This window comes from Rhizobium sp. LCM 4573 (assembly GCF_001854865.1).
GTDB lineage: Bacteria > Pseudomonadota > Alphaproteobacteria > Rhizobiales > Rhizobiaceae > Neorhizobium.
Genome location: NZ_MDDW01000002.1, coordinates 226589 through 284259 on the forward strand (window position 1 = coordinate 226589; position 57671 = coordinate 284259).

At 62.2% G+C, this 57671-nt stretch carries 57 protein-coding genes (1 of these 57 cut by a window edge); 20 read left to right on the plus strand and 37 right to left on the minus strand.

What is annotated here, in order from left to right:
* Positions 1-4 precede the first annotated feature (4 nt).
* From truA to def, 3 genes are read right to left on the minus strand one after another with little or no spacing between them, the layout of a single operon-like run.
* Positions 5-760 carry a tRNA pseudouridine(38-40) synthase TruA gene (gene truA / locus LCM4573_RS06415; protein WP_071005433.1) on the minus strand — a complete coding sequence of 252 codons (756 nt, stop codon included), beginning with the start codon at positions 758-760 and terminating at the stop codon, positions 5-7.
* Positions 760-1695 (minus strand): methionyl-tRNA formyltransferase, encoded by a 936-nt coding sequence (fmt, locus tag LCM4573_RS06420; protein WP_071005434.1) that lies wholly within the window; start codon positions 1693-1695, stop codon positions 760-762. Before fmt ends, truA begins: the two co-directional genes overlap by 1 nt.
* Positions 1696-1733: 38 nt before the next feature.
* Positions 1734-2249, minus strand: coding sequence for a peptide deformylase (gene def / locus LCM4573_RS06425; RefSeq protein WP_071005435.1), 516 nt, complete (start codon positions 2247-2249; stop codon positions 1734-1736).
* A gap of 112 nt (positions 2250-2361) precedes the next feature.
* Here def and LCM4573_RS06430 point away from each other — a divergent pair, with 112 nt between their 5' ends.
* From LCM4573_RS06430 to LCM4573_RS06440, 3 genes are all read left to right on the plus strand, one after another.
* Positions 2362-3576: a DNA recombination protein RmuC gene (locus tag LCM4573_RS06430; RefSeq protein ID WP_071005436.1), complete on the plus strand. Its 1215-nt coding sequence runs from the start codon at positions 2362-2364 to the stop codon at positions 3574-3576.
* A gap of 46 nt (positions 3577-3622) precedes the next feature.
* On the plus strand, positions 3623-4522 hold the full coding sequence (locus tag LCM4573_RS06435) for a ribokinase (RefSeq protein WP_071005437.1): 900 nt from the start codon (positions 3623-3625) through the stop codon (positions 4520-4522).
* 172 nt (positions 4523-4694) lie between these two features.
* A complete protein-coding gene (locus tag LCM4573_RS06440; RefSeq protein ID WP_071005438.1) occupies positions 4695-7037 on the plus strand; it encodes a methyl-accepting chemotaxis protein in 2343 nt (780 codons plus the stop codon).
* Between the two features lie 80 nt (positions 7038-7117).
* Here the strand turns inward: LCM4573_RS06440 and LCM4573_RS06445 are convergent, their stop codons facing one another.
* Positions 7118-8062, minus strand: coding sequence for a nucleoside hydrolase (locus tag LCM4573_RS06445; RefSeq protein WP_071005439.1), 945 nt, complete (start codon positions 8060-8062; stop codon positions 7118-7120).
* Positions 8063-8267: 205 nt separating this feature from the next.
* Here LCM4573_RS06445 and LCM4573_RS06450 point away from each other — a divergent pair, with 205 nt between their 5' ends.
* Positions 8268-8696 carry an Hsp20 family protein gene (locus tag LCM4573_RS06450; RefSeq protein ID WP_071005440.1) on the plus strand — a complete coding sequence of 143 codons (429 nt, stop codon included), beginning with the start codon at positions 8268-8270 and terminating at the stop codon, positions 8694-8696.
* Positions 8697-8741: 45 nt separating this feature from the next.
* Positions 8742-8999, plus strand: coding sequence for a DUF1150 family protein (locus LCM4573_RS06455; protein ID WP_046794104.1), 258 nt, complete (start codon positions 8742-8744; stop codon positions 8997-8999).
* A 13-nt stretch (positions 9000-9012) separates the two neighbouring features.
* On the opposite strand, the gene LCM4573_RS06460 is transcribed toward LCM4573_RS06455, so the two are convergent.
* The 15 genes from LCM4573_RS06460 to trpS all read right to left on the minus strand — a co-directional run bounded on the left by LCM4573_RS06460 (position 9013) and on the right by trpS (position 22683).
* Positions 9013-9714 (minus strand): tRNA (guanosine(46)-N(7))-methyltransferase TrmB, encoded by a 702-nt coding sequence (locus tag LCM4573_RS06460; protein WP_071005519.1) that lies wholly within the window; start codon positions 9712-9714, stop codon positions 9013-9015.
* 83 nt (positions 9715-9797) lie between these two features.
* The gene (gene metK / locus LCM4573_RS06465; RefSeq protein WP_071005441.1) at positions 9798-11060 is read right to left on the minus strand and encodes a methionine adenosyltransferase; all 1263 of its coding nucleotides are present in this window, start codon (positions 11058-11060) and stop codon (positions 9798-9800) included.
* 183 nt (positions 11061-11243) lie between these two features.
* Positions 11244-11663 (minus strand): helix-turn-helix domain-containing protein, encoded by a 420-nt coding sequence (locus LCM4573_RS06470; protein WP_071005442.1) that lies wholly within the window; start codon positions 11661-11663, stop codon positions 11244-11246.
* A gap of 146 nt (positions 11664-11809) precedes the next feature.
* The gene (gene lnt / locus LCM4573_RS06475; protein ID WP_071005443.1) at positions 11810-13411 is read right to left on the minus strand and encodes an apolipoprotein N-acyltransferase; all 1602 of its coding nucleotides are present in this window, start codon (positions 13409-13411) and stop codon (positions 11810-11812) included.
* A gap of 231 nt (positions 13412-13642) precedes the next feature.
* Complete coding sequence (locus LCM4573_RS06480) at positions 13643-14806, minus strand: transporter associated domain-containing protein (RefSeq protein ID WP_071005444.1); 1164 nt, start codon at positions 14804-14806, stop codon at positions 13643-13645.
* 9 nt (positions 14807-14815) lie between these two features.
* Complete coding sequence (gene ybeY / locus LCM4573_RS06485) at positions 14816-15325, minus strand: rRNA maturation RNase YbeY (RefSeq protein ID WP_071005445.1); 510 nt, start codon at positions 15323-15325, stop codon at positions 14816-14818.
* Positions 15326-15339: 14 nt separating this feature from the next.
* On the minus strand, positions 15340-16395 hold the full coding sequence (locus LCM4573_RS06490) for a PhoH family protein (protein WP_071005446.1): 1056 nt from the start codon (positions 16393-16395) through the stop codon (positions 15340-15342).
* Positions 16396-16416: 21 nt separating this feature from the next.
* A complete protein-coding gene (gene miaB / locus LCM4573_RS06495) occupies positions 16417-17829 on the minus strand; it encodes a tRNA (N6-isopentenyl adenosine(37)-C2)-methylthiotransferase MiaB (protein ID WP_071005520.1) in 1413 nt (470 codons plus the stop codon).
* 43 nt (positions 17830-17872) lie between these two features.
* A complete protein-coding gene (locus tag LCM4573_RS06500; protein ID WP_071005447.1) occupies positions 17873-18676 on the minus strand; it encodes a 1-acyl-sn-glycerol-3-phosphate acyltransferase in 804 nt (267 codons plus the stop codon).
* Positions 18673-19101 carry a Fur family transcriptional regulator gene (locus tag LCM4573_RS06505; RefSeq protein WP_071005448.1) on the minus strand — a complete coding sequence of 143 codons (429 nt, stop codon included), beginning with the start codon at positions 19099-19101 and terminating at the stop codon, positions 18673-18675. The genes LCM4573_RS06500 and LCM4573_RS06505 overlap by 4 nt, the downstream gene beginning before the upstream one ends.
* A 37-nt stretch (positions 19102-19138) precedes the next feature.
* A complete protein-coding gene (locus tag LCM4573_RS06510) occupies positions 19139-19633 on the minus strand; it encodes a GNAT family N-acetyltransferase (protein ID WP_071005449.1) in 495 nt (164 codons plus the stop codon).
* Between the two features lie 17 nt (positions 19634-19650).
* Positions 19651-20295, minus strand: coding sequence for a tRNA (adenosine(37)-N6)-threonylcarbamoyltransferase complex dimerization subunit type 1 TsaB (gene tsaB / locus LCM4573_RS06515; protein WP_071005450.1), 645 nt, complete (start codon positions 20293-20295; stop codon positions 19651-19653).
* A gap of 15 nt (positions 20296-20310) precedes the next feature.
* Positions 20311-20877 carry a NifU family protein gene (locus LCM4573_RS06520; RefSeq protein WP_071005451.1) on the minus strand — a complete coding sequence of 189 codons (567 nt, stop codon included), beginning with the start codon at positions 20875-20877 and terminating at the stop codon, positions 20311-20313.
* A 125-nt stretch (positions 20878-21002) separates the two neighbouring features.
* Positions 21003-21494, minus strand: a complete 492-nt coding sequence (locus tag LCM4573_RS06525) for a universal stress protein (RefSeq protein WP_071005452.1) — start codon at positions 21492-21494, stop codon at positions 21003-21005.
* 124 nt (positions 21495-21618) lie between these two features.
* Positions 21619-22683: a tryptophan--tRNA ligase gene (gene trpS, locus LCM4573_RS06530; protein WP_071005453.1), complete on the minus strand. Its 1065-nt coding sequence runs from the start codon at positions 22681-22683 to the stop codon at positions 21619-21621.
* A 1067-nt stretch (positions 22684-23750) separates the two neighbouring features.
* Here trpS and LCM4573_RS06535 point away from each other — a divergent pair.
* Complete coding sequence (locus LCM4573_RS06535) at positions 23751-24194, plus strand: DUF882 domain-containing protein (protein WP_071005454.1); 444 nt, start codon at positions 23751-23753, stop codon at positions 24192-24194.
* A gap of 6 nt (positions 24195-24200) precedes the next feature.
* On the opposite strand, the gene murJ is transcribed toward LCM4573_RS06535, so the two are convergent.
* From murJ to mutS, 4 genes are all read right to left on the minus strand, one after another.
* Entirely contained in the window at positions 24201-25781 is a 1581-nt protein-coding gene (gene murJ / locus LCM4573_RS06540; RefSeq protein WP_071005455.1) for a murein biosynthesis integral membrane protein MurJ, read from the minus strand.
* A gap of 73 nt (positions 25782-25854) precedes the next feature.
* A complete protein-coding gene (locus LCM4573_RS06545) occupies positions 25855-28674 on the minus strand; it encodes a [protein-PII] uridylyltransferase (RefSeq protein ID WP_071005456.1) in 2820 nt (939 codons plus the stop codon).
* Between the two features lie 108 nt (positions 28675-28782).
* A complete protein-coding gene (locus LCM4573_RS06550) occupies positions 28783-29811 on the minus strand; it encodes an AraC family transcriptional regulator (protein ID WP_071005457.1) in 1029 nt (342 codons plus the stop codon).
* Between the two features lie 57 nt (positions 29812-29868).
* Positions 29869-32517 (minus strand): DNA mismatch repair protein MutS, encoded by a 2649-nt coding sequence (gene mutS / locus LCM4573_RS06555; RefSeq protein WP_244505254.1) that lies wholly within the window; start codon positions 32515-32517, stop codon positions 29869-29871.
* A 213-nt stretch (positions 32518-32730) separates the two neighbouring features.
* Here mutS and LCM4573_RS06560 point away from each other — a divergent pair, with 213 nt between their 5' ends.
* The 3 genes from LCM4573_RS06560 (at position 32731) to LCM4573_RS06570 (ending at position 35726) form a co-directional block, all read left to right on the plus strand.
* Positions 32731-35028 (plus strand): NADP-dependent malic enzyme, encoded by a 2298-nt coding sequence (locus LCM4573_RS06560; protein ID WP_071005458.1) that lies wholly within the window; start codon positions 32731-32733, stop codon positions 35026-35028.
* Between the two features lie 66 nt (positions 35029-35094).
* Positions 35095-35340 carry a type II toxin-antitoxin system Phd/YefM family antitoxin gene (locus LCM4573_RS06565; protein ID WP_071005459.1) on the plus strand — a complete coding sequence of 82 codons (246 nt, stop codon included), beginning with the start codon at positions 35095-35097 and terminating at the stop codon, positions 35338-35340.
* Positions 35337-35726, plus strand: coding sequence for a type II toxin-antitoxin system VapC family toxin (locus tag LCM4573_RS06570; protein ID WP_071005460.1), 390 nt, complete (start codon positions 35337-35339; stop codon positions 35724-35726). Before LCM4573_RS06565 ends, LCM4573_RS06570 begins: the two co-directional genes overlap by 4 nt.
* Before the next feature lie 7 nt (positions 35727-35733).
* Here the strand turns inward: LCM4573_RS06570 and LCM4573_RS06575 are convergent, their stop codons facing one another.
* From LCM4573_RS06575 to LCM4573_RS06595, 5 genes are all read right to left on the minus strand, one after another.
* Positions 35734-36603: a GNAT family N-acetyltransferase gene (locus LCM4573_RS06575; protein ID WP_071005522.1), complete on the minus strand. Its 870-nt coding sequence runs from the start codon at positions 36601-36603 to the stop codon at positions 35734-35736.
* A gap of 109 nt (positions 36604-36712) precedes the next feature.
* A complete protein-coding gene (locus tag LCM4573_RS06580) occupies positions 36713-38458 on the minus strand; it encodes a response regulator (RefSeq protein ID WP_071005461.1) in 1746 nt (581 codons plus the stop codon).
* A gap of 53 nt (positions 38459-38511) precedes the next feature.
* Positions 38512-39003 carry a signal peptidase II gene (gene lspA, locus LCM4573_RS06585; protein ID WP_071005462.1) on the minus strand — a complete coding sequence of 164 codons (492 nt, stop codon included), beginning with the start codon at positions 39001-39003 and terminating at the stop codon, positions 38512-38514.
* On the minus strand, positions 39000-39860 hold the full coding sequence (locus tag LCM4573_RS06590) for an RNA methyltransferase (RefSeq protein ID WP_071005463.1): 861 nt from the start codon (positions 39858-39860) through the stop codon (positions 39000-39002). The genes lspA and LCM4573_RS06590 overlap by 4 nt, the downstream gene beginning before the upstream one ends.
* A complete protein-coding gene (locus LCM4573_RS06595) occupies positions 39857-40954 on the minus strand; it encodes a class I SAM-dependent methyltransferase (protein WP_071005464.1) in 1098 nt (365 codons plus the stop codon). The genes LCM4573_RS06590 and LCM4573_RS06595 overlap by 4 nt, the downstream gene beginning before the upstream one ends.
* A 109-nt stretch (positions 40955-41063) precedes the next feature.
* Between LCM4573_RS06595 and LCM4573_RS06600 the strand changes: the two genes are divergently transcribed.
* Positions 41064-41519: a carbon monoxide dehydrogenase subunit G gene (locus tag LCM4573_RS06600; protein ID WP_071005465.1), complete on the plus strand. Its 456-nt coding sequence runs from the start codon at positions 41064-41066 to the stop codon at positions 41517-41519.
* A 22-nt stretch (positions 41520-41541) separates the two neighbouring features.
* On the opposite strand, the gene LCM4573_RS06605 is transcribed toward LCM4573_RS06600, so the two are convergent.
* From LCM4573_RS06605 to sppA, 3 genes are all read right to left on the minus strand, one after another.
* The gene (locus tag LCM4573_RS06605) at positions 41542-41886 is read right to left on the minus strand and encodes a LapA family protein (RefSeq protein ID WP_071005466.1); all 345 of its coding nucleotides are present in this window, start codon (positions 41884-41886) and stop codon (positions 41542-41544) included.
* 79 nt (positions 41887-41965) lie between these two features.
* Complete coding sequence (locus tag LCM4573_RS06610; RefSeq protein ID WP_046794075.1) at positions 41966-42271, minus strand: integration host factor subunit beta; 306 nt, start codon at positions 42269-42271, stop codon at positions 41966-41968.
* Positions 42272-42297: 26 nt separating this feature from the next.
* Entirely contained in the window at positions 42298-43254 is a 957-nt protein-coding gene (gene sppA / locus LCM4573_RS06615) for a signal peptide peptidase SppA (protein WP_071005467.1), read from the minus strand.
* Between the two features lie 203 nt (positions 43255-43457).
* Here sppA and lptC point away from each other — a divergent pair, with 203 nt between their 5' ends.
* From lptC to ptsN, 6 genes are all read left to right on the plus strand, one after another.
* Positions 43458-44126: an LPS export ABC transporter periplasmic protein LptC gene (gene lptC, locus LCM4573_RS06620; protein ID WP_071005468.1), complete on the plus strand. Its 669-nt coding sequence runs from the start codon at positions 43458-43460 to the stop codon at positions 44124-44126.
* A 12-nt stretch (positions 44127-44138) separates the two neighbouring features.
* Positions 44139-44702 carry an LptA/OstA family protein gene (locus LCM4573_RS06625; protein ID WP_071005469.1) on the plus strand — a complete coding sequence of 188 codons (564 nt, stop codon included), beginning with the start codon at positions 44139-44141 and terminating at the stop codon, positions 44700-44702.
* A gap of 32 nt (positions 44703-44734) precedes the next feature.
* The gene (gene lptB, locus LCM4573_RS06630; RefSeq protein ID WP_071005523.1) at positions 44735-45517 is read left to right on the plus strand and encodes an LPS export ABC transporter ATP-binding protein; all 783 of its coding nucleotides are present in this window, start codon (positions 44735-44737) and stop codon (positions 45515-45517) included.
* Between the two features lie 157 nt (positions 45518-45674).
* Positions 45675-47240, plus strand: coding sequence for an RNA polymerase factor sigma-54 (rpoN, locus tag LCM4573_RS06635; protein WP_071005524.1), 1566 nt, complete (start codon positions 45675-45677; stop codon positions 47238-47240).
* Positions 47241-47486: 246 nt separating this feature from the next.
* Complete coding sequence (hpf, locus tag LCM4573_RS06640) at positions 47487-48062, plus strand: ribosome hibernation-promoting factor, HPF/YfiA family (protein ID WP_046794071.1); 576 nt, start codon at positions 47487-47489, stop codon at positions 48060-48062.
* Positions 48063-48129: 67 nt separating this feature from the next.
* Positions 48130-48594: a PTS IIA-like nitrogen regulatory protein PtsN gene (gene ptsN, locus LCM4573_RS06645; RefSeq protein ID WP_071005470.1), complete on the plus strand. Its 465-nt coding sequence runs from the start codon at positions 48130-48132 to the stop codon at positions 48592-48594.
* A gap of 171 nt (positions 48595-48765) precedes the next feature.
* Here the strand turns inward: ptsN and grpE are convergent, their stop codons facing one another.
* Positions 48766-49425, minus strand: coding sequence for a nucleotide exchange factor GrpE (gene grpE, locus LCM4573_RS06650; protein ID WP_071005471.1), 660 nt, complete (start codon positions 49423-49425; stop codon positions 48766-48768).
* Between the two features lie 93 nt (positions 49426-49518).
* Entirely contained in the window at positions 49519-50607 is a 1089-nt protein-coding gene (gene hrcA / locus LCM4573_RS06655) for a heat-inducible transcriptional repressor HrcA (protein WP_071005472.1), read from the minus strand.
* A gap of 176 nt (positions 50608-50783) precedes the next feature.
* Here hrcA and rph point away from each other — a divergent pair, with 176 nt between their 5' ends.
* The 4 genes from rph (at position 50784) to hemW (ending at position 53848) form a co-directional block, all read left to right on the plus strand.
* A complete protein-coding gene (rph, locus tag LCM4573_RS06660) occupies positions 50784-51500 on the plus strand; it encodes a ribonuclease PH (protein WP_071005473.1) in 717 nt (238 codons plus the stop codon).
* A gap of 83 nt (positions 51501-51583) precedes the next feature.
* Entirely contained in the window at positions 51584-51997 is a 414-nt protein-coding gene (locus LCM4573_RS06665; protein WP_244505248.1) for a VOC family protein, read from the plus strand.
* Positions 51998-52008: 11 nt separating this feature from the next.
* On the plus strand, positions 52009-52653 hold the full coding sequence (gene rdgB, locus LCM4573_RS06670) for an RdgB/HAM1 family non-canonical purine NTP pyrophosphatase (RefSeq protein WP_071005475.1): 645 nt from the start codon (positions 52009-52011) through the stop codon (positions 52651-52653).
* 4 nt (positions 52654-52657) lie between these two features.
* Positions 52658-53848: a radical SAM family heme chaperone HemW gene (gene hemW, locus LCM4573_RS06675; protein WP_071005476.1), complete on the plus strand. Its 1191-nt coding sequence runs from the start codon at positions 52658-52660 to the stop codon at positions 53846-53848.
* 16 nt (positions 53849-53864) lie between these two features.
* Here hemW and LCM4573_RS06680 read toward each other — a convergent pair whose 3' ends face one another.
* The 4 genes from LCM4573_RS06680 to rpsT form a co-directional block, all read right to left on the minus strand.
* A complete protein-coding gene (locus LCM4573_RS06680) occupies positions 53865-54470 on the minus strand; it encodes a bifunctional 2-polyprenyl-6-hydroxyphenol methylase/3-demethylubiquinol 3-O-methyltransferase UbiG (protein ID WP_071005477.1) in 606 nt (201 codons plus the stop codon).
* Between the two features lie 11 nt (positions 54471-54481).
* Positions 54482-55099, minus strand: coding sequence for a LysE family translocator (locus LCM4573_RS06685; RefSeq protein ID WP_071005478.1), 618 nt, complete (start codon positions 55097-55099; stop codon positions 54482-54484).
* Positions 55100-55115: 16 nt separating this feature from the next.
* Positions 55116-56687, minus strand: a complete 1572-nt coding sequence (gene dnaA / locus LCM4573_RS06690) for a chromosomal replication initiator protein DnaA (RefSeq protein ID WP_071005479.1) — start codon at positions 56685-56687, stop codon at positions 55116-55118.
* Between the two features lie 857 nt (positions 56688-57544).
* Positions 57545-57671 carry the 3' end of a 30S ribosomal protein S20 gene (gene rpsT, locus LCM4573_RS06700; protein WP_071005525.1) on the minus strand. The gene runs 140 nt beyond the window's last position, so only the last 127 of its 267 coding nucleotides appear in the window; its start codon lies beyond the right edge, outside the window; its stop codon occupies positions 57545-57547.

The window sequence follows — 57671 nt, forward strand, 5'->3', positions numbered from 1 at the left end:
CGATCTAGACGTCTTCCGGATAATCGACCTTCATGAAATAGAGTCCCTCCGGCGGAGCGACCGGGCCGCACTCCTTGCGATCCCGCGCCTCCAGAGCCTTGCGCACGTCATCCGGCGTCATCTTGCCGTCGCCCGCCAGCTTCAGGGTGCCGGCGAAGGAGCGTATCTGGTTGTGCAGGAAACTCTGCGCCGTCGCGCGGATTTCGATGAGATCGCCGGTTCGCATCACGTCCAGCCGGTCGAGCGTGCGCACCGGGTTCGTGGCCTGGCAATGGGCCGAGCGGAAGGTGGTGAAATCGTGATGGCCGACCAACATCTGCGCGGCCGCGTGCATGGCCTCGTGGTCCAGCTCCTTCGGCACCCACCAGGCACGGTTCGCCTCCAGCGCGAGCGGCGATGGGCGGTTCAGGATACGGTAGAGATAATGCCGGCGGATCGCCGAGAAGCGGGCGTCGAAATCGTCGCCGACCGCCTGCACCTCCAGCACCGAAACCTTCTCGCGGGCCATCATCAGATGCGCGTTGAGCGCATTGCGCAGCTTGTAGGGCGCCCATTGCCGCGAAAGATCCGCATGAATGACCTGCCCCAGCGCATGGACGCCGGAATCGGTCCGTCCCGCGCCCCGGATCGAGACCTTCTCGCCCGTCAGCGAAAGGATGCCCTCCTGCAAGGCGGCCTGTACCGAATGGCCGTTTTCCTGCATCTGCCAACCGACATAGGAGGTGCCGTCATATTCGACGGTCATACGATAGCGCGGCATCAGGCAAGCCTCGTGCCGCGGGCAAGCGGCGTGCCGCGCAGGAAATCCTCCGCAGGCAGCGGCTTGCCGCCCGCCTTCTGCAGTTTCACAAGCCGGACGGCCCCTTCTCCGCAAGCGATCGTCAGTGCGTCGTCCAGAATCTCGCCGGAAACGCCCCGCCCTTCCGCTCGCTCGGATGCCAGAACCTTGATGCGCTCCGGCTTCCCACCGATCTCGGCCTCGAACCAGGCACCCGGAAAAGGCGAAAGGCCGCGAATGTGGTCATGGACTTCGCGGGATGGCCTGGAGAAATCGATGCGCGTCTCGGCCTTGTCGATCTTGGCGGCATAGAGCACGCCTTCCTCGGCCTGAGGCGTCAGCGGCAAATCGTCCGCTCCAAGCTTTTCCATCGCGTCCGCCATCGCCCTTGCACCGGCCAGCATAAGCTTGTCGTGCAATTCGCCGGCGGTCATGTTCTCCCCGATGGAAACCTCGCGGGTGAGCGCGACCGGGCCGGTATCCAGCCCCTTTTCCATCTTCATCACCATCATGCCGGTCTTCTCGTCACCGGCCATGATGGCCCGCTGGATAGGCGCCGCACCCCGCCAGCGCGGCAAAAGCGAGGCGTGGCCGTTGTAACAGCCGAGCCGCGTGCCGGTGAGGATCGCCTCCGGCAGCAACAGGCCGTAGGCCACGACGACTGCCACATCGGCATTCAGCGTTCGGAATTTCTCCCGCTCCTCCGGCTCCTTGAAGTTTACCGGCGTAAAAACCGGAATGCCGAGCAATTCGGCCGCCTGATGCACCGGCGATTTCGTGAGGTCGAGCCCGCGCCGGCCGGCCGGCCGCGGCGGCTGGGTATAGACCGCCACGATCTCATGCCCGGCCTCCTTCAGCGCCCGAAGCGTCGGCACGGAAAATTCCGGCGTACCCATGAAGATGATGCGAAGAGACATGTTGGCGCTCCCGCGAGGCTTGCGGCTTCAACGAATGCTTAGACGGCCCTTGCCTTCGCGGCCTTGGTGAACTTCTTGATGACCATCTCGCGCTTGAGCCGCGAGATGTGGTCGATGAAGAGCACGCCGTTCAGGTGGTCGATCTCGTGCTGCAGGCAGGTCGCGAGCAGGCCGTCGGCCTCCACCATGTGCTCCTTGCCGTCGCGACCGATATGTTTGACGGTCACGGTGGCAGGGCGTTCCACCTCGGCGTAGTAATCGGGGATCGACAGGCAGCCTTCCTCGTAGACCGAGCGTTCATCGGAGGACTTCACGATCTCAGGATTGATGAAGACCAGCGGCTGCTTTTCCTCGTCCTCACGCGACACGTCGATCACCAGAAGACGGCGCGGAACGCCGATCTGGATCGCCGCCAGYCCGATGCCCGGCGCGTCATACATGGTTTCCAGCATGTCGTCGGCAAGCCGCAGCACGTCGTCATCCACCTGCTCCACAGGCTTGGAGACTTGGCGAAGCAACGGGTCCGGCAGAATGATAAGAGGCTTGATCGTCATGGCCTCCCCTTAGCGCATCTTTTTTCCAGATGGAACAGGAATCGCCATGGCTTGAGCAGAAATGTTCACGTTTTGATCTTTTCCTCCGGCAAAATTCTGCTAGTCTCCCCGCATGGAAACATTCCTCGACCGCATTTCGGCAGCATTGACCGGCCTTCCCGCGAACATGATTCCGCTTGCCGCGGCTGGTCTCGTGGCGATGGTCGCCATCGTCCTGGCGTTTCATTTGAAAGGCGCGGCGCGGCGGGAACGCGAAGAAGCCGCGTTTCGCGCAGCGGAATCCGAGGCACGGCTTGGCGAACTCATGCGGCTGCAATCGGAAACGCAAGGGCGGCTTTCGGCCATGGCCGAAGCCTTGTCGGCGCGCCAGTCCGAGCTCAACCAGGCCGTCAGCCAGCGGCTCGACGGCATGAGCCACCGGCTGGGCGCCACCATCACCGAGCAGACGAAATCGACCCATGAGAACCTGCGCAGGCTGCAGGAGCGGCTTGCGGTGATCGATGCGGCGCAGAACAACATCCAGTCGCTCGCCAAGGACGTCGTCGGCCTGCAGGCGATCCTTTCCAACAAGCAGACGCGCGGCGCCTTCGGGCAAGGGCGCATGGAAGCGATCGTCGCCGACGGCCTTCCTTTCGGCGCCTACAGCTTCCAGACCCCGCTTTCCAACGGGACGCGGCCGGACTGCACCATCAAGATGCCGAACGGCGCGCCGCCGCTCGTCATCGACGCCAAGTTTCCTCTCGAAGCCTGGAACGCCTTTCGCGAGGCGGCTGCTCCGGAAGCGCGGCGTGCGGCCTCGCAACAGTTCCGGCGCGATCTCGAAGTGCATATCCGCGATATCGCCGAGAAATATCTGCTTGCCGGCGAAACGCAGGAGATGGCCTTCCTCTTCGTGCCCTCGGAATCGATCTTTGCGGAGATCCACGAGCATTTCGAGGCGGTCGTGCAGAAGGCGCAGCGCTCCCGCGTGGTGATCGTCTCGCCCTCGCTGCTGATGCTGTCGATACAGGTGATCCAGGCGGTGCTGAAGGACCAGCGCATGCGCGAACAGGCCCATCTCATCCAGGGCGAAGTGGCTCTCCTGATGGAGGACCTTGGCCGGCTCGACGAGCGCACCCGGAAGCTCCAGGGACATTTCTTCGCGGCGCAAAAGGATGTCGAGCAGATCCTCACCTCCTCCGAAAAGCTCAACCGGCGCGGAGCCAAGATCGGCATGCTGGAACTCGAGCCTCCCGCCGAGTCGGAGAAGGCGGCCGAAAAGCCGCCGATGCGCGCCGTCGAGAGCAGGACCGGCCTCTTGAAGCTCCGGGTAGTTGACGAGGAGTGATGCTCTCGGGCAGTGTCTCGCGCACTTCAACAGCAGGCAGGCCCTCATGATCACCGTCCTCGGCTCCATCAACATGGATCTCATCGCTTCCACCGAACGCCTGCCGAAGCCGGGAGAAACGGTTGCCGGGTCGAATTTCTCCACCGCCRCCGGCGGCAAGGGCGCCAATCAGGCGCTGGCCGCCCGCCGCGCCGGAAGCCAGGTGGCGATGGCAGGCGCCGTCGGGAAGGATGGCTTTGCAGATCCGGCGCTTGCCCTTCTCGATGAAGCGGGCGTCGATCTTTCCTCCGTCCGGCGCATGGAGGAACCCACCGGTACCGCGCTGATCCTCGTCGGCGGAACGGGCGAGAACATGATTGCCGTCGTGCCGGGCGCCAACGGCACGGTGCGCGAGGAGCAGGCGATCGCAGCGGTCGAGGCCATGCAGAAGGGCGATATCCTGATGCTGCAGCTTGAAATTCCGGCCACGGCGGTTGAGGCCACGCTCAAGGCCGCTAGGAACAAGGGCGTGCTCACCGTCATCAACACTGCGCCGCTCACGGCAGAGGCGGAGCGGCTTGCGCGCCTCGCCGATATTGTCATCGCCAACGAGACCGAATTCGAGCTCTTGACCGGCAAATCCGTTTCCGATCGGAATGCACGGGAAGCGGCGCTTCGGGCACGGCATGACGAGACGGGGCAGACCCTGGTGGTGACGCTCGGCGCCGAAGGCGTCGTCGCCATTCGCGACGGCAGCATCTTCACGGCCGAGGGCCTGAAGATCGAACCGGTCGACACCGTCGGCGCCGGTGACACCTTCTGCGGCTATCTCGCGGCCGGCCTCGAACAGGGGCTCGATTTCGCCGCGGCGCTGCGCCGGGCGGCTGTCGCCGGTTCTCTTGCCTGCCTCACGCGCGGCGCACAGCCGTCGATCCCGCTTGCGGCGGATGTTCAGGTGCGAATGTAAGGCACCCTGCGCCTCCCGGTTCTTCGGGGTTTTATGCAAATTTAAGACATCCCCACTAGCGTCGCCATCGATCGCCGCGACGGCCTCGTCATGCCCGCGGCACCGGCTCCATGAAGGGGCGGCACCCTCCGCCGTTTCCGGCATTTCCCCGCAGCCCTTTCATGAGGCGACGATGTTTCCGTTGCAGATCAGATCCCTTTCCACCAAACTCATCCTGGTGACCGGCGTTGCGATCGCCTTTCTCCTGATCGTTTCCAACCTCTATCTCATTCTCCAGACCCGCGAGCGCATCTCCGCGCTGACGCTCGATCAGGCCAAGGCCGAAGCGCAGGCCATCGCGAACGACATCGCCGCTGAAATCGGCCAGATCGCCGGGTCAGCCCGTTCGATGGCGGGAATGATCGGTAAGGCGCATGAAGGCAGGCGGCTCGATCGCAAGGGCTACATGGACATCCTGAAGGCAAATCTGGAACAGAACAGCTTTGCCTTCGGCAGCTGGTTCGGCGAAAAGCCGAGGGCCTTCGACCGCCTCAACGACGACCTGATCGGCAGGACGGATTTCGGCGGGAACAAGAAGGGCGAGTTCGCCCCCTATTGGACGAGGAACAAGGCCGGCGAGATAAGCCTCTCTACGTTCGAACACGATCCGGAGGCCGAGTGGTACAAGCTTGCCGCCACCTCGATGAAGGGAGCGCTGACGCGGCCCTATATCGAAAATTCGACCGGCGAGAACAATGCGATGACATCGATCGCTTATCCGGTCGTGTCGAAGGGCGAACTGGTCGGCGTCACGGGTATCGACATCTCGCTTACGACGCTGTCGCAGAAGCTGATAGCCCTGCGTCCCTTCGGCGAAGGACGGGTAACGCTTCTTTCGCAGGATGGCAGCTGGCTCGTTTCGCCGATCGAAGACATCCTGATGAAGCCCTATGACGGCGAGGGCTCCGATGTCATCAAGTCGACGCTGACGAGYCTCAAGCCCGGCATCATCGAGGATCTCACCTTCGACGGGCATCCTCCCTTCGACAGGCTGGTCTATCCGTTCACTCTTCCTGATCTGAACACCAACTGGATCGTTCTGGTTGATATTCCCCATTCCGCGATCAACGTGCCGGTCAACGAGCAGACCTATGTCATGGTCCTCGGCGGGCTTGCCGTTCTGGCCGCCGTCGTGATGGCGCTTTACTTCGCGACGAGAAGCTTCGTCGCGAAGCCGATCTCCGGGCTGGTGACCGGCGTGAATCGGCTCAGCGATGGCGACTATGAGACGCCCGTGCAAGGCCAGGACCGTGCCGATGAACTGGGCGCCGTCGCAAAGGCATTGGAAGGTTTCCGCTTCGCCTTGGCGGATACCCAGCGGGTACAGGCGGAAGCCGACACTCAGCGCCATGCCGCGGAAACGGAGCGGAACCGCTCGGAAGCAGAGCGCGAAGCCATCGCCCATGAGCAGGCGCACATCGTCGCCGTTCTGGCGAATGGTCTCGCCCAGCTTTCCAACGGCAATCTCGGCTATCGCATCGAGGACGACTTCCCCGGCGAATACGCCAAGCTGAAGGTGGATTTCAACCAGGCGCTTACCAGCCTCGAGGAAACCATCGCCACCGTCAGCGCCACGGTGCACAGCATCGGCAACGGCACGGCGGAGATCACCGGCAGCGCCGAAGATCTCTCCCGCCGCACCGAACAGCAGGCGGCAAGCCTCGAAGAGACCGCCGCCGCCCTCAATGAGCTGACGGCTCAGGTCAATTCGAGCGCCGAAAACGCCCGCTCCGCGGCCTCCACGGTCGATCTGGCCTGCGGCGATGCGGAAAAGTCCGGCGAAGTGGTGCAGAAAGCGGTCGCCTCCATGCAGGGGATCGCCCAATCCTCGCAGGAGATTTCCCGCATCATCGGCGTGATCGACGACATCGCCTTCCAGACCAATCTCTTGGCGCTGAACGCGGGCGTGGAAGCCGCCCGCGCCGGCGAGGCAGGCAAGGGTTTCGCCGTAGTCGCCCAGGAAGTGCGCGAACTCGCGCAGCGCTCCGCCAATGCCGCCAAGGAGATCAAGGGGCTTATCAACGCGTCGGCAAGCCAGGTCAGCGAGGGTGTGGAACTGGTCGGCAAGTCGGGCGACACGCTGCAGAAGATCGCCGTCCAGGTCATGCAGATCAACGGCCTGATCCGGCAAATCTCCGCCTCCGCCAGCGAACAGGCGACGGGTCTCAAGGAGATCAACGCTGCCGTCAACCAGATGGACCAGGTCACCCAGCAGAACGCCGCGATGGTGGAGGAAACCACGGCCGCCAGCACGGTGTTGCGCGGCGAAGCGGAAAACCTGAAGTCGCTCGTGGCCCGCTTCCGCATTTCCGGTCAGGCAGGGCCGGCGCAAACGGATGTGCAAGGGCTGCGACGCATGGCCGAGACCATGCGGTCACCGGGCCCGGTCCAGGCCAGGGCGCCGCGCGCCAAGCCCGCGCAACCGGCCGTTCAGGGTGCGAATGCGCTTTCCGCCGATGACTGGGAAGAGTTCTGATATTTCCCATGATCAACCGAAAAAGCCGTCGGGAGACCGGCGGCTTTTTTTCATGGGGCAACAATGTCTCCCTGGGCGCCCTACAGCCTGCCGACGCGTTCCGTCAGCAACTCGAAGAAGCCTTCGGCATCGACATCGCGCATGACGCGGGCATTGGCCTTGCGGCCGGTAACGCGCCACCAGTCGACCACCGTCATGCCGGCCGTCAGCTCGGAGCCGGTCTCGATCTCCACATTGCACTCGCGGCCGGAGAAAAGCTCCGGCTTCAGAAGATAGGCAACCACGCTCGGATCATGCAGCGGCCCGCCGTCCGAGCCGTACTTCTCCACGTCGAAGCGCTCGAAGAAGGCGAGCCAATCGACCAGAACCTGGGCCGGCCGAGTGCCGAGTGCTGCGATCTTCGCGACCCGGTCCTTCTTGGTCAGCAACTGATGGGTCACGTCGAGCGGCATCATCACGATCGGTATGCCAGACGCAAAGACGATCTTGGCCGCCTCCGGATCGACATAGATGTTGAACTCGGCGGCCGGTGTGATGTTGCCGCCTTCGAAGAATCCGCCGCCCATCATCACCAGTTCACGAATACGCGGCGCAATGTCCGGCGCCTTCTCGAGCGCGAGCGCCACATTGGTGAGCGGCCCGAGCGTGCAGAGCGTCACCGTTCCTTCCGGCTCCCGCCGCAGCGTCTCGATAATGAAATCGACCGCATGGGTCTCCTTAACCGCCATGGTGGGTTCGGGCAGTTCGGCGCCGTCGAGGCCGGTCCGGCCGTGGACATGTTCGGCGGTCACCTGCGGCCGCGCGATGGGCTTTTCGGCGCCTTCATAAACCGCGGCGTCGGAACGTCCGCAAAGCTCGCAGACGATGCGCAGGTTGCGGCTCGTGAAACTCAAGGGAACATTGCCGGCGACCGYCGTCAGGCCGAGCACGTCCAGCTCGTCCGGGCTTGCGAAAGCAAGCATAATGGCAGCCGCATCGTCCTGCCCCGGATCGGTATCGATGATGATTTTCCTACGCTCTGCCATGCGTCAGCCCCTGTTTTCTCCGCTGGCTTGTTGGAGCCTCGGCCCATCGCTTGTCAAGTGTGTGCCCGCGTCGGCATGACGCAAGGCCGGGCAGGCTGCCGGCGCGGCAGACTTCTTGCGATCGGCCGCTCAACTCCCATATACAGGAAAAGTTCGTGCGCCGTTCCAGGGCGCGGACATGGTCGCTTGAATACAAGGACTGACGATGAGCCGAATGACGCCATTCGCGAGCCCGCTGCTCCTGGGCTTCRACGCCATGGAAAAGACCCTGGAGCGTCTCGCCAAAGCCAATGACGGCTATCCTCCCTACAATATCGAGCGCATCCATGCGGACAGCTCGGGCGCGCCGGAACGGTTGCGCATCACCCTTGCCGTTGCCGGTTTCTCCGAAGAAGAGCTCGATGTGACGGTGGAGGAAAACCAGCTCCTCATCCGCGGGCGCCAGACCGACCAGCTGGAACGGGACTATCTCTATCGCGGTATTGCCGCCCGCCAGTTCCAGCGCGTTTTCGTCCTTGCGGATGGCATGCAGGTTTCCGGCGCGCGGCTCAGAAACGGTCTTCTCTCCGTCGATCTCACCCGCCCGGAACCGGCGCGGATGGTGCGAAAAATTAACATTTCCGTCTCAAAGTAGGCCAACGGCGTGAATGCCGTTGCGCCCTCAATACTGGAGGCTGGAATGCTCCTGAAAGAAGCGACTTCGCGTTTGACGCAGTCCGAACTTGCTCATCTCGGCACCGGGGAAGTCGGATATATCCGCAAGATACGGTCGGAAGATGTTTCCCGTTGCTTTCCCGAAGCACCCGAAATCGACCCGAATCTCGACCTCTGGGCCCTGTTCGGCGCCGATGGCACGCCGATCCTTTTGACCGACAACCGCTCCAGCACCTTTTTCAAGGCGGCTGAAGACGAGCTGAAGACCGTCAGCCTGCACTGACGGAAAACTTCGCTCAAACCTTGCGGAAGGTCAGGTAGGCGGAGGAGCGGCCTTCGCGCCGGGCCTTGGCTTCGTAACGGGTTCCGGGCCAGCCCGCGAACGGCGTCAGCCAGTCGGAAGCCTGTTCGGCCGTCCATTCGAAACCGCCGTGATCGCGGCAATGGATCAGCGTCCAGTTGACGTAGGTGTCGATGTCGGACGCGAACAGGAACAGGCCGCCGGGCTTCAGGACCCGATGGAAGCGATCCAGATTGACCTGCGAGACGAACCGCCGCTTCCAGTGTTTCCGCTTCGGCCATGGATCGGGATAAAGCAAGTCGATCCGGTCCAACGAACCCTCCGGCAGCCAGTCCAGAACCTGGGTCGCATCGTCGTCGTAGAGACGGATATTCCTCAAACCGAGTTCATCGACGCGCGTCAGCAGCTTGGCCATCGAATTGACGAATGGCTCCACCCCGATAAAGCCCGTGTTGCGGCTCTCGGACGCGCGGTGGATCAGATGCTCGCCTCCGCCGAAGCCGATTTCCAGCCGTACCTCCTCCACCGGGATGGGAAACAGCTCCTCGAGCCTTGCCGGTGCCGGCGCGTTGAGATCGAGTTTCAGGGCCGGAAGCAGCGAGGCGAGATATTCGGCCTGCCGTTCCCGCAGCGGTTTGCCCTTGCGGCGTCCGAAGAAGGCTTCGGTCGAGCGGCTCGGGTGCTGCTGTTCGGTCATCGGCGGTTCTTTCATGACAAAAGCGGGCGTCTCGATCAGAGGCACCCGCTTTACAGTTTTATTGGCGCGTCCGTAAAGGGCGATCAGGCCGCCTTCTTCAGCGTCTCGGCCTTGAGCGCTTCCTTCAGCGGCTTAACGAGATCCACCTTCTCCCAGGAGAAGGAACCGTCGCGGCCCGCTTTGCGGCCGAAATGGCCGTAAGCCGACGTCTTGGCATAGATCGGCTTGTTGAGGTCGAGGTGACGGCGGATGCCCGATGGCGACAGGTCCATGACCTTACGGATCGCGGCCTCGATCTGGTCTTCGGTGACGTCCTTGCCTGTGCCGTGCAGATCGACATAGATCGACAGCGGCTGCGCGATGCCGATCGCATAGGAAAGCTGGATCGTGCAGCGGTCGGCGAGACCGGCAGCGACGACGTTCTTCGCCAGATAACGGGCGGCATAGGCGGCCGAACGGTCGACCTTGGTCGTATCCTTGCCGGAGAAAGCGCCTCCGCCATGCGGGGCCGCGCCGCCATAGGTATCGACGATGATCTTGCGGCCGGTGAGGCCGGCATCGCCGTCAGGACCGCCGATCACGAACTTGCCGGTGGGATTGATGTACCACTTGCAATCCTCGGCGATCTTCAGGTCGCCAAGCGCCTCGTGAATATAGGGCTCGACAACGGAGCGGACCTTCTTCGAATCCCAGCTATCATCGAGATGCTGAGTCGAAAGCACGATCGAGTCCACGCAGGACGGCTTGCCCTTTTCGTAGCGGACCGTCACCTGGCTCTTGGCGTCCGGCCCGAGCTTGGCGGCATCGCCCTCGCCCTTCTTGCGGGCGGCGGCAAGCAGCTGAAGGATCTTGTGGGAATAGTAGATCGGCGCCGGCATGAGATCCGGCGTCTCCTTGCAGGCATAACCGAACATGATGCCCTGATCGCCGGCGCCCTCGTCGCCCTGCCTGTCGGCCGCGCTGTCCACGCCCTGCGCGATATCGGCCGACTGGGAATGCAGGAGAACGTCGATCTTCGCCGTCTTCCAGTGGAAGCCATCCTGTTCGTAGCCGATGTCGCGGATCGCCTTGCGTGCCGCGGACTTGAACTTGGCGGGATTGATAACGTCCTTACCGTTCTTGTCCTTCTTCATCAGGCTCGGCGGARGGCGAACCTCGCCGGCGATGACGACACGATTGGTGGTGGCAAGCGTCTCGCAGGCGATGCGGACAGTCCAGGGATCGATGCCGGTCTTTGCGGCTTYGCGGTAAACCAGATCGACGATTTCATCGGAGATACGGTCACAAACCTTGTCCGGATGGCCTTCGGCAACGGACTCGCTGGTGAACAGGTAGCTTGGGCGCATTGCGGGATTCCCCTCAAAGAATAGGCCGCCCTTGTGTAGTAAGTTCGCGCCTCAAAGACAAGCGTACAACGACATAAATATATCTTTATGCCTAGAAACGTCTGCTATATTCGGCCGCGAGCGCGCAACAAAAAAGCGGCCCGGAGGCCGCTTTCTGTCCAAAGTCCCGAAGGAGCCGGAAAATCACTCCACGTCGGCATCCGCCGCGAGCGCCTTCACGAGGTCGACCACACGCCGCCGAACCTTCGGATCGGAAATCTTCACGAAGGCGCGGTTGAGCTGCAGGCCCTCGGCCGAGGAGAGGAAATCCACGACGTAGTTCGAGCTCGAGGCCTCCGCCATGCCGCCCTGCGCGCCGGACTGGTCGCCCGGAGCATCCTCGAAGAAGAAGGAAACCGGGACGTTCAGTATGCTGGAGATGTTCTGCAGCCGGCTCGCACCCACGCGGTTGGTGCCCTTCTCGTACTTCTGAATCTGCTGGAAGGTGATGCCGAGGCTTTCGCCCAGCTTTTCCTGGCTCATTCCGAGCATGGTACGACGAAGACGGATCCGGCTACCGACATGAATGTCGATCGGGTTCGGCTTCTTCTTGTTCTCAATCATCTCGATGTCCTGCGAAGTTGCTTGTTAATCCCCAACCCGGTCTGCGTGTGGAAGATGTATTTCTTGCGGCGTCACTACAGACACCTCCGTTTTCAGCCTAGGCCGGACGGAAGGTTTTTCCACTATGCATTTTTAGGGTTTTTCGGTCAATTCTTACTAAAATTAAAACCAACACGCGAAAAAACTGCAATCAATGCCAGAACCAGCGATATCAACCAGAAGTGATCCTGACGTGTGAAGTTTTGCTGATCTGAACGCATTTCGCGTGCAATGGTTGCATCTATCACACCCTTGTGATTGAAATCCAGTCCATCAACAACCCGCCCAAGTGGATCGATGGCGGCGGAAATGCCGCTATTGRCCGCCCGGATCAGAGGCAATCCCGTCTCGATCGCCCGTATGYGCGCCTGCTGAAAGTGCTGGTAGGGACCCGGCGTCTCTCCGAACCAGGCATCGTTGGTGATGTTGAGAAGGGCATTGGCGCGCTGGATTTCAGGCCCTATCTCCTCCGGAAAGATCGCCTCGTAACAGATCAGCGGGTAGAAGACCTGGCCGTCCGGCAGGGTCAGGAGCGAACGCTGGGAGGCCGCGGTGAAGCCGCCGGGCAAGGCAATCAGATTGTCGATCCCGAAACCGCGCAAGATGTTTTCGTAAGGCACGTATTCGCCGAAAGGGGTGAGATGCACCTTGTCGGAGGCGGCGACGATCTGGCCGTTGCTGTCGATCACATAGACGGAATTGTAGTAGCGCGGCGTCAGTCCCGCACCCGCGTCCTCCGCCCGCACCGCCCCGGTAATCAGGATCTGCCCATCCTGCAGCATGTCTGCAATGCGGGTCAGCGCGTCCTGGCTCCGAGTGAGGAGGAAGGGCACCGAGGTTTCAGGCCAGACGATGATGTCCGGGCGCTTGCCGCCATTTTGGGGCGGCAGGACCGAGAGAGCCAGATGCTCCTCGAAAATCGCGGCCCGATCGCCGTTCTCCAGCTTGCGGGACTGATCGATCACTGGCTGCACCAGGCGGACGACCGTCTGTCCTTCCGGCGGAATCGAAGCGGTGGCGTCCGCCTCCGTCAGGCGCCAGGCGCCGTAGCCGAGATGGGCGCACAGGAGTAGCCCTGCGAGGACGAGTCCGATGCGCATGCCCCTGCGTGTTCCGATCAATGCGGGCGCGGAAAAAACGAAGACGGCAAAAGCCGAAACGCCGAAAATGCCTATGACGCCCGCCGATTGCATCATCAGCGGCATCGGCATGGCTCCGTAGCCGACGGCGTTCCATGGAAAGCCGGTGGCGAGAAAGCTGCGCAGCCATTCGGCGATACCGAAAGCGGCCGCAAGCGCGGCGATGCGCCCCATGCCGTCCGACCAGAGAAGGCGGGCGATCGCCGCCGCCAAGCCGTAAAAAAGCGCCAGGAAAGCCGGCAGCCCCAGGATGGCGAGAGGCAGCGCCCAGGCGAACTCATCCGCCTCTATCAGCAGCGCATTGCCGAGCCACCAAAGCCCGGCCACGAAGTATCCGAGGCCGAAAAGCCAGCCGAGCACGAAGGCGGACCGGAGACGGGAAAGATAGCCACCGTCCGGATTGCCGGTCGTCCCGTCCATCAGCCAGACGAGCAGGGTGAAGGAGACAAAGAGGGCGGCGAAAAATCCGAAGGGTGGCAAGGCAAGCGCGCCGAACGCTCCAGCGGCTATGGCCAAAAGAGCACGGGGCCAGCCCCATAGAAGCATGATCCTGCCCGCCAGCCGCTCCATGGAAATTCCCCTATTGCCCCGAATCAGCCGCCGCAGTCTTTCAAAAAACGACTGACTTGTCAGTGAGGTGAAAAAGCACTGCGGTTTGGAAGCATGACAGGCGGCAGAGCCTGCCCCTCATCCGGCTGCCGCCACCTTCTCCCCGTAAAACGGGGAGAATGACCCAAGCCGCACGCTCCGGTCCCCTCTCCCCGTCTGCGGCGAGAGGCTAGGGTGAGGGGCAAATCGAAATCACTGGCCGGCTCGGTCACCTTCCGGCGGTTTGGAAGACGGCGGCGGCAGGAGGGTCGAAGGCGCATGGTCGGGCAAAGCGCCCTCCCCCTCGCCCTTCGCATGCCGCCGGCGCGCAAGCGCGCGCTTGCGGATGATGCGGACCCGCTTGATGCGGCGCGGATCGGCATCGAGAATCTGGAACTCGAAACCCGGCACCGCCTGCACCATTTCCCCCCGGACCGGAATTCGGCCAAGCGCGGAGAAGATGAGGCCGCCGAGCGTGTCGACATCCTCGAGCCTGTCGCGGATATCGAAATCGGGACCGATCGCCTCGGCGATATCCTCCAGCTCGACACGCGCATCGGCGACGAAAGCGTCATCCGCCGTGCGGGAGAACATAACCTCTTCGTCGTCGTGCTCGTCCTCGACATCGCCGATCACCATCTCGACGATGTCCTCGTGGGACACGAGGCCGTCGGTGCCGCCATATTCGTCGATGACGAGCGCCATCTGGGTGCGCGCCGCCTGCATGCTCTGCAAAAGGTCCGAAGCGAGCATGGAGGGCGGCACGAACAGGATCTTGCGCACGAGGCCCGCCTCGGCAACTGTCTTCCCAAGATCGACGCGGCCGAGATCGAAGGCCGGGCGGGTGGTGCGCGCCGGCTTTTCTCCGTTGCTCGCCGTAGCCGCGGTTTTCGAACCGCTGCGGCGCTTGTTGCGCGCTTCCTTGGCAAGATAGGAGAGAAGGTCGCGGATATGGACGAAGCCGCGCGCATCGTCGAGGTTGTCGCTATAGACCGGCATGCGCGAGCGGCCGGTCTTGTCGAAATGGATCATCAGCTCGCCGAGCGTCATATCCATATCGACCGCCTCGATATCGGCGCGCGGCACCATGATGTCCTCGACGCGCACTTCGCGGAAACGCAGGATATTATGCAGCATCGCGCGTTCTTCGGGCGAGAACGCATTGCTGACATTGGTATCGGTCATCAGCGCGTCGGCGAGGTCCTCGCGCAGCTTTTCGCCCTGCGAAGGGCGCAGCAATCTCAGCACCCGAGACCAGAATGTATTGTAGGATTTGGTGGGTTGTTCGGGTCGCGAGTAACTACTGCCCTCGTCCGAGGAGGAAGCGTCCGAACTGTCCCTGCCCTCAGGGGCAACATTGTTCGATAGATCGTTCATAGGCTCATACTATACCAAGGGACCCTGTCCCGCATAGGGGTCAGATAGGCCCAGCACTCCCAAAATGCGAGTCTCCAGCCCTTCCATTTTTTCCGCCTCCTCCGCTTCCATATGGTCATAGCCGAACAAATGGAGGAAACCATGGACGAGGAGATGGGTCAGGTGTTCCTCGAAAGTCTTGTCGAGTTCAGCCGCCTCGCGCTCCACGGTTTGGCGGGCGACGACGATATCGCCAAGCATCGGTCCCGGCATTTTACCGGGCGTAAGCGGAAAAGCGGGAAAGGAAAGCACGTTGGTGGGCTTGTCCTTGCCCCGCCATTCGGCATTGATCGCCTGGATTTCATCATCGCTGGTGAAGACCAGGGAGAGTTCCGGCGTCATTTCAGGAAAGGGCTGACCTTCCTCGCGGGCCAGGAAGTCGGCGGCGGCAGCAAGGGTCCGCTCGCTCAAGGAGGCCAGCACCGGCTCCGGTGGCCAGCCGTCGTCTTCCACGCTGATCTGAATGTCGAGTTTCGGCATGGCCACGGAGACCGCTAGCGGTCTCCGTCCTCGCTTTCTTCGTGCACGGCATATTGCGCGTCATAGGCCTGGACGATGCGGCCGACCAGCGGGTGGCGCACGACATCAGTATCCTTGAATCGGATCACCGATATGCCCTCGACCCCCTTCAAGATATGCAGCGCCTCGACAAGACCGGATTTCACGCCGCGCGGCAGATCGACCTGGCTCGGATCGCCGGTGATGATCATGCGGGAATTCTCGCCGAGACGGGTCAGGAACATCTTCATCTGCATCGACGTGGTGTTCTGAGCCTCGTCCAGGATGACGGCGGCGTTGGCGAGGGTGCGGCCGCGCATGAAGGCGAGCGGCGCGATTTCGATGACGCCGGCAGTGATCGCCCGCTCCACCTTGTCACCCGGAATCATGTCGTAGAGCGCATCATAGAGCGGCCGAAGGTAGGGATCGACCTTCTCCTTCATGTCGCCGGGCAGGAAGCCCAGGCGCTCGCCGGCTTCCACCGCCGGACGCGACAGGATGATGCGGTCCACCGCTCCGCGCTCGAGAAGCTGGGCTGCGTGGGCGACCGCGAGATAGGTCTTGCCGGTGCCCGCGGGCCCGACGCCGAAGACCAACTCGGCGCGTTCCAGAGCCCGCATATAGGCGTCCTGGTTCGGGGTGCGGGCGGCGATCGTCTTCTTGCGCGTGGAAATCTGAGCCATGGAAAGCTTTGCCTTGCGCTCCAGCGTCGGCAGCGTCAACTGGTCGTCGGCGGCCTGCGCCATGCGGATGGCGCCTTCCACGTCGGACACCTCGACGGAGCCACCCTTCTGCACCCTTTCATAGAGGAAATCGAGCGCGCGGCGTGCTTGATTGGTGGTGATCACGTCACCCGAAATGGTGACCGAATTGCCCCGCGCCCGCGCATCGATGTTGAGGCGCTCTTCCAGAAGTTTCAGGTTCTGGTCGAATTGACCGAAGAGCTCGCTGGCGAACCTGTTGTTCTCGAACGTCAGGACGAAGTGATTTGCGTCGGTAGCGGCGGTTTGTGGCTGTCGCGCGGAAGAAGAAACCAGTTCGCGTCCGTTCAAGCAGGCAAGCTCCTCAAATAATCAGGCCCCTATTAAACGCTCTGCCGGTTCGGCAAACAAGCTGTTCGGGCCGGTTCCCGTGATTCGTACTTGGATAATGTCACCGATTTGCGATGTTTTTGCATCAACATTCACGGATTGAAGCCAGGGGGACCGCCCAATAAGTTGCCCAGGCATGCGCCCCGGCTTCTCCAGCAGCAAGTCTATCACCTTGCCCACACAGGATTTGGCGAAGGCCGCCTGCTGTTTCAAGAGCAGGGCCTGCAATCTTTCCAGCCGTTCGGCCTTTATTTCTTCCGGAACCTGGTCGGACAATTCGGCGCCAGGCGTGCCGGGCCGCGTCGAATACTTGAACGAGAAGGCCTGGGCGTAGTTCACCTCCTCGACGATCCTCAGTGTATCCTCGAAATCGGCATCCGTCTCGCCGGGGAAGCCGACGATGAAATCGCCCGACATCGCAATGTCGGGCCGCGCCTTGCGGATGCGCTCGATGAGGCGGAGATATTCCGCGGCCGTGTGGCGGYGGTTCATGGCCTTCAGGATGCGATCCGAACCCGCCTGCACCGGCAGATGCAGGTAGGGCATCAGTGCCCGCAGATCGCGATGCGCCTCGATCAGCCCGTCATCCATGTCGCGCGGGTGGCTGGTGGTGTAACGCAGGCGGGCGAGCCCAGGGATCTCGGCCAGCCGGTAAAGCAAATCGCCGAGGCTCCATTCGCGCCCGTCCGGGCCTGCGCTTCGCCAGGCATTGACGTTCTGCCCGAGGAGCGTGATCTCGCGCACGCCGCCGTCGACAAGCCGCTGCGCCTCGTCCACGATCTGGGAAAACGGGCGGGAAACCTCCGCACCGCGCGTATAGGGCACCACGCAGAAGGTACAGAACTTGTCGCAGCCTTCCTGCACCGTGAGGAAGGCTGTCACCCCGCGGGCGCGGATCTTGGCCTTGTCAGTCGCGGGCAGATGCTCGAACTTGTCCTCGACCGCATACTCGGTATCCACCACCCGCTGGCCGTCGCGGGCGCGTCTCAGCGCCTCCGGCAGACGATGATAGGTCTGCGGGCCGATGACCATGTCGACGGCCGGCGCGCGGCGGAGGATTTCCTCGCCCTCGGCCTGGGCGACGCAGCCGGCGACGCCGATCATCAGTTCCCTTCCATCCGCGGCGCGCTCGTTCTTCATGTCGCGCAGCCGGCCGAGCGCGGAATAGACCTTTTCGGCCGCCTTCTCGCGGATATGACAGGTATTGAGCAGGATGAGATCGGCCTCGCCCATCTCTTCGGTCGGCACATAGCCTTCGCTGGCCAGCGCATCGCTCATGCGGCCGGAATCGTAGACGTTCATCTGACAGCCATAGGTCTTGATGAAGACCTTGCGGCTGTTCTGGCGCTTGGCGGCGTCTTCGCCCGCCACGGGAATGGAAACGTGCTCGTTCATGCGAGGCTCCATACCCCAAGAAGCCCAGGAATTGAAGCTTTTCCTAAAGCTCTTCGTATTCGCGGCCGCGCAGATGGCGGGCCAGCATGCGACGCAGCCTGCCGACCACGGCCTGGCTCAGATGCTTGCGGTTGTCTCCCTGCCGGAAATCGATCGTTTCGCCGAAAGCGACGTCCACGTCGATCGCCCCCTCCTTCAGGACTCCCAAAAGATGCGGCGCGAGCTCGATATCACCCGGCCAGGCGGCGATAGGGCGGTGATAGCGCCCCATTGCCATGCCGTGAACGCGGGTATAGGCGATCGCCACCGGCTGCACATGAACCACGCCGCCCGGCACATTCGGCGCGGCGGCCGCCGCAGCACCGAAGAGCGACGACTTCACCTCCAGAACGCGATTGCCGTCGGACGTTGTTCCTTCCGGAAATAACACGACGATCTCGCCCGCCGCCATGCGGGTGGCGATCTCGTTCACCTGCTCGCCGGTGCGCCGCTTCTGGTCGCGGGCGACGAAGATGCTCTTCTGAAGCTTGGCGAGCGTGCCGAAGACCGGCCAGTCCGCCACCTCGTTCTTGGCGATGAAGGCGACGTCGGCAATCGCCCCCAGGACGAGGATATCCTTCCAGGAGACGTGATTGGCAGCCAGCATCAGGGGTCGCTGACGCTCCAACCTGCCATGGACGTGAATGCGGATGCCGAGGAGGCGGCAGGCGATACGATGCCAGTAGCGGGGAATGTAGCGGCGGATCTTCAGATCGAAGGCCAGCCCCAGAAGCTGCAACGGCAGAAGGATCAGCGTGACGGCAAAAAGGACGATGACGATGAGGCCGATCCGCAACCAGGTGATCAATTGTCGTCCTTGTCGAGCGGGATGCCGTAAAGCTCGAGCCTGTGACCGACCAGGCGGAAGCCGTGCTCGCGGGCAATCCGCTCCTGCAGGGCTTCGATTTCCGGCGAATGGAATTCGATGACCGTTCCGGTCTTCAGATCGATCATGTGATCGTGATGCTCTTCCGGCACCGTCTCGTAGCGCGAGCGGCCATCGCGGAAATCATGCTTTTCAATAATGCCGGCATCCTCGAAAAGCTTCACGGTGCGGTAGACCGTGGAGATCGAGATGCGCGGGTCGATCTTCGAGGAACGGCGATAAAGTTCCTCGACATCGGGATGGTCGTCGGACTCCTGGAGGGTGCGGGCGATGATGCGCCGTTGCTCCGTCATGCGCATGCCCCGCTCAGCGCACAGCTCCTCCAGGGTCTTGGGAAGGTCTGTCATGACGTAGGCCCCGATCAGAAAGTCTAAAAGGAGGCGATTAGCGAAGAACGCGCTTCATGACAAGCGCCGTGGACCGCTGGCCATCGGCTCCGGAATAGTAGGCGGGCCGCTCACCGACCTGCTGGAATCCAAGCTTGCGGTAGAGCCCGACCGCGGCCTGATTGCCGCCCTCGACCTCCAGGAACATGCCTTCGCCACCCCTGCTCGCCGCTTCCCGCATGGCCGCCTGCATCAGCCGCCAGCCGAGGCCAGCACGGGCGAACTTCTCCGCCACGGCGATGGTGAGGATCTCCGCCTCGCCCGCCACCTCGCGCGCCAGCACGAAGCCGCCGAGCGGCTTGGAGAAGAAGGCATTGGTCTGGCGCGCCACGAAGCCGAAGACATTCGGCTGCAAAAGCAGGTTCAGGAATTCGCCGTCGCTCCATTGCCGTGCGAAACGCTGACCGTGAAGGTTGGAAATCTCAACGCAATCATCGCTCTCGAGCGCGACGACTTCGAAATAGGGCTTCCAGGTGAGATAGTCATCCAGCATCGGTCATCACGCAGTCATCATGCACGGGCAAGAGCGAATCCGCTTTGCGGTTTAGCATCCGGCCCGCGAAGGTAAAGCGGTTTCGGTCTCTCCACACCCGCGGGCTTTTCCGCGCCGATACGGGCGATCATGGCAATATCGAAGCGATCGCTGCCGGCCGCATTACCGACCGCCCAGGACCCGGTCATTTCCGCGCCGTGCGACTTCGCCAGTTCGACGACCTCATCCGCAGAAAGTGCGGCGGGCTCTGTCAGCGGCAAGCCATCCGCGCCGAAGGCCTGCGCATAGATTTCATTGCGCTTGGCATCCATGGCGACGACGACCGGGCGTCCCGGATTTGCAGCAAGATCGCCGTGGGCCAGCACTTCCAGCGTCGTGACTCCCACCGCCTCCACGCCGAGCGCCAGAGCCAGGCCACGAGCGGCGGCGACGCCCACCCGGATGCCGGTGAACGAGCCGGGACCGGTCACCACGGCGATCCGCCCGACCCCATCGAGCCGCAAGCCGGCCTTCTCCAGCGTCTCGTCGATGACCGCCATCAACCGCTCGGCATGGCCCTTGCCGATCGTCTCGGTGGTTTCCGCAAGCAGCCGGCCGGCCGCGCCGTCATAAAGCGCGGCGGAACAATCCACCCCGGCGGTATCGATAGCGAGCACGATCATCGGATGCTCCGAGGCTTAGAGCGCCTCGACCGCCTGCACTTCGGGGACGAAATGGCGTAGCAGGTTCTGCACACCATGCTTCAGCGTGGCCGTCGAAGACGGGCAGCCGGAGCATGCGCCTTTCATGTTGAGATAGACGGTGCCGTCCCTGTAGCCCTTGAAGGTGATATCGCCGCCATCCTGCGCCACTGCCGGGCGGACGCGGGTTTCGAGCAGTTCCTTGATCGTCGCGACGATGGTTTCATCGTCCTCGTCGAAGAACTCGCCTTCCTCGTCGAATGCCTCGGCAAGCGTGGAAGCCCCGCCCATGACCGGCTGGCCGGACATGAAATGCTCCATGATGGAGCCGAGGATCGCCGGCTTCAGGTGCTGCCACTCGGCGCTATCCTTGGTGACGGCGATGAAATCGTAACCGAAATAGACGCCCGTGACGCCCGGAACGGTAAAAAGACGCGAGGCCAACGGAGAGCTCTGCGCGTCATCCGCGTTGCGGAACTCGGCGGTGCCTTTTTCCATCACCACCTTGCCAGGCAGGAATTTCAGGGTCGCCGGATTGGGCGTGGCTTCCGTCTGAATGAACATCTCATCTCTCCTGGCCGAAGTGTTCGTGTTTCTCCGAGCCTAAATTTAGAATTCTTCCAAAGAAGATAAGCCTTATCAGGTTTCCGTTCAAGTGCGGTTTCCCTGTTCCAAGGTCAAGCCCATCTTCAACAAAGGGCATCGATTTCTTCGGCCGTCAGGGTATCCGGCAGCACTGTGACGGGGATGGGAAAGGCAGCCGCCCGGCCGGCAACGGCCGAGACCAGCGGCCCCGGACCTTCCTTGGCGGAACCGGCAGCGAGCACGAGGATGGCAATATCACGATCCTCCTCCACCAGGGCGTTGATCTGCTCGGTGGCGCTGCCTTCGCGAATGACGATTTCCGGATCGATGCCGATCGTCTCACGCACCTTCTGCGCGGCCTTCGCCATCACGGCTTCCGCCTCTTCCATCGCCTCGGCGCGCATGATCTGCTCGACGCCCAGCCATTGCTGGAAATCGCCTTCCGGGATGACGAAGAGCAGGACCAGACCGCCATTGGAATTCTTGGCGCGGCGKCCTGCATAGTGGACGGCCTTCTCGCATTCCGGCGTGGCATCGATGACCGCCATGAACTTGCGCCGGTGTCCTTCGAGCCGCGAAAGCCGTTTCGAAACCATCCCTTGCCCCTATTTCGCACGTACTCGACCGAAGCAGTCGTGTTGCGGAATTTAGAGCCTTCGGCCCGAAATGAAAACCCGCCACGCGAATGCATGGCGGATATGTCTTTCAGCCCGTTGACGGTCAGCGCAGGAAGCCGACGATATCGAAGACTTCCCCCATGACCTTTTCGGCACGGGCACGGGCGCGCTCGCCGCCGTCGCGCAGAATGGCGTCGATATGGGTCGTGTCGTCCATCAGGCGGCGCATCTCGCCGGTGATCGGGGAGAGCACATGAACAGCGAGATCGGCAAGTGCCGGCTTGAAGACCGAGAACTGCTGGCCGCCATATTCGGCAAGCACGTCCGCCTTGGACCTGTCGGCGAGCGCGGCATAGATGCCGACGAGATTGTCGGCCTCGGGGCGGCCCTGGAGCCCGTCGAGTTCGCTCGGCAGGCCTTCCGGATCGGTCTTCGCCTTGCGGATCTTCTTGGCGATATCGTCGGCGCTGTCCATCAGGTTGATGCGCGAGAGGTCCGAGGGATCGGATTTCGACATCTTCTTGGTGCCGTCGCGCAGCGACATGACGCGCGGCGCCGGCCCTTCGATCAGCGGCTCGACCATCGGGAAATAGGCATGAACCGGCTCGTCGCCGACCGTGATATCGACGCCCGTGCCCGTTGCCCGGATCTTGTCCTTGAAATCCAGGTTGAACTTCATGGCGATATCGCGCGCAAGCTCCAGATGCTGCTTCTGGTCGTCGCCCACCGGAACATGGGTGGCGCGATAGACCAGGATATCGGCGGCCATCAGGCTCGGATAGGCGAGCAGGCCGAGCGAGGCGTTCTCGCGGTCCTTGCCGGCCTTGTCCTTGAACTGGGTCATGCGGTTCATCCAGCCGATGCGGGCGACGCAGTTGAAGACCCAGGCGAGTTCCGCATGCTGCGGGACGGCCGACTGATTGAAGACGATATGCTTTACCGGATCGATGCCGGAAGCGATGAAGGCGGCGGCGATCGAACGGATCTGGCCGCGCAGGTCATCATGAACGAGCTGGGCGGTGATGGCATGCAGGTCGACGACGCAGTAGATGCAATCGTTGTTTTCCTGGAGTGCGACGAACTTGCGGATCGCGCCGAGATAATTGCCGAGATGGAGATTGCCGGTCGGCTGAACGCCGGAAAAGACAAGCGGCTTGAAGGTATTCATATCGTCCTCGATTAGGCTGGTGGAGGGCCCCAGGCCCGAAGGGCCATGTTGCTAACGCGCGGGCTTATGCACGGTGGATGAAGCGGGATCAAGGGCCTGATGAACCGAGTTCTCAATCAAATCCCCGGTGTTACCGCAAGGACGAAGGTGTCCTCGGGTCTCACTGCGTTCGCCCGAGGGTAACGAGCAGGCAGACTCCTCCCTTGGTGCGTGTTGCGTTTTCTTTCAATCGGCCGGGACACGTCGAGTGCCTCGTATTTAGTTTTGTAGGTGACACGCGACGTGTCCCGTTCGGTGTGTTTTTCCGCGCAACTCCGGTCCCTCTGCGGCGATATGGGCTTATGTCCTTACGGATTGCCATACCGGGTTGTGTGCGACACACGCACGCCCCGCCATCTTTCAGGCGAGAGGGGGACCATTTTCTGCGCAGCCCCTGACGATCCGCCTGCATCACCAGCAGACCGAAAGGGCACCGGCCCCATCTCGCCGGCGATGCTTTTCCGGTGCAGCCGAAACGGGACGAGAGAGATTATGGGGGAGAATCGGAGAGCGGGGATGAAGGAGGGATCAAGTTATTGAAATATCGGGAACGAGGTGCCGGATCATCCCCGCTTGAACGGAGAGAATGGCTTGTTGGTGGTTGGATTCTCGGGACATCGGATTTAATCCGAGGATGTCCCGAGGATCCAAATGCAAACTACGGCAGCGTGGCAGACGAGAACGGCCCCTCATCCGCCTGCCGGCACCTTCTCCCCGTCCTACGGGGAGAAGGAAGTATGCCGCGCTGTTTTTGCACGCATCACACGTTGCGTATGCCGCAGTATGCGCGCGGAAGCAGCGGCGAGAACCCGCCTCCCCAAAACGACCAGAAACTCCACCAAAAGGCGTAGCAATGAGGCGATACGCTCAGCCAAAAGCAGTAATGGTTAATGCCATTTAACCTATGCGGCATACATTTCCCTAAAATATAGCAAATATCTCCTTAATAGCGCCACTTTTCGGAATGAAATGCCTCGCCCAGCCAAGTCCGCCTGTCGTGAGGACAGACGCCACTCGGGGGATACCCAATGCGCAGCTTTATTCTTGTCGCGCTTGCCAGCCTGGTGACCTTTTCATTTGCCGCGGCTGCCGATGCGCAGAGCAGTCAGAAACGTCGCGGAAATCTGTTCAAACACGATTATTCCGCCGCCTATACCCTGCAGCGGGTCAGCGTTCGTGCGAGCTGCTTTCCAACCAAACTGAAGGCGATCCTCGCCCATATCGCCGTGCAGACCGGCAAGAAGCCGGTCGTGRCTTCGGGACACAGGCCGCGTTCCGGCCGATCCCAGCACAGCCACTGTTACGCAGCCGATATACGCGTGYCCGGTGTTTCCGAGCGGAAGATCCTTGCGGCGGCGGCGAGCGCGCCGGGGGTCGGCGGGATCGGCCGCTACTGCAACGGCATCGTGCATGTCGACATCGGTCCGAAGCGGCGCTGGGCCCATTGCGGAAAGCGCGGAAGACGCTCCTAAGGCGGTCTAGGATTCCGGTTGGCTTTTCGCCTTCCGCTTCAAGTTTCGGCGGATCATGCCAATATCGGCGCCGCCGATGAGGAAGGCGACTGCGAAATAGACGACCATGGCCAGCGCCAGAAGCACGCCGAGTGCGGCCACCTGATAGAGCAGCGATGTTTCGGGAGCGAGCCAGGGCGAGGCATAAGGCAGCGCATAGATGAGCGCCGCGGTCATGACGCCGGCAGACACCAGCAGCAGCGCGGTACGCTTTGCAAGCGCCCATTCCCATTTGAGATCGCCGCGCCAGAGCAGCGTCGTAAAGAGCAGGATCGTATTGATCCAGCCGGCGGCGGCTTCGGCAGTCGCGATGCCGCGCTCCGCCAGCAGCGGGAAGAGCGAGATCGCCAAGCCCGAATTGACCACGACCGAGATCATGGTGAAGCGCATCGGCGTCCTGGTATCCTCGCGGGCATAGAAGCCGGGCTGCAGCGCCTTGATGAGCACGAAGCCCGGCAGGCCGATGCCATAAATGGCAAGAATGGAGGCAACGACGGCGGTGTTTTCGGCCGAGAAGGCGCCGCGCTCGTAAAGCACGCGGATGATGGCATCCGACAGCACCCAGAGACCCGCGGCGGCCGGCAAGGTCAGGAACAGCACGAATTCGATCGAGCGGTTCTGGATATTGGCGGCCTCCTGCCTGTAGCCGCCCTTCAAGGCGCGCGACAATTCCGGCAGCAGCACCACGCCGACCGCCACGCCGACGACACCGAGCGGAAGCTGATAGATACGGTCTGCATATTGGAGGGCGGCAATCGCGCCTTCCTTTCCGGAAGCGATCGCCTGGCCGATGATCTGGTTGATCTGGGTGATGCCGCCGGTGATCGCCGCCGGCACGGCGAGCACCAGGAGCCGCTTGACGTTCGGCGTCATCTTGGGAAGGCGAAAGCCGATATTGATGCCGGCATGGCGCACGCCGACATAGACGACGGCGAGCTGCAGGACGCCGGCAACGAGCACGCTCCAGGAAAGATACCAGGCGGTGGAAAGCGGATCCGCACCCGTCCAGAGCGCGTAGAAGAGGGCCGCGATCATCACCACGTTCAGGAAGACGGGCGCGATTGCCGCCGCGAAGAAGTGATGCAGCGAATTGAGCATGCCGCTCATCATGGCCGTCAGCGACATGCACATGAGGTAGGGGAACATCACGGCTGCCAGCCGGATGGTGATCGAGGTCTTTTCCGGGTCATCGGCAAAGCCCGGAGCGATGATCCACTGCACCAGCCATGGCATGGCGAGTTCCATCGCGATAGTGATGGCGAGCAGCGCGGAAAAGAGGACACCGAAGACCTCTTCGGAAAAGCGCTTGGCCCCCTCCACGCCGTTCGCCTCGATCTCCTTGGAGAAGAGCGGCACGAAGGCGGCGTTGAAGGCGCCTTCCGCGAAAAGCCGGCGAAAGAGGTTCGGAAAGCGGAAGGCGGCATAGAAGACGTCCGCCATCGGCCCGGTGCCGAGCGCGGCCGCCATCAGCGTTTCGCGAGCGAAGCCGAAGATGCGGCTGCCGAGCGTGGCGCCGCCGACGGTTGCGAATTTGCGGACGAGACTCATGGTGATGTATGGCCCAGATTTACGGGTCGTTTTCGATTATGTATCACGCCAAGGCTCATCATCGGGCGGGGGCTCACGCGCTGGCCCTGGTCTTGCGGGGCTGGGCGGAGAGTGCAGGCGCCGCTTCGGCGGGCGTGCTGCTCTTCGGCTCGTCCTCGTCGGTCATCACCGCCTTCAGCCGGGCGACGATATTGCCCTGGCGGTTCTCGTTGGTGACCTTGTGGCCGACGAGATCGGTCACGTAGAACGTGTCGATTACCTTCTCGCCGAACGTGGTGATGTGGGCCGAGTGGATATCGAGCGAGAGATCGGCGAGAACGGCGGTGATATCCGCCAGCAGGCCGGTGCGGTCGAGGCATTCCACATCGATGACGGTGAACTTGTTCGATAGCCCGTTGGAGATGATGACCGAGGGCGGGATCGAGAAGGTCTTGTTGCGCTTCTTGGCCTTGGCGCGCGTGGCGATGACTTCCGGCAGGCGCTTTTTGCCGGAAAGCACATCCTCGATCATGCGGCCGATGGTGGCGGCGCGGCGCAGCTCGTCCTCATCTACCGCAAACTCCCGGTTGATGAGAATGGTATCGAGCGCGCGGCCATCGGTGGTCGTGAAGATCTGCGCGTCCGCGATATTGGCGCCCGCCGCGGCACAGGCACCGGCGATGACGGACAGAAGCCGCGGATGGTCCGGCGCGAGCACCGTGATCTCGGTGATGGCGTGGAAGGAATGGGTGCGCACCATGGAGACGAGCGCCTTGCCGGCCTTGTCCGCCTCGCGGATGAAATGCGCGTGACGAACCTGATCCTCCAGCGGCACCGAGAGCAGATAGGGCTGGTAGTGGAGCCTCGCATAGGTGCGGCGATCCTTCGGGCTCCAGTCGGCGAGCGCCTCGAAGAGGGCGACTTCCGCTTCCTTCGCCCGTTCCTTGCGGGAGGAAGCCTCGGAGAAACCGCCGGTCAGCAACAGTTCCGTTTCGTAATAGAGCGTGCGCAGCAACTGCCCCTTCCAGCCGTTCCAGACACCGGGACCGACGGCGCGGATATCGCAGATCGTCAGGATCAGAAGAAGCTTCAGCCGGTCCATCGACTGCACCTTCTCGGCGAAATCGGTGATGGTCTTGCGGTCGTGAAGGTCGCGCGTCTGGGCGGTCATCGACATGACGAGGTGCTCCTCGACCAACCAGACGACCAGCTCCGTCTGCTTTGGGTTAAGGCCGAGGCGCGGGCAGAGCTTGCGGGCGATGCGGGCGCCGGCGATCGAATGATCCTCCTGGCGGCCCTTGGCGACATCATGCAGCAGGACGGCGACATAAAGCGCCTCGCGCTCCTCGATGCCGGGCATGACCTTGTTGGCGAGCGGATGGATATCGGCGGCCTCGCCCTTGTCCACCTCCGACAGCGCCTCCACCGAGCGGATCAGGTGCTCATCGACGGTATAGTGATGATACATGTTGAACTGCATCATCGCGACGACCTTGCCGAATTCCGGGATGAAGCGGCCGAGCACGCCGGCCTCGTTCATGCGCCGCAGCATCAGTGCCGGATCGCGCCTGGAGGTGAGGATCGCCAGAAAGAGCCGGTTCGCCTCCTCGTTCTCCCTGAGAGCGTGGTCGATCAACGAAAGCGAGCGCGTCATCTGCTTCAACGCATCGGGATGCAGTTCCAGGCCGTTGATATCGGCGACATGGAAAAAGCGGATGAGATTGACCGGATCGCGTTTGAAGACATCGCGATCGGCAAGCGTGATGCGGCCGCGGTCTTCGACGAAATCCACCGTGCCGGGAATCTTGCGCACCCGTTTGGTAAAGCGGGAGATGACACGCTTGATGCCGGGCGCGGCCTTGGCCTGCTGATCTTCCAGCGCGGCGCAGAAGATGCGGGTGAGATCCCCCACGTCCTTGGCGACGAGGAAGTAATGCTTCATGAAGCGCTCGACGGCGGAAAGGCCGGGGCGCGTGTGATAATCCAGGCTTTCGGCAATCTCGCGCTGGATATCAAAGGACAGCCTCTCCTCCGCCTTGCCGGTGAGAAAGTGCATGTGGCAGCGCACCGCCCAGAGGAAATCCTCGGATTTCAGGAAAAGCCGCAATTCGTGCCGCGAGAGGACGCCGAGCTTGACGAGCTCGGCCGTGTCGCGGACGCGGTAATAATATTTGGCGATCCAGAAAAGCGTGTGGAGGTCGCGCAGACCTCCCTTGCCTTCCTTGACGTTGGGCTCGACGAGGTAGCGCGTATCGCCGGCCTTCTGGTGGCGCTGGTCGCGCTCGGCGAGCTTGGCGGCGATGAATTCCGGCCCGGTATCGGCAACGATCTCGGTGTCGAAACGGGTCTCCAGTTCGCTCACCAGCGCCTCGGCGCCGCAGATATAGCGCGTTTCCAGGATCGCCGTGCGAATGGTCATGTCCGTCTTGGACAGGCGGATGCATTCCTCGACCGTGCGGGTTGCATGGCCGACCTTCAGGCCCATGTCCCACAGGAGGTAGAGCAGGAATTCCACCGCCTTGCGCATGTCCTCGGAATTCTTCTCCGGGAGCAGGAAGAGAAGATCGATATCCGAACCCGGCGCGAGCGTATCGCGGCCGTAGCCGCCGACCGCGGCGATCGCGATGCGGTTCGCATCCCTGTAGATGCTTTCGGCAATCACCTCGTGAAGGACCCGGATCAGCTGATCCTGGAGCCATGAGATGCGCTGGGCGCAATTGAGGCCGCTGCCGTCCCTGGCAAGGAGCTCGCGCGCCTTGCCGCGGCCTTCGGCGCTCGCCTTTTTCAGCAGCGGCAGCAGTGCGGAGCGCAGCTCGAGAAGCGGACGATCCTTGCCTTCGGCGACCTGCCGGCATTCCGCGCTCAGCCGCTCCACATCGAGGAGTTCGGAAAAATCGATATCGTCTCTGGCCATGTTATCCTGTCGATGCCGGGCCGCCTGGGAGGCTATAGTCCTTTTGGGCAAACTGGCCAAGAAATATCAACCCCGATGTTTCAAAGTTGGCTCCGCGGCGAGCGAAGGTCAAGGCTCGGCGCCCTTTCCCGAAACGCGATCTTCACCCTTCAGCCGCGCCCGGTATTGCGAGGGGCTGGCGCCCGTCACACGACGGAACTCGCGATTGAAATTGGATTTGGTGCCGAAACCCGCCTCGAACATCACCGTCATCATGGGCTTTTCCGTATCTTGCAGAAGCCGGCAGGCCTCGGCGATCCGCCGGTTGTTGACGAATTGCGAGACATTGAGGCCGGTGGCGCGGTTGACGGCGGCCGACAGCTCGCGGGCCGGGAGGCCCGCACGGCGGGCGAGCTTCGCAAGGCTCAGATCCTCATTCCGGTAGAGCGCATCGCGATCGAGCGCGCCTTCCGCCTTGGCGAGGATGGCGCGATCCTCGCTGGTGGGCTGCAACGCGGGTCTCTCGGCGACCTCGGGAGACGGAATATCCGGCGCGAAATAATAGACCAATACAGCGAGGATCGCCGTGAGGTTCATGATTCCGACCGCCAGCGGCACATCGTTCGGGCCAGAAAGGTTGGTGTAGAGGGCGAGCGCCGCATCGCTGAAGGCAAAGAAGAGCATCAGGCAGGCCATCAGCCGGGCGGCGCGCAGCGCCGGGCGCATGCGCTGCAGCGAGGTTTCCRCCATTACCTCATCCCCATCGCTCATCGTCAGCCGCCACAGCGCCAGGCCATAGGACAGGAAGATCAGGAGCAGCAGCAGATCAACCAAATCGCGGAAGAAGCTGACGGCGAGAGCAACGACCAGYGGTGGCAACAGGTGAAGCCAAGGCCTTCTCAGGGGTTTCGCCGTCAGGCCGCGAAAGGCAAGAAAGGCGAGCGGCGGCATCATGGCAGCGGTGATCGGCAGAAAGGGTATGAGCTGGCTGACGCCATAGCCGAAGCGCAGGCCGATGCCGACACCCTGCAAGGCATAGAGGATGAGGAAGGCGTGAAAATAACGCCGGGAGCCGGGCGTCTCGACGCCCTTCAAGCTGCGATAGAGCGTCAGCGCGAAGACAAGACCGGCAAGAAACGGCAGCGGGACGGAGAGCAAATCAAGCGGCCTTTATCGTGATGTTTCTATAAAGGACGCTGATGGAGCACTCGGCTCTCAGCCTCCAAGCTCCTTCTTCAACGCATAGAGCGCATCCAAGGCCTCGCGCGGCGTCATGTCGTCTGGGTTGAGGRCTTTGAGAGCCTCCTCCACCTTGGAAGAACCGGGGCGCTTTACCTCCTCGCGGCGGACGGCTACCTGGAAAAGCGGCAGATCGTCGATCAACTGGCTCGCGGGGTTCTTGCGGTCGGAATCCTCGAGCTTGGTCAGCACGTCGCGGGCGCGGGCCACGACGCTATCCGGCAGGCCGGCAAGGCGGGCGACCTGAATGCCATAGGACCGATCCGCCGCACCAGGGCCGACCTCGTGGAGGAAGATCACCTCGCCATCCCATTCCTTCACCCGCATCGTGGCGTTGGAAAGCCGGCCGAGCTTTTCCGAGAGGACAGTCAGCTCATGGAAATGGGTGGCGAAGAGCCCGCGGCACTTGTTCGCCTCGTGCAGATGCTCGACCGCCGCCCAGGCGATCGACAGACCGTCGAAAGTGGCTGTGCCACGACCGATCTCATCGAGAATGACCAGCGAGCGATCGGTAGCCTGATTGAGAATCGCCGCCGTCTCGACCATCTCGACCATGAAGGTGGAACGGCCACGCGCTAGATCGTCGGAGGCGCCGACACGCGAGAAGAGCCGATCGACGATGCCGATATGGGCAGATGCCGCCGGCACGAAGGAGCCCATCTGCGCCAGAATGGCGATCAGCGCGTTCTGGCGCAGGAAGGTCGACTTACCGCCCATGTTCGGACCGGTGAGCAGCCACAGCGCGCCGAACTCGCCGCCATTATGCGGAGACAGATCACAATCGTTGGCAATGAACGGGCCGGAGGACTGGCGGCGCAGTGCCTGTTCGACCACCGGATGGCGGCCGCCTTCAATGGTGAACATGCGGGAGGCATCGACCACGGGCCGGCGGTAGTTCCATTCCTCGGCGAGCATGGCGAGACCGGCCGCCACATCGATGACCGCGAGCGCAAGCGCGCCAGACTTGATCGCCTCGGCCTCGGAGGTGACGGCGGCAACCATCTTCTCGAAGGCTTCGAGTTCGATCGTCAGTGCGCGGTCGGCGGCGTTGGCGATCCGGCTTTCCAGATCCGCAAGCTCCGTGGTGGTGAAGCGCATGGCGTTCGCCATGGTCTGGCGATGGATGAAACGCGCCTTGCCTTCCGGCGTGTCGGTCATCGCGCCGGAATTGCCGGCCGTCACCTCGATGAAATAGCCGAGCACGTTGTTGTGCTTGATCTTCAGCGACTTGATGCCGGTTTCCTCGGCATATTGCAGCTGCAGGCCGGCGATCACCTTGCGGGACTGATCGCGGAGCGCACGGACCTCATCCAGCTCTGAATCGGCACCTTCCGCCAGAAAGCCGCCATCGCGTTTCAGAAGCGGCAGATCCTGCGCCAGCATGCTGCCAAGCATTGTTTCCAAATGCAGCGGCAAGGCTTTCAGATCCGCCAAGGCATCGCCGAGCTCCTCCGGCAGCATGGCTGGGTCCAGAGACCCCGCCACGCTGCGGGCAGCCTCAAGACCCTGCAGGATCGATCCGAGGTCGCGCGGGCCACCACGGTCGAGCGCCAGGCGCGACAGGGCACGCGGCATGTCCGGCACGTGTTTCAGCGCCGAACGCAACTCACTGCAAAGGCCGGGTTCTTCCAGCAGGAAGGAGATGGAATCGAGCCGCCGGTTGATGCGATCCGGATCGGTCAGCGGCGACATCAGCCGCTCGGCAAGCAGGCGGGCACCGCCGCCGGTCACCGTCCGGTCGACAGCCTTCAGGAGCGTGCCGTCGCGGTCGCCGGAAAGCGTGCGGGTGAGCTCCAGATTACCGCGCGTGGCAGGATCGATGAAAAGCGTGGAGGCGCCGCTTTCGCGCTCAGGGTACCCAAGCGGCGGGCGCTCGGCGATCTGCGTCTTCTCCACATAGGCGATGGCAGCAGCGGCAGCGGCAAGCTCGGCACGGGAGAAGGTGCCGAAACCATCCAGCGTGCCGACGCCGAAATAGCGCGTTATGCGCCCCTCGGCGCTGGCGCTATCGAACAGGACCGCCGGCTGCGGCACTGCCACCCGGCCCAGCACATCGAAAACAGGCTTGAGTTCGGCATCGTGGAATATCGTGTCCGCAACGACGAGTTCGCGCGGATCGATGCGCAGAATATCGGCCAAGAGCCGCGACTGGTCGGTCTCCGCCAGGCGAAAGACGCCGGTGGAGATATCGATCCAGGCAAGTGCGAGCAGCGGTTCGGACCCGCCGCGAATGCGGGCGAGCGTCATCAAATAATTCGATTCCGAGGGAGAAAGGAGCTTGTCCTCGGTGATGGTGCCGGGGGTGACAAGGCGCACGACATCCCGCTTTACCACGGACTTCGAACCGCGTTTCTTGGCTTCGGCGGGATCTTCCACCTGCTCGCAGACCGCGACGCGGAAACCGAGCCCGATCAGCTTCTGGAGATAATCGTCCGCCGCATGAACGGGCACGCCGCACATGGGTATATCCTGTCCCATATGCTGGCCGCGCTTCGTCAGCGTGATGCCGAGCGCGCGCGACGCATCCACCGCATCCTCGAAGAAGAGTTCGTAGAAATCGCCCATGCGGTAGAAGAGCAGCGAACCCGGATTGTTCGCCTTGATCTCGATATACTGCTCCATCATCGGCGTGGCCGAAGCGCGGCTTTCCTCCGAGGCAAGCTCGGCGGCATTCAAGGCGTCGCCAATTTGAGACCGGGGGGAGAATCTTTCGAATTGAGTCACGGAATCGATTTTTTGTTGCGCAAGGGAATTGGCGACACTATCGATGTTGGCCCCTGAAAGACAACAGCCGCTACGCTCTCGAAGACGGCTGCCCACAAAAAGCTGGAGGAGTTCATGCCCGCGAAAGAGAAGGCCACGGAGAAGGACGTCCGGGCGCGCGCTTCGGTGACGGAACAGGAAGCGCTGGACTTCCACGCGGAAGGCCGACCGGGGAAGCTTGAGATCAACCCCACCAAGCCGATGGCCACCCAGCGCGACCTTTCGCTGGCCTATTCGCCGGGCGTTGCGGTGCCGGTGAAGGCGATCGCCGCCGATCCGGCCACCGCCTACGACTACACAACGCGCGGCAACATGGTGGCGGTGATTTCCAACGGCACGGCAATCCTCGGGCTCGGCAATCTCGGCGCGCTTGCCTCGAAGCCGGTCATGGAAGGCAAGTCCGTCCTCTTCAAGAGGTTTGCCGACGTCGATTCCATCGACCTCGAAGTGGATACCGAGAATGTCGACGAATTCGTCAACTGCGTGCGCTATCTCGGCCCCTCCTTCGGCGGCATCAACCTGGAGGATATCAAGGCGCCGGACTGCTTCATCATTGAAAGCCGCCTGCGCGAGCTGATGGATATCCCTGTCTTCCACGACGACCAGCACGGCACGGCGATCATCGCCGCCGCCGGCCTCATCAATGCGCTGGAACTCACCGGCCGGGACTTCAAGACGACGAAGCTCGTCTGCAACGGCGCGGGTGCGGCGGCGATCGCCTGCATCGAGCTCATCAAGGCGATGGGCTTCAACCCGGACAACATCATCCTTTGCGACACCAAGGGCGTGATCTATCAGGGGCGTGCCGAAGGCATGAACCAGTGGAAATCGGCGCATGCGGTGAAGACCGACAAGCGGACGCTCGCCGAAGCGATGAAGGGTGCCGACGTGGTGTTCGGCCTCTCCCAGAAGGGCGCCTTCACCGAAGAGATGATCCGTTCGATGGCGGAAAAGCCGATCATCTTCGCCATGGCGAACCCGGATCCGGAGATCACGCCGGAGGAGGTCGCCCGCATCCGCGACGATGCGATCATGGCGACCGGACGCTCGGACTATCCGAACCAGGTCAACAACGTTCTCGGCTTCCCCTACATCTTCCGCGGTGCGCTGGACGTGCGCGCCACCCAGATCAACGATGCGATGAAGATCGCCGCCGTTCGTGCACTCGCCAACCTCGCCCGCGAGGACGTGCCGGACGATGTGGCCGCCGCCTACCAGGGCAACCGACCGCGCTTCGGGGCGCAATACATCATTCCGGTACCGTTCGACCCGCGGCTTATCTCGGCGATCCCGGTGGCGGTGGCGCAGGCCGCCATGGAAAGCGGCGTCGCCCAGAAGAACATCGCCGACCTCGCGGCCTACGGGCACGAGCTTTCGGCCCGCCGCGACCCTATGGCCGCAACGACGCAGGGCATTTACGAGCGGGTGCGCCGGTTCCCGAAGCGCGTCGTCTTCGCGGAAGCCGAGGAAGAACAGGTCATGCGCGCGGCGATCTCCTTCTGCCACCAGGGGCTCGGCACCGCGATCCTGCTCGGCCGCGACGACGTGATCCGCACGACCGCCGAAAAGGCCGGCATCGACCTCGACCGCCCCGGCATAGAGATCGTCAACGCCCGCATTTCCGACCGGGTGGATACCTATGTGGACCACCTCTACGCCCGGCTGCAGCGCAAGGGCTTTCTGCTGCGCGACGTGCAGCGGCTGATCCACAACGACCGCAACCATTTCGCGGCCACCATGGTGGCCGTGGGTGACGCGGATGCCATGGTGACGGGTGCGACGCGCAATTACGCGACGGCTCTCCAGGACGTGCGCCGCTGCATCGACGACAAGCCGGGCCACAAGGTGATCGGCATTTCGCTGATGATCTCGCGCGGGCGGACCGTCTTCGTCGCCGATACCGCCGTTCACGACATGCCGAACGCCGAGGATATCGCCGATATCGCGGTGGAGGCGGCACGCGTCGCCAGGCGCATGGGCTATGAGCCGCGCGTGGCGCTGCTGGCCTATTCCACCTTCGGCCAACCGACCGGCGAGCGTTCCGAGCGGGTGCGCGAGGCAGTTAAGATCCTCGACCAGCGGCGTGTCGATTTCGAATATGACGGGGAGATGGCCGCCGACGTGGCCCTCAATCCGCACCGGATGGAGCAATATCCCTTCTGCCGGCTTTCCGGCACCGCCAACGTGCTCGTCATGCCGGCGATTCATTCCGCCTCGATCGCCACCCGCATGCTGCAGGAACTCGGCGGCGCCACCCTGATCGGTCCGCTGCTCGTCGGTCTCGACAAGTCCGTTCAGATCACCTCCATGGGTGCGAAGGATAGCGACATCGTCAACATGGCGGCGATCGCGGCGTATAACGCCGGGACGTGAGGTTCCTTGTATCCGCGCGCCAAGTGGACTAAGTTTAGTGAACTAAGTCCACTTGGGGCGCATTCCATGAAGACGGTCAACATTCATGAAGCCAAAACCCACCTGTCGCGTCTCATAGAAGATGCGGCAAAGGGGGAGCCGTTCGTCATCGCCAAGGCCGGCAAGCCGATGGTCAAGGTGGTGCCGCTGGAGGAAGAGCCGAAGAAAAAGCGACGCATAGGTGTCCTCGATGGACAATTTTTCATTCCCAATGATTTGGACCAGGGAATGGATAAGGAGATCGAGGAGCTGTTTTACGGCAATGGCGCATGAAAGTCCTGCTGGATTCTCACCTTTTGGTGTGGCTCGTTGGAGCATCCTACAGGCTGCCTTTGGACGCTCGCGAAATCATTGAGAACCCGGACCATGAAATCTTCTTCAGTTCGGCCAGTATTTGGGAACTATCGATCAAATATTCGTCCGGAAAAATCGGACTCGAGCTTCCGCCTCGCATGCTCTATCGGGTGCTGATCGAAAGTGACTTCCAGGAACTGGCCGTCACCGCCACTCATGCGCTTGAAGTAGAATTGCTTCAACCGATCCACAAGGACCCGTTCGACCGCATATTGGTCGCACAGAGCATGAGTGAGGGGATGCTGCTGCTCACCTCGGACGAGACGATCGCACAATACAACGGACCGATAAGGCTGGTTCGCTGAGGCGGGACTAGCTCGCGAACCTGCCGGCATCGGCGCCGTAATAGTTGATGTAGCGATCGGAGATCGAGGCGATCGGCAGCACCACGAGAACATCCGTGGTGTTAAAAGCCTGATCGACGACCGCGCCGTTGCCGATCATGGCGCCGAGGCGCAGATAACCCTTGACGAGCGGCGGCATGGCCGAAAGCGCCTTGCGGGCGTTCACCCCTTCGACAGGCATCAGATCCATCTCGCGGTGGAGCTCGGGAAGAGCAGAAACCGCCCATTCGCCCTTCGCGGCCACGTTGTGGTGCAGAAAGGAGAGCGCCAGCGCATGCTCTTCCGGACGCGTGCCGGGGAAGGAGGCGCAGCCGAACATGGCACCCATGCCGTGCTTCAGCGCATAGGCCCAATTGCCCTGCCAGAGAAGCTCCACCGTGCGCTTGGTGCGATAGGCCGGCAGCACGCAGGAACGGCCGAGCTCCATGAACTGCTTGTCGGGATGGCGAGCCAGAAGCGGGGCGATATCGAATTCGGAAGCCGAATAGAAGCCGCCATGGGCGAGCRCAACCTCCTGCCGCAGCAGGCGGTATGTGCCGACGATCTGATCCTCCACATCCCCTTCGATCGCGCGATCGATGACGAGGAGGTGATCACAGATCGCATCATAGGCATCGACGTCGCGGCGGCGGCGATCCGATTCCGCGCCGAGCTGCGCATGCATTTCCTCGGAAAAGACCCTATAGCGCACGGCCTGCGCGGCATCGATCTCGCGCGCATTGCGTGCGAGCCGGGTTTCCAGCGAGCCTATGCGGCCCAGGATATCGGTGTCGGTCGGCGTCAGGGCCGGAGCCTGGGTATCCAGCGTCAATTCACGGTTCAGGAGTTCAATGGTCACGGTGATTCGTCCCGTCCCGGTTGAGATCACCGCCATAAACCATGACTCTGCGACAGGAACGTGACACAGGGTGTCACAATAGGTGCGCCCGCAAGGCGCGTCAACGGGCCTAACGGCGAGTGGCTGCCAGGGCGCCGAGACGCCGCACTTCCTCCAGCAGGCGCCGGGGTTCGACCGGCTTTTCGAGTACGCGGCTCACGCCGTTCGCGAGCAGTTTTCTGCGCGCGGCGTCACTCCCCTCTCCCGTCAGAACGAGAACGGGTACGGGCGAAACGCCGAGGCTCCGCTCCCCCTCGCGCAGGGCGGAAAGCGCCTCCAGCATGGAGCCGCCGGGCATGTGCATATCCGTAAGCAGCAAGTCGGGACGAGCCTCACTCGACAGGGCTTCGGATAGAAGGCTTTCGAAATCCTCGACCAGCCGCACCCGATGTCCCGCCTTCATCAGCACGGCGCGGACGAGCAGCGCGTTCACCGGGTCGTCCTCCCCGAGCAGCACATCTAACCCGCCAGAATCCGGGCTTTCAGACGTTGCCAAACCCTTCGGCTGGCCATCGACGTGCGTATCGCGCGTGCCGAAGCCGCGCAGGCGTCCGCTGAGCACGTCAATCAGGGATTTTTCGCGCAAGGGACGGACGAGCCAGGCATCGTAGAGATCCTGCGGCTGCGATGCCCGTTCCTCCGGGTTTACCAGCAGGATGCGATGCGGCGAGGAGGGGGTGAGTTCGGCTCCGAAGCTCGAAGCCAGCCGGTGATCGACGATGAGATCGGTAAAGGGCTTGCCTTCCGCCGCTGACCTGTCGATCAGCAACTGGACTTCGCCTGCCTCGGTCACATGCCGGYAGCCGCCGCCCAGCGTTTCGATGGTCGAGACGGTTGCCCTGGCGGCAGGCCCGTCCGGCGCCAGGAGCAGCACGCGGGAGCGGGAAAGCAGCAGGGCGCGCACGCCATTGCCCGCCGGTGCATCTTYGGCAAGACGCATCGGAAAACGGATGGTGAAGGTGCTGCCCCTGCCCTTTACGCTGGAAACGGAGAGCGAGCCGCCGAACTCGGCGAGGATGCGCGCCGAAATCGCAAGGCCGAGACCCGTGCCGCCGCTCCTCGCCTCCGCAGCGCCCGTCTGCTCGAATTCACGGAAGATGCGGCCCTGCTCCTCCGTCGTCATGCCGGGGCCGGTATCGACAACGGCGATCACGACATTGCCCTCCTCGGTCCGCACCTGCACCAGCACTCCGCCTTCCGAGGTGAACTTCACCGCGTTGCCGATGACGTTGAACAGGACTTGGCGGATGCGGGCGGGATCGAAATCCAGAAGCTCCGGAAGGTCGGCGGCAAAGGTCGCGGCGACCTCTATGCRCTTCTCGTGCGCACGGTGGGCCAGCATTTCCACGACGCTCTCGATCAACTGGCGGAGGTTTTCGGCGCGGTTGTTCAGCCGAAAGCGGCCGGCCTCCATTGTGGCCTGGTCGAGAAGATCCTCGACCAGCTGCGCCAGYGCATAGCCGGACTGACGGATGCCGCTCAGATAGTTCTGTTGTTCGGCCGTCAGCTTCGTCTGGCCGAGCAGATGCGCCATGCCGAGAATGCCGTTGAGCGGCGTGCGGATTTCGTGGACGACGGTCGCGATCTGCCGGGACTTGGCAGCACTTTGCGCCCTCGCTTCCTGGAGACCGTCGGAAGACCACCAGCCGCGAACGCGGGAAAGGAGGTTTTCGAGCCCGCCACCGGTGTCAACCCTGCCATCCGGCGATGGATTTGTCGGAAGCCGCTCTTGCGCAGACGGTTTATCGCCGCCTCTTGCGACGGAAAATGCGAACGCCTTGGCGATACGATCATGTATGTCGGCAATGCTGCGCATGGGAAAAACTAGCGAAGGTTTCTTCCCAATATTTTCGGTGAATACCTAAGATTTTATGGATTCACCTTCTTCGGGCCGAAGATTTCGTCAAGAATCACCAGAAATGCGCCGATGGAGATAAAGCTGTCGGCCAGATTGAAGACCGCGAAGGACCAGGTCCGCGTATGAAAGAGGATGTAATCGATCACGTGACCCCATAGGAAACCATCGATCAGATTGCCGATGGCGCCGGCGATGATGAGAGCAAAGCCGAGATGGGCGAGCGGGCGGTCCTTCGACGTGCGGCGCCAGAGCCAAAGCACGAAGGCGACGATGACGATGCGCATGCCGACGATGAATTCCCGCTCAAGGCCCGAGAGAAGCGAGAAGGCGACCCCGAGATTATAGGTGCGGTAGAGCGCCAGGAAGGGAAGCAGGCGGACCGGCTCCTCCAGCGGCAGATAGTTTTCGACGGCCATCTTGATCGCCTGGTCGAGGAGGACGGCGAGCACGATGAGGGCCACGGCGACGAGCGGCCGCGAGAGCAAGGCGGGTCGTCCGTTCATTTTGCACCGTCCAGGGAAAGGAGATGGCGGCGGGCTTCGAAGAGCATCACCGCGGTCGCGACCGCGAGGTTGAGCGAATCCGCCCTGCCCTGCTGCGGTATTCGGACCGTGCGGTCGGCAGCGCCCGCAAGATTTTCCGGCAGGCCGGACTGTTCGTTGCCCATCAGGAGCACGACGGGCTTCTTCGCGTAATCCACCATGCGGTAATCCACTGCTCCGGCGAGATGCGTCGCCACCACCTGCGCGCCGGACTTTTTCTGCCAGGCGAGGAAATCTTCCGCCGTGCATCTGACGACCGGCACGGCGAAGACCGAGCCCATGGTGGCGCGCACGGTTTCGAGCGAGAACGGATCGGTGCATTCGCCGACGAGGATGACGCCCGAAGCGCCGGCCGCATCGGCCGTGCGGATGATGGTGCCGAGATTACCGGGATCGCGCACCCTGTCGAGCGCGACGAAGGTGTCGTCGCGGCCGGGCTTCAGATCGGCGAGCGGCTTCCATCGCTGCTCGAAAATGCCGACGACCATCTGCGGATTGTCGCGCCGGGTGATGGCGGAAAGCACTTTTTCGCTGACCTCCAGAACCAGCCCGCCCTTAGCGACGGTTTTAGCGGCAACTTGCTCCACCAGAGGCTTGCCCTTGGCGGCCTTGGAATAGACGAGGGTACGGATATTCCAGCCGAGCTCCAACGCGTCGATGACGAGCTTCAGGCCCTCGGCCATGAAGGTGCCCGTCTCTTCCCGGTCCTTCTTGTTCGAAAGCGCCTTGATATCCTTGATAATGGGATTTGCCAGCGAGGTGATTTCCTTCACCTGGCCGACCCGGCGCGGTCCGGCATTGCGAATATCGTCGGTCATTCCCGTACCCAGCGGCTGAAGAGAGAGGTGGAAAGCGCGCGGCCGAGGCTCTTGCGGTCCAGGCCGGTTTCCCGAATGACGAGCTCGCCCGATTCTACAACACCACCCGCACCGCGCATGGTTTCGCGCATCAGTTCGTGGATGGAATAGAAGCTTGCCCGGATGGAATAGGCGGTCAACACGAGGCCGATCGCCTGCCGATCCAGAAGCTCGCGGCAGACATCCAGCATCAGCGGCAGATGATCGAAGAGCTGCCAGACCTCGCCACTGGGACCACGACCGAATTTCGGCGGATCGGTGAGAATGATATCGTAGCGGTTGCCGCGGCGTTCCTCACGCAGGACGAACTTCATGGCATCCTCGCAGATCCAGCGGATCGGCGCGCGCTCGAGCCCGGAAAGCGCCTGGTTTTCTCGCGCCCAGCCGATCGCCTTCTTCGAGGCATCGACATGGGTGACTTCCGCGCCAGCGGCAGCGGCGACGAGCGAGGCCACGCCGGTATAGCCGAAGAGGTTCAGCACCTTTACCGGGCGTTCCCTTCCCTTTCGGGCTTCCTCGATGCGGCTCTTCATCCACTCCCAATGGACGATCTGCTCGGGGAAGACGCCGACATGCCGAAAGGAGGTGAAGCGGCCGAGAAAATCAACGTCGAGCAGAGAAAGCGGCCAGGTCTCGCCAAGCGCTTCCTTCGGGAAACGCCAGCGGCCCATGCCGTCCTCGTCGGTATCTCCGGTAAACACGGCATCGGCTTTTTCCCAAGCATGGGAGGGCAGCGAGGGCCGCCAAAGCGCCTGGGCTTCCGGCCTGACGATGCGGTAGGGACCGTATTGCTCGAGCTTCAGGCCGTTACCGCTATCGATCAGGTGAAAATCACCGGCGCCGGAGGATTCGAGGATGACCGGCACGCGTTCCGCCGGCCGCTCGCCAGTGCGGACGATGAGAGGGCGCTGTTCGACGGGAGGCGGGGCCGGCGTCTTCGCGGCCTTTTCCGGAATAGCGCCACGGGCTTTCGCGGCCRGAGCGTCCTTCCTTGTCGGGCGCCTCGTATCGCCGCTTCCGGCTTTCGCCCCCGGCTGTCTCTGCCTGTTCTTCAATGCCTCGATCCGCTCATGTTCGTATCCGCTGGAGCAAATAGCACCTAGGTCCACCTTGGCAAAGCGCTTTCACCTGCCCTAATCTTTCCGGGAACACAGGGAGGGTTTCATGGAGATTACCGGCGAAGAGCGCATATCGGCACCCCGCGACGTCGTGTGGAGGGCGCTGAACGATCCCGAGATCCTCAAGCAGTGCATTCCCGGCTGCCAGAGCCTGGAGCGGAATTCGCCGACGGAACTTGCCGCCGTGGTAAGGGTCAAGATCGGACCGGTCTCTGCGAACTTCAACGGAGAGGTGACGCTCAGCAATGTCAACGCACCGGAAAGCTACACGATAACCGGCGAAGGCAAGGGCGGGATCGCCGGCTTCGCCAAGGGTTCCGCCGACGTGACGCTGACGGAGGATGGAGGCGAGACCCTGCTGCGCTACACCGCCACGGCGCAGGTGGGCGGCAAGCTTGCGCAGCTCGGCTCGCGCCTGATCGGCTCCGCCTCGCAGAAGCTCGCCACGCAATTCTTCGCCGATTTCAACTCGGCCGTCGGGGCCGAGCCGGCAACGGTTTAATTCATTTCCCGGTAGCAATCCCCTAGGGAGACGGCAGCTGCGGAGAGTTCGTGGCCTGGACCGCGGCGGCCTTGTGGCGATCCGCCTCCGCCTGCCAGCGGATGACCTCACGCGCTTCCTTGCGCGCCTGCTTGCGGTATTTGCCCTGTGCCCACCAGGTCGCGGCCGAGCCGATCAGCATTCCGAACATGAGGGCGACGAACAGAAACAGGAAGAACGGCGCGCTGACCGAAAGCACTCCATCTTCCGGACGGAACGGGTTCAGCGCCAGCGTCACCACCTGCCGGTTGGCGACCGCAAGCACGATCAGCACGATGCCGAGCGGCACAAATACCGCGAGATTGACGATTTTCCTGACCTTGTCCATCAAACCTCCGCAAAACACGTCCGATGCAGGATAAGGATGCGGCGGCGGGTTTCAAGAGCGGCGGATGGCCGCTGCCGGCTCAATCGGCGTCGCCATCATCGGCGAGATCGGGGTTGAGGCGCTCGCGGAGCTCCTTGCCGGTCTTGAAGAACGGCACCCATTTCTCCTCCACGAAGACAGTCTCCCCCGTGCGCGGGTTGCGGCCCGAGCGCGAGGGACGGTTCTTCACGGAGAAGGCTCCGAAGCCGCGCAACTCGACGCGGTTTCCAGCTGCCAAGGCATCGGTGATCTCATCGAGCACGGCATTCACGATGTTCTCGACGTCGCGGTGATAGAGGTGCGGATTTCGTGCCGCAACGATCTGCACCAATTCGGACTTGATCACGGTTGCCCCCTGAAAGAATTAGATTTTCAACCGCGACCAACCTGCCAAACGGAGACAAGACCGTCAAGAAACAACTTATCGGTGCCCCAGGTGTCGAGCCGCGTCGCTCCAAGCATTTCCCCCAGTCCGGTCATGCGCAGGAACTCGGCCATCGCGCTCGCGAACCAGAAGGATGAGGAGGAGCTTTTCTCCTTCCACTCGACGATCGGAAGGTCCTCCGAGATGCCGCGGGTCTCCAGATAGGAGCGGATCTCCGGCTCGCCTCCGAGCGTATCCACCAGCTTGGCCGAAAGGGCCTGGCGTCCGGTGAGGATCGAGCCGTCCGACAGACRCAAGGCTTCCTCGCGCGGCAGCTTGCGGCGATCGGCGACGAGATCAACGAACCAGTCGTAGCTGTCCATAATCATGGAGCGGATCATCGCCTGCGCCTCGGGGCTCGCCTCGTGGAACGGAGAGGGCTCGGCCTTCAACGGCGCGGACTTGATCTCCTCGAGCGAAATGCCGAGCTTCTCCATCATTCCGGAGACCTGCGGATACTGGAAGATCACGCCGATCGAACCGGTGATGGAGCTTTCGCCCGCGACGATCGTGTCGCCGGCGGTCGCGATCATGTAGCCCGCGGAGGCCGCAAGCGTGCGGATATCGGAGACGACGGGCTTCTTTTCCGCCACTTCGCGGATAGCCTTGAAGATGCGTTCGCCGCCATAGGTCGTGCCGCCGGGAGACGAGATCGAGACGATCAATGCCTTGGCACTGTCGCTTTCGGCGATTCGGTCGAGGCGCTCCAGGAGTTCGTCGCTATCCTGTATGAGGCCGGTGATCTTGATGCGCGCGACATGCGGTCGCGCCGAACCCGCCTCATCGGCAAAGCCGTAGCGGTAAAGCGAAAATCCGATACCGACGAGAAGAAGGAGTGCGGCGACGCGCCAGAAGCTCAGTTTCCGGCGCAATTGCCGCCGGTCCACGATTGCCATTTGATCCATAAAACCTGTCCTTCATTTGCGACCATGCCCAAATAGGCATCTGGCCGCCCGCTTCATCGGGTGATATCACGATTTTGTGTCGGCCATTATTGTTTGTTGATGAATTTAAACCATATTGACAGGCGAAAGCGCTGACCCCAGTTCCCACCCGCATCTCCCGATGCAGGGGAGAGTTGCGCGCGAAAAGGACGACATTCGCATATATGCTGCAGATACTTCGAAGAGCAACGGGCCTCTCGGCGGCCCTCGGAATGTATGGCGACGCCTATGAGGCGGCGCTTGCCCATTCCGAACGCGTCCGCAGGATGAAAGTCCTGCTGCCGGTGGCGGCCGGCCTGATTTCCGCTGCCTTCATCGTGGTCGCGATCGTCCGCGCCTATCTGCCGGACGACGTGTCGATCGCAAGCGCCACGATCGAGAACGGCATGATCGTGATGGAGCGGCCGGCGATCGCGGGGCGGAACGGCGACGGCATCAGCTATTCCATGACGGCGACGCGCGCGCTGCAGGATATCGCAAATCCCAACATGATCACGCTGGAAAACGTCAAGGCGGCAGTGCCGATGCGCGAGGACGTGATCGCGCGGGTGACCGCCGCGGGCGGCATCTTCGACCGCGGAACGGACAAGCTGCAAATGACCCATCCCTTCGATGTGGACCTCAGCAACGGCGTCACCGCGCATTTCCAGTCGGCCTTCCTTGACATCCACGCTGGAACAATGGAGACCTCCGATCGCGTCTCGATCTCGAGTGATAAATCTTCGATTGTTGCACAGTCGCTGAAGATAACGGATAAGGGACGTAACATCACCTTCGCGGGTCAGGTTCTCGTCAACGTCGACCCGGTCGCGATTCGCAACAAAGAAAACTAGGGCCCGGCCGCCATGAGCTATCGCCGCTTCCTTATCCAGAACACCGCGGTCGCGATCGCGGCAGGTTTCATCGCCTGCTCGCTTTCGGTTTCCGCTCATGCGCAGGCAACCACCAGCCAGATGGAAGGCTTGAAGCTTTCCAACGACCAGCCGATCCAGATCGCGAGCGACCAGCTCGAGATCAAGGAGCAGGAAAAGAAGGCCTATTTCACCGGCAATGTGAAGGTCGTTCAGGGCACCACCACCATGCGGGCCGGCAAGATGATCGTGCTCTATCGCGGCGAGGGAAGCGCGGCGATGACCGCCGGCAACGCCGATATCGACAAGATATTCCTGGAGCAGACCGTGCTCCTGACCTCGGGCACCCAGCAGGCCTCGGCCGAGAAGGGCGAGTTCGACATGGCCACGCAGATCTTCGTGCTTTCCGGCAAGCAGGTGGTTCTGTCGGACGGGCCGAACGTTTTCAAGGGTTGCAAGCTCACCGTGCGGATGCAGACGGGCGAAGCCAAGCTCGACAGCTGCGGCGGACGCGTCGAGATCCTGCTCGATCCGAAATCCCGACAGCAGCAACGCTAAGGCCTGTCGTGAAAATACCCCTGCTATCCAACCTGACGGCGCGCAAGCCGCGCCCCCCCGAACTTTTCAACGTACGCGACAAGACGCGTTACGAGGGAACGCTCGTGGCCCACGGGCTCTCGAAGAGCTACGACTCGCGGCGCGTCGTCAACGGCGTCTCGCTCGTCGTCCGGCGCGGGGAGGCCGTGGGGCTGCTCGGGCCGAACGGGGCAGGCAAGACCACCTGTTTCTACATGATCACCGGCCTGGTTCCCGTGGACCAGGGCATGATCGCCATCAACGGCAACGACGTGACGCGCATGCCGATGTATCGGCGCGCCCGGCTCGGCGTCGGCTACCTGCCGCAGGAAGCATCGATCTTCCGCGGGCTGACGGTGGAGCAGAACATCCGCGCGGTGCTCGAGGTCCACGAACCGGACCGCGACAAACGTGAGCGCAAGCTCGACGAGCTCCTGGAAGAATTCCACATCAGCAAGCTTCGCAAGTCGGTGGCGGTGGCGCTTTCCGGCGGTGAGCGGCGGCGCCTGGAAATCGCCCGCGCGCTGGCGACCGACCCGGCCTTCATGCTGCTCGACGAACCCTTTGCCGGCGTCGACCCGATTTCGGTCGCCGATATCCAGAACCTCGTGCGGCATCTGACGGCGCGCGGCATCGGCGTGCTGATAACGGACCACAATGTCCGCGAGACATTGGGCCTGATCGACCGGGCCTATATCATCCATGCGGGCGAAGTGCTGACCCATGGGCGGGCCGACGACATCGTGAACAACCCCGATGTCCGCCGCCTCTATCTGGGCGACAAGTTCAGCCTGTAGAGATCAAGATTCGCCCTGCGGGCGCTTGACCAAATCTTTCAAAAAAGCAATTCTCGTGCCAAGTATATTTCAGCCCCGGCAGAAGGGTTGAGTATAACTGCAACCAGCATCCATGCAGGCCCATTTCAAGGGGTTGAACGGGAGTTTCGCGTCCATCATGGCCTTGTCCGCCAGTCTTTTGCTGCGCCAGACCCAGTCGCTCGTGATGACGCCGCAACTGATGCAGTCGATTCAACTGCTGCAGATGACGCATTTCGAGCTGGTTCAGTTCATCGCGCAGGAGGTGGAGAAAAATCCCCTGCTCGAAATTGCATCAGGTGACGGCGATACGGACACGGAAATCGCCTTTGCGGACGAGGACGCCTTCGCATCCGGCGAAACGGGCGGCGACGACGCGGGAGGATCGGCGGAGGCGGATGCAAACGAGGCCTGGTACGAGCGGGCGCCCGTCACGACGGCCGAGCGGCTCGGCGAACTCGATGCCGGTTTCGAAAACATCTTTCCCGACGATGGGCCGCCGCGAAAGGCCGACGCGCCGGAGCTGCTGAGCCAATGGAAATCCATGCCCGGCGGAGAGGCCGGGGACGATTACGACCTCGACGACTTCGTTGCCGGCCAGGTGACGCTGAGAGACCACCTCAATCAGCAGATCCCGTTTACGCTCGACAATGCGACCGACCGGCTGATTGCGCAGCATCTGATCGAACAACTGGACGAGGCCGGCTATTTTTGCGGCGATCTCGACGAAATCGCGGAGCGCCTCGGCAAGCAGCCGCAAGAGCTGGAAACCCTCCTTAAATCGCTGCAGACGCTTGATCCGCCGGGCATCTTCGCCCGTTCCCTGAGCGAGTGCCTTGCGATCCAGCTCAGGCAGAAGAACCGGTTCGATCCCGCCATGGAGGCGCTTACCGGGCACCTGGAACTGCTCGCCAAACGGGATTTCGCGACACTCAGGAAGCTCTGCGGCGTCGATGAGGAAGACCTCATCGACATGCTGGCGGAAATCCGCAAGCTGAACCCGAAACCGGGCGCCGGCTTCGAGCGCGGCGCCTTCGAGGCGATCGCGCCGGACATCATCGTGCGCGATGCGCCGGACGGCGGATGGCTGGTGGAACTCAATCCGGACACGTTACCGCGCGTTCTCGTCAATCAGGCCTATTACCGTACGATTTCAAAGACTTGCGCCAAGCAGAGCGAGGATCAGAATTTCCTTTCGGAATGCATGCAGAACGCAAGCTGGCTGACGCGCAGCCTCGACCAGCGGGCCCGGACCATCATGAAGGTAGCGAGCGAGATCGTCCGGCAGCAGGATGCTTTCCTGACACACGGCGTCGACCACATGCGCCCGCTGAACCTCAAGACGGTGGCGGAAGCCATCAAGATGCACGAGTCGACGGTCAGCCGCGTCACCTCCAACAAATACATGCTGACGCCCCGCGGAATGTTCGAACTCAAATATTTCTTCACCGTTTCCATCGGCTCGGCGGAAGAAGGCGGCGACACGCATTCGGCGGAAGCCGTGCGCCATCGCATCCGCGCCCTGATCTCCCAGGAGACACCGGACGCGGTGCTCTCCGATGACGACATCGTCATGAGCCTGAGGCGTGGCGGCGTGGAACTCGCCCGCCGGACGGTCGCCAAATACCGGGAGGCGATGAACATCCCCTCCTCCGTGCAGCGCCGCCGGGAAAAGCGGGCGCTTGCCAAAGTGGCGGCCTATTGAGCAGGCTGATCCGGGGATCGGGCGCCTCGAGAAAGCCCGGAGTTCGCCATCATCGAGGCGGCGGTTGACATTTGCATGGGAGGGGTTTAAGAGCCCGCCGCAATCGCTACGGGGCATCCCGTAGGTTATCCCCATAGCCATAGGCTTTTAGGCGCAAATTGGTCTTGGCCTGTGTGAATCGCTTGGATGAGGGGACGGCTTGGCGTAGACTGGAACACGCAAGTCACGACAAGAAGGAAGAACTCCATGAGTGTGCGTGTATCCGGTAAGCATATGGAAATTGGCGACTCGTTCCGTCAAAAGATCGAAAGCCAGATCGGAGATGCGGTTACCAAGTACTTCGATGGGGGGTATGCTGGCCAGGTCATCGTAGAGAAGTCCGGTTCTCGTTTTTCAGCCGATTGCAAGATCCATCTCGACACCGGGATCGTGCTGCATGCGGCCGGCGAGGCCAATGACCCGCAAGGCAGCTTCGACGCCGCGGCGGAGCGGATCGAGAAGCGCCTGCGCCGCTACAAACGGCGACTGAAGGATCATCACGCCGGCAATTACACGAACGGCCATGCCGAGATCGCCTATACGGTCATGGATGCCGTATCGGAAGCGGAGGATGAAATTCCTGAGGATTTCGCGCCGACCATCGTTGCGGAAAGCTCAAAACCGATAAAGACCATGTCGGTAGCAACCGCCGTGATGGCACTGGACATGACCGATGAACCGATTCTTCTTTTCCGCAGCCCCGGCAAAGAGCAGCTCAACATCGTTTATCGCCGCAACGACGGCAATATTGGCTGGATCGATTCCACCAAGATCAAAGGATAACAATCCCCGGGAGAGCGTCGGGTCCGACGCGCTCCTTCGCCCTCTGGCGGCACGAAGGATGAAAAGAATGGCATTGGCAGATCTGCTGCAACAAGATGCGATTATCCCTGCCCTGAAAGTGAATTCCAAGAAGCAATTGCTGCAGGAACTGGCTGTGAAGGCGGCCAAACTTACAGGCGTACCCGAAAGGGAAATATTCGACGTCATCCTGCAGCGGGAGAGACTGGGCTCCACCGGCGTTGGCCATGGCATCGCCATCCCGCACGGCAAGCTGGGCAGCATCTCCTCCATCAAGGGAATTTTCGCACGGCTGGAAACGCCGGTCGATTTCGAGGCGCTCGACGACGAGCCGGTCGATCTGGTCTTCCTGCTGCTGGCTCCGGAAGGCGCCGGCGCCGATCACCTGAAGGCCCTGTCGCGTATCGCCCGCGTGCTGCGCGACCAGGAATTGGTGGCGAAGCTGCGCAAGACCGATTCCGCGACCGCCATCTATGCCTTCCTCAACGAGGAACAGGCTTCCAACGCGGCCTGACGGCTATTTCAGACGCAAGACAAGCCATCGCCCCGGCGCCCATGAGCGCCGGGGCGATGGCTTTTTGCGGCGATTTTCTTGATGATACGAGCGGGATAACGGCAAAAATATAGGCCGCGGCGCCGATCTGACGCCACGGCCTATCTATGTTTCGAGACCGACTGAGCCGTATCAGTCGTTCTTCTGACCGGATGCGGTTTCGGAAACCGGCGCCTCCGCCTTTGGCCCACCCTTGGCGACGCCGACAAGCGCCGGACGCAGCACGCGCTCGCCGATCGTATAGCCTGCCTGCACGACCTGCATGACCGTGTTGTTCGGCACTTCGGCATTCGGAATTTCGAACATGGCCTGATGGAAATGCGGATCGAACTTCTCGCCTTCCGCCTCGATCTTCTTCACGCCGTGTCGTTCCAGCGCCGAAAGCATCGAGCGCTCGGTCATTTCCACGCCTTCGAGAAGCGTGGTCAAGCCTGCATCGGCAGCCGCGCGCATTTCCGTCGGAACGGCATCCAGTGCGCGGCGCAGATTGTCGGAGACAGCCAGCATGTCGCGGGCAAAGCCGGCGACGGAATAGGACTTGGTATCCTTGATCTCCCGCTCGGTGCGGCGACGTAAGTTATCCATGTCCGCAGCCAGACGCAGGAAGCGGTCACGCAGGTCCGCATTCTCGGCCTTCAACACTTCCAGCGGATCGGGCTCGGCCAGCACTTCGGCCGCTGCCTCGCTCTCGGCATTCGCATTGGCCGCGTCCTCCAGGGCGGACGCCACGGCTTCCGCCGAGTTTTCGGCGGCGGTTGCGTCAGGTCCGTGCTTCTTGGTTTCGTCGGTCATGACGTACTCCGGTTGTTCTTATCTTGATTTCGAGCCCGATATCGAGGTTTGCCGTGAAAAAATCAAGGCTTTGCGGGCAGGTTGGATATCTCGTCAGAGGGGATTGCGCGAAAGCCGGGCAAGAAGCTGGGCGGTATAGTCGACCATCGGCACAATGCGGGAATAGTTGAGCCGCGTGGGACCGATCACTCCGACGGCGCCGACGATACGATCCTCGCCATCGCGATAGGGCGCGACGATGAGCGAGGAGCCGGAAAGCGAGAACAGCTTGTTCTCCGAGCCGATGAAGATACGCACGCCCGGCCCGCTTTCAGCGAGATCGAGGATATCGAGAAGGCTTTCCTTCTTTTCCAGATCATCGAACAGCAGCCGCAGCCGGTCGAGATCGTCCACGCCGACCAGACCTTCCAAAAGGTTGCCGCGGCCGCGGACGATGAGCTGCATGGGCTTGCCGTCCTGGCTATCGCCCGACCAGACGGCGAGACCTCGCTCAACGAGATCCTGCGAGAGCGAATGAAGCTCCGTCTGCACCTCTTCCTTCAGCTCCTGCAGCTGGGTGCGCAGTTCCGGCAGGGTCTGGCCCGTCAGATGCGCATTCAGGAAGTTCGCGGCCTCGGTGAGCTGTGAAGACGTCACACCCGCCGGCAGGTCGATGATGCGGTTTTCGACCTGATTATGCTCGCCGACCAGGATGGCCAGCGCCTTTGTCGGTTCCAGGCGAATGAATTCGACGTGCTTCAGCACCGGGTCGCTCTTCGACGTGATGACGATGCCCGCGCCGCGCGAGACGCCGGAAAGCATGCGGCTCGCCTCGCTCATCAGGCTTTCGATCGGCTGGTCGCGATCGTCCGGCCGGATCTGCCGCTCGATATTGCTCCTTTCCTCTTCGGAAAGATCGCCGATCTGCATGAAGGCATCGACGAAGAAGCGCAGGCCCGACTGGGTGGGCAGGCGGCCGGCGCTGATATGCGGCGAATAGATGAGACCCAGCGCCTCCAGATCGCTCATGACGTTGCGCACGGAAGCGGGAGAAAGGGATATGGGCAGCAGGCGGGAAAGATTGCGGGAGCCGAGCGGTTCGCCGGTTTCCAGATAGCTTTCGACGATGCGGCGGAAGATTTCCCGCGAGCGGTCGTCGAGCGCTGAGGCATTGTCCCTGGCCATCGGTGCCGAAAAACCCATAAGCCGTTCCACCATATCCTTGGTTCAACCCCGGAAAATATAATCATTCAAACCGGCCGGCAAAAGGGAAATCGGCGGACTTCCGCTCGCCGGCAAGGCGGTGCCCACGGCTTTTTCTTTGCAAAATGCGGCCGCGGGCCGTAGAAGGCGATACCCTACTCTCTCAGGAGCAACGAATGCGGCCTTCAGGCAGAAAAACCGATCAGATGCGCAAGATTTCCTTCGAGCGCAACTTCTCGAAACATGCGGAGGGCTCCTGCCTCGTCAAATTCGGCGATACCCATGTGCTTTGCACGGCAAGCCTCGAGGAGAAGACGCCGCCGTGGCTGCGCAACAGCGGCAAGGGCTGGGTGACGGCCGAATACGGCATGCTGCCGCGCGCCACCGGCGAGCGCATGAAGCGCGAGGCGGCATCCGGCAAGCAGGGCGGTCGCACCCAGGAAATCCAGCGCCTGATCGGCCGCAGCTTGCGTGCCGTCGTCGATCTCGAAGCGCTCGGCGAAAAGCAGATCACCATCGATTGCGACGTCATCCAGGCCGATGGCGGCACCCGCACGGCCGCCATTACCGGCGGCTGGGTGGCGCTCTACGACTGCCTGAAATGGATGGAAGCCCGCTCCATGGTAAAGGTGGAGAAGGTGCTGAAGGACCACGTGGCGGCGATCTCCTGCGGCATCTTCGCGAACCAACCGGTGATCGACCTGGATTACCTGGAGGATTCAGCGGCCGAGACGGATGCGAATTTCGTGATGACCGGTTCCGGCGGGATCGTCGAAGTGCAGGGAACGGCGGAGGGCGCGCCTTTCAGCCAGGAAGAATTCCTGAAACTGCTGGCGCTCGCCCAGGCGGGCACTCAGGAACTGGTGGCGCTGCAGAAACAGACGATCGGGTAAAAATCATACCCCTCAGCCGAACCATCTCCCTGCAGGCGTGGTGAGAATGACGGCAGCCTGATGAGGGGCAAGATGAAAGGCAGGTGCCAGTGATCGAAGGTGTTCTCGAAACCGCGCTCTATGCCGAGGATCTCGATGCAGCGGAGGCCTTCTACGGCGGGGTGCTCGGGCTCGAAAAGATCGCCCGCATCGCCAACCGGCATGTCTTCTTCCGCTGCGGGCCTGGCGTTCTTCTGATCTTCAATCCGGTCGAGACCGCAAAGCCGCCGGAACAGGGATCGCTCCCGGTTCCGCCCCATGGTGCAAGGGGAGCGGGGCATGCCTGCTTCCGGCTTTCGCCCGAAAACCTCGATGCGATGGCGGCGCGCCTGAAAGCCGCCGGCATCACCCTCGAAAGCGATTTCCACTGGCCGAACGGCGCGCGCTCGATCTATTTCCGCGATCCGGCCGGCAACAGCCTCGAATGTTCCGAACCCAAGCTTTGGGATCTTGGATAGGATTTTCAAGAATGCGCAAGCTCGATACCCGCACCATCGTCGTCGCCAGCCACAATGCCGGAAAGATCCGCGAGATCGCCGATCTCATCGGCCCGTTCGGTTTTTCGGCCAAATCCGCCGCGGACCTGAATTTCATAGAGCCGGACGAGACGGGCACGACCTTCGAGGAGAATGCCGCAATCAAGGCGCTCGCCTCGGCCAAGGCTTCCGGCCTGCCCGCTCTCTCGGACGATTCCGGCCTCGTCATCGACGCGCTCGACGGGGCGCCGGGCGTCTATACCGCCAACTGGGCGGAGCGCGAGGACGGCACGCGCGACTTCGCGATGGCCATGGAAAAGGTGGAGAAGGCGCTTTCCGATCGCGACGCGACGACGCCGGAACAGCGGACCGCCCGCTTTGTCAGCGTACTCTGCCTCGCATGGCCGGATGGACATACCGAACTCTTCCGCGGCGAGGTGGAAGGAAAGGTCGTGTGGCCGCCGCGCGGAAGCCAAGGGTTCGGCTACGACCCGGTCTTTCAGCCGGAGGGTTACGACACTACATTCGGCGAGATGAGCGCCGAGGAAAAGCACGGCTGGAAGCCGGGCGACGCGCAAGCACTCTCTCATCGCGCCCGCGCCTTCAAGCGCTTCGTGGAAACCTGCCTGGAGGCATGACGGAATGAACCTCGCCCCCGCCCTCGCACCGGGCCTGCTGCCCGATACTGGGGAGCCGGGCTTCGGGGTCTACGTCCATTGGCCGTTCTGCGCGGCCAAGTGTCCCTATTGCGATTTCAACAGCCATGTGCGCCACCAGCCGGTGGATCAGCCGCGCTTCACCGCCGCATTCCTGACCGAAATGGAATCCATGCGGCGCCTGAGCGGACCGAAGACGGTGACCAGCGTCTTCCTCGGCGGCGGCACGCCCTCTCTGATGGAGCCGGCAACGGTTTCCGCCATTCTCGACGGGATCGCCAGGCAATGGCATGTGCCCGACGGCATCGAGATCACCATGGAAGCCAACCCTTCCAGCGTGGAGGCGGAGCGGTTCCGCGGCTACCGCGCCGCCGGCGTGAACCGCGTCTCGCTCGGCGTGCAGGCGCTCAACGATGCCGATCTCAAATTTCTCGGACGGCTGCATGACGTTGCGGATGCGCTGAAGGCGATCCGGCTGGCGCGCGAAATATTTCCGCGCATGAGCTTCGATCTCATCTATGCACGTCCCAGACAGACGGTGGAGGCCTGGGAGGCGGAGCTTCGGGAGGCGATCTCCTATGCGGTGGACCATCTTTCGCTTTACCAGCTCACCATAGAGGAAGGCACGCCCTTCTACGGCCTGCACAAGGCCGGCAAGCTGATCGTGCCCGATGGTGACCAATCGGCGCTGCTCTATGAAGCCACTCAGGAGATCACCGCTCGCCACGGCCTGCCGGCCTACGAGGTTTCCAACCATGCCCGGCCGGGCGCGGAAAGCCGCCACAACCTCACCTACTGGCGCTATGGCGATTATGCCGGCATCGGTCCCGGCGCGCATGGCCGGCTCACGCGCGGCAGGCAGAAGATCGCGACTTCGACGGAGCGGAGGCCGGAAACCTGGCTCGAGCTTGTGGAGGGCCGGGGCCACGGCATGATCGAAGAGGAAATCCTCGGTTACGAGGAACAGGCTGACGAGCTGCTGTTGATGGGTCTGAGGCTCAAGGAGGGTGTCGATCTTGCCCGCTGGCAGGAGCTTTCCGGCCGCGATCCGGACCCGGTCCGCGAGGAACGGTTGCTGGAGCACGGTTTCATCGAGCGGCTCGGCAATTCCCGCCTGCGCTGCACGCCCTCCGGCATGCTCATCCTTGACGCCGTGGTCGCCGACCTGGCGTGTTGAGAACGGCGATCGCCCCTCAAGGGGAGGAGGGCGGGCGTTTCATCGCGGTGACATGTAGCCAGTCGGTCGGCTGGTTGTCATAGCCGCTCCCTTTGTTCCCGTCGATCTCGATCGAAGCCCAGGGTCTGGCTTCATAAACAGTCCGCARCCACTTCTCCGTGGGATAGTTGTAGTATCGGCCGAGGCTGTCATGGCCCTCCGCCTCCCCCGCCTTGAAGCTGGCGTAAAAGACACCGCCCGGCCTCAGCGCCCGGTGGATGCGGGCAAGAACCTCTTCGAAATCGGCGCGCGGCACATGCAGCAGGCAGGCACTGGCCCAGATGCCGTCGAAAGCTGAAACCGCCTCGATCTCCCCGAAGCGGAGAACCCGCACCGGAATGCCGAGGCGCTGTTCCGCCTCCCGCGCCATTTCCAAGGTGCCGTCGGTCGGCGTCACGCGGAAGCCGCGCTTCAGCATTTCCGCGCTGTCACGGCCGTTGCCGCAGCCGAGTTCGAGGATTTCCGCTCCCGGTTCCAGCCTTTCAAGGAAAGCATCGAGCCTAAGATGGTTCGGGTTCGATGAACTGGCTGCATAGGCGGCGGCGTTATCGGCATAGAAGCGGGAGGTTGGATCGCTTTCCATGCCCCTGGACCTTACTTCTGCGACAGCAGGAGCCTCGCACCGAAGCCGACGAAGACCATGCCGACGGCGAGATCGATCTTCCGGCGCGCCTTCAGATAGGCGGCCGCGACCTTCCTGTGGGTGATGAGGGCAATCAGGATCGTGTAGTAGACGGTCGAGACCGCCACCATCACGGCGATGGCGGCAAGCCCGTATATCCAAGGCGTTCCGGCCGGCATCGTCGCCGCGAAAAGGCTCGCGACGAACAGCGCCGACTTGGGATTTGCAAGATTGGTAGCAAGCCCCATGCGGTAGGCGCTCTTCAGCGAGATCTCCCGAGGAGCCGCCGCAAGTCCCTCCGTCGCGGCAGGCTTGCGGAAGCTCCAGAAGATGCGCAGGCCCAGCCAGACGAGATAGAGACCGCCAACGATCTTGAGCGCCAGATAGGCGAAGGGAGCCGCCTGGAACAGCACGTTAATGCCGAGCCAGCCGGCCAGGCCCCAGCAGACGGTGCCGGTGATCGTTCCCATGGCCGCCACGATCGTCACCCGCCGCGAGGCCATCAGCGCATAGCGCATGATGAGCAGCGTGTTGGGCCCTGGCGTAATGGCCGCCACGGCCCATATCATCGCGACGGAAAGCAGGAACATCAATGCCCGTCAGACCTCAAGCGTTGTTCTCGTTGATCAGCCGCTTCAAAAGCTCGATCTCATGGCTGAGCTTAGTATCGGCGGAAATCAATTCCTCGATCTTACGCACCGCATGCAGCACGGTGGTATGATCGCGTCCGCCGAAACGCCGACCGATCTCCGGGAAGGAGCGCGGCGTCAGCGTCTTCGACAGATACATGGCGATCTGGCGCGGCTTGACGATCACGCGGGTCCGCCGGTTCGAGACGAGCTCCTGGCGCGACACATTATAATGCCTTGCGACGATACGCTGAATATCCTCGATGCGAACGCGCTTGGCTTCGCCGGCGCCGACGAGATGGGCAAGCAGCTCCTCCACCCGGTCGAGCGAGAGAGACGGCTCGAACGAACGACGGAAAATGAGCTGGTTGAAGGCGCCTTCGAGTTCGCGTCCGCTGGCGGTCACGCTACGCGCCACATGGGAAAGGATTTCCATGGGAATTTCGAGCGCCGGATCGTCCTGGCGCGCGGCCTTAAGGCGGCCCTTCAGCATTTCGAGGCGCATTTCGTAATCCGGAGCCTCCACCTCGATCGCAACGCCGCCCTGCAGGCGAGAGCGAACGCGGGGATCGAGCGATTCCAGCTCCCAGGGCGCGCGGTCCGCCGCGACCACCACCTGGCGAGCGCTATCAAGCAGCGTGTTGAGCAGGTGGCAGAACTCGTTCTGGATCATCTTGCCCTGCAGGAACTGCATGTCGTCGATGATGAGCAGGTCGATATTGCGCAGCGAGTCCTTCAACGTCAGGGCATCGTTGTCGCGAATTGCCGTGGCGAAGCGCCACATGAAATATTCGGCGGTCAGATAGACCACGCGCGGGGTCCGCGGGCTGCCGATCGCCGCATTGGCGATCGCCTGCAGGAGATGGGTCTTGCCGAGACCGACGCCCGAATGGATGAACAGCGGATTGAAGCGCACCGCGCCCGCGCCGGCTTCCGCAATGGTCTTGGCCGCGGCCAGCGCCACGCGATTGGAAGACCCTTCCACGAAAGTATCGAAGGTGAAGCGGCTGTCGAGCGGAGAGCCGAACAGCGGACCGGCATGGGCCGGACGGGATTGCTGTGCCGCGGCGGGCTGYGGAAACTGGGCAATCTTGCCGATTTCCCTGGCAGCCGRCTGACGGGCGGAATGGGAGCTGACCACCGGAGCGGCTTCGGCTRCAAGCGCGCGTTCTTCGGCCGCCGGCGCACGGGTGCTGCGGCTTGCGCTGCGCACCAGGATTTCCACCTTCAGGATTTCCGGATCTTCCGCCTGGAAGATGCTGGTGATGAGATCGAGATAACGGTTGTTGATCCAGGACTTGAGAAAAGTGGTCGGAACCGTCAACCGCACCACGCTCTTCGAAATGGTGTGAAGCTTCAGACGTCCGAACCAGCTTGCATAGACATCCTGGCCGACCTGCGCCTTCAAACGGGCACTGAACCGCTCAAAAAGAGCATCATGCTTCATTTCCGAGTTTTCCCCCGCCGCCTGGGAATGAAGTGAATCAAGTGCCTGCCGTGCAGGGTCCCCATTGCCTTCTGCACGTGCCGATACGGAATTCATTTGCATTATGCGCCGCCTTCCAAATTTTTTCTGCCGGGCGGTTTTCGTGTTTCCGCCAGGACAAACCTCGTTTCCAGACACAGCAACGTCTTCCCCTCATGAGAGCCGCCGCCGTCCGTTTCATGGCAAATCCCCGCCGCGCTCTTCAGCTGGCCGGGCCGTCATCGGCCGCCTCGGAAAGCGGCCTTGCGTTTACGGGTTTGCTTTACCCGCCCGAGCGCCCCATCCTCGTCATGAGCCGCTCAATATTCCTTCCCTCCTCGTTCTTGCCGAGATCCGCCAAGACCTCTGCTTTGGGCGCAATCGGCCGCTTCCGGAATCCAGACGGATTCCCGGCGAACAACCGACGGTTACGTGAAAACGGAAGACAGATCGTCCGTAACAAAAGGTCAGAAAATCTCACTGCCACCCTCGTCGGGCGGCTGCCGGAAACAATCCTGAAGTGATCCCCGCACCCCTTGCTGGAACGCATTTAGGCAGGATCAAATGCCAAGATCAATGATGAATTTTACGCAAAATTAAGAGGCGGGCGTTGACTCTCACAGCGTGCTTTGAATGTCGCCGGCGGCTCGATGGAGAATCGCTGTTGAATCAATGAGATTCAAAAATGACAGTCGCGTGGCAGCCTTCTCCACGACAAAAAATAAAAATCTTCTTGACTCGGATTGTCGGGCTCAGGATGCGCGCGGGAGAGGCATCAAGTTGCACAACCTCTCACAACCAATTGTTTTTTAATGATAAAATCTGTCACGGCTCTGACACTGAACTGTCAATGAGCCGGGTAAGGATGTGGATAACGTGGAGAATCACGAAAAGCCCGGTCGCGAGACCAGGCTTTCAATCTTGACAGAATTTTGTCGGGATCAGGCCGACAGAGCCTTCACGCGCTGAGCAAGACGCGAGACCTTGCGGGATGCGGTGTTGCTGTGAACCACACCCTTGGAAGCGGCCCGCTGGATTTCCGGCTGGGCAGCCTTGAGGGCTTCGGCA

What these genes read in the sequence shown, in the direction of transcription:
- ybeY (WP_071005445.1), bottom strand. Translation starts at nt 15,325, where the DNA reads ATGCCGAAACTCGACATTCAGATCAGCGTGGAAGACGACGGCTGGCCA.
- trpS (WP_071005453.1), bottom strand. Translation starts at nt 22,683, where the DNA reads ATGAATACCTTCAAGCCGCTTGTCTTTTCCGGCGTTCAGCCGACCGGC.
- grpE (WP_071005471.1), bottom strand. Translation starts at nt 49,425, where the DNA reads ATGACCGACGAAACCAAGAAGCACGGACCTGACGCAACCGCCGCCGAA.
- rph (WP_071005473.1), top strand. Translation starts at nt 50,784, where the DNA reads ATGCGGCCTTCAGGCAGAAAAACCGATCAGATGCGCAAGATTTCCTTC.
- lspA (WP_071005462.1), bottom strand. Translation starts at nt 39,003, where the DNA reads ATGAACGGACGACCCGCCTTGCTCTCGCGGCCGCTCGTCGCCGTGGCC.
- lptC (WP_071005468.1), top strand. Translation starts at nt 43,458, where the DNA reads ATGCTGCAGATACTTCGAAGAGCAACGGGCCTCTCGGCGGCCCTCGGA.
- LCM4573_RS06520 (WP_071005451.1), bottom strand. Translation starts at nt 20,877, where the DNA reads ATGTTCATTCAGACGGAAGCCACGCCCAATCCGGCGACCCTGAAATTC.
- LCM4573_RS06505 (WP_071005448.1), bottom strand. Translation starts at nt 19,101, where the DNA reads ATGACAGACCTTCCCAAGACCCTGGAGGAGCTGTGCGCTGAGCGGGGC.
- LCM4573_RS06470 (WP_071005442.1), bottom strand. Translation starts at nt 11,663, where the DNA reads ATGATTGAGAACAAGAAGAAGCCGAACCCGATCGACATTCATGTCGGT.
- LCM4573_RS06600 (WP_071005465.1), top strand. Translation starts at nt 41,064, where the DNA reads ATGGAGATTACCGGCGAAGAGCGCATATCGGCACCCCGCGACGTCGTG.
- LCM4573_RS06545 (WP_071005456.1), bottom strand. Translation starts at nt 28,674, where the DNA reads ATGGCCAGAGACGATATCGATTTTTCCGAACTCCTCGATGTGGAGCGG.
- LCM4573_RS06460 (WP_071005519.1), bottom strand. Translation starts at nt 9,714, where the DNA reads ATGACCGAACAGCAGCACCCGAGCCGCTCGACCGAAGCCTTCTTCGGA.
- LCM4573_RS06480 (WP_071005444.1), bottom strand. Translation starts at nt 14,806, where the DNA reads ATGAACGATCTATCGAACAATGTTGCCCCTGAGGGCAGGGACAGTTCG.
- tsaB (WP_071005450.1), bottom strand. Translation starts at nt 20,295, where the DNA reads ATGATCGTGCTCGCTATCGATACCGCCGGGGTGGATTGTTCCGCCGCG.
- LCM4573_RS06605 (WP_071005466.1), bottom strand. Translation starts at nt 41,886, where the DNA reads ATGGACAAGGTCAGGAAAATCGTCAATCTCGCGGTATTTGTGCCGCTC.
- fmt (WP_071005434.1), bottom strand. Translation starts at nt 1,695, where the DNA reads ATGTCTCTTCGCATCATCTTCATGGGTACGCCGGAATTTTCCGTGCCG.
- hemW (WP_071005476.1), top strand. Translation starts at nt 52,658, where the DNA reads ATGAACCTCGCCCCCGCCCTCGCACCGGGCCTGCTGCCCGATACTGGG.
- murJ (WP_071005455.1), bottom strand. Translation starts at nt 25,781, where the DNA reads ATGAGTCTCGTCCGCAAATTCGCAACCGTCGGCGGCGCCACGCTCGGC.
- rdgB (WP_071005475.1), top strand. Translation starts at nt 52,009, where the DNA reads ATGCGCAAGCTCGATACCCGCACCATCGTCGTCGCCAGCCACAATGCC.
- ptsN (WP_071005470.1), top strand. Translation starts at nt 48,130, where the DNA reads ATGGCATTGGCAGATCTGCTGCAACAAGATGCGATTATCCCTGCCCTG.
- LCM4573_RS06570 (WP_071005460.1), top strand. Translation starts at nt 35,337, where the DNA reads ATGAAAGTCCTGCTGGATTCTCACCTTTTGGTGTGGCTCGTTGGAGCA.
- LCM4573_RS06685 (WP_071005478.1), bottom strand. Translation starts at nt 55,099, where the DNA reads ATGTTCCTGCTTTCCGTCGCGATGATATGGGCCGTGGCGGCCATTACG.
- LCM4573_RS06565 (WP_071005459.1), top strand. Translation starts at nt 35,095, where the DNA reads ATGAAGACGGTCAACATTCATGAAGCCAAAACCCACCTGTCGCGTCTC.
- rpoN (WP_071005524.1), top strand. Translation starts at nt 45,675, where the DNA reads ATGGCCTTGTCCGCCAGTCTTTTGCTGCGCCAGACCCAGTCGCTCGTG.
- LCM4573_RS06560 (WP_071005458.1), top strand. Translation starts at nt 32,731, where the DNA reads ATGCCCGCGAAAGAGAAGGCCACGGAGAAGGACGTCCGGGCGCGCGCT.
- hrcA (WP_071005472.1), bottom strand. Translation starts at nt 50,607, where the DNA reads ATGGGTTTTTCGGCACCGATGGCCAGGGACAATGCCTCAGCGCTCGAC.
- hpf (WP_046794071.1), top strand. Translation starts at nt 47,487, where the DNA reads ATGAGTGTGCGTGTATCCGGTAAGCATATGGAAATTGGCGACTCGTTC.
- LCM4573_RS06430 (WP_071005436.1), top strand. Translation starts at nt 2,362, where the DNA reads ATGGAAACATTCCTCGACCGCATTTCGGCAGCATTGACCGGCCTTCCC.
- LCM4573_RS06590 (WP_071005463.1), bottom strand. Translation starts at nt 39,860, where the DNA reads ATGACCGACGATATTCGCAATGCCGGACCGCGCCGGGTCGGCCAGGTG.
- LCM4573_RS06510 (WP_071005449.1), bottom strand. Translation starts at nt 19,633, where the DNA reads ATGCTGGATGACTATCTCACCTGGAAGCCCTATTTCGAAGTCGTCGCG.
- LCM4573_RS06625 (WP_071005469.1), top strand. Translation starts at nt 44,139, where the DNA reads ATGAGCTATCGCCGCTTCCTTATCCAGAACACCGCGGTCGCGATCGCG.
- LCM4573_RS06455 (WP_046794104.1), top strand. Translation starts at nt 8,742, where the DNA reads ATGCTCCTGAAAGAAGCGACTTCGCGTTTGACGCAGTCCGAACTTGCT.
- truA (WP_071005433.1), bottom strand. Translation starts at nt 760, where the DNA reads ATGCCGCGCTATCGTATGACCGTCGAATATGACGGCACCTCCTATGTC.